This is a genomic window from Clostridium sp. 'deep sea' (genome assembly GCF_014931565.1).
Classification (GTDB): Bacteria; Bacillota; UBA994; order PWPR01; family PWPR01.
Genome location: NZ_CP063353.1, coordinates 2,306,857 through 2,364,527, shown reverse-complemented (window position 1 = coordinate 2,364,527; position 57,671 = coordinate 2,306,857). Strand labels below are relative to the sequence as shown.

57 protein-coding genes (2 of these 57 only partly in view) are annotated in these 57,671 nt (G+C 32.7%); 48 read left to right on the top strand and 9 right to left on the bottom strand.

Going from position 1 to position 57,671, the window contains the following annotated elements; genetic code table 11:
* The 6 genes from IMX26_RS11065 to IMX26_RS11040 form a co-directional block, all read left to right on the top strand.
* On the top strand, window positions 1-1,643 hold the 3' portion of the coding sequence (locus IMX26_RS11065; RefSeq protein WP_195158447.1) for an efflux RND transporter permease subunit. The gene continues 1,408 nt to the left of window position 1, outside the view; the window shows 1,643 of its 3,051 coding nt (coding positions 1,409-3,051); the start codon falls outside the window, past its left edge; the stop codon is at window positions 1,641-1,643.
* A 28-nt stretch (window positions 1,644-1,671) separates the two neighbouring features.
* A complete protein-coding gene (locus tag IMX26_RS11060) occupies window positions 1,672-1,878 on the top strand; it encodes a hypothetical protein (protein ID WP_195158446.1) in 207 nt (68 codons plus the stop codon).
* 48 nt (window positions 1,879-1,926) lie between these two features.
* Window positions 1,927-2,193, top strand: a complete 267-nt coding sequence (locus IMX26_RS11055) for a hypothetical protein (protein ID WP_195158445.1) — start codon at window positions 1,927-1,929, stop codon at window positions 2,191-2,193.
* Between the two features lies 1 nt (window position 2,194).
* Window positions 2,195-2,332 (top strand): CD1871A family CXXC motif-containing protein, encoded by a 138-nt coding sequence (locus tag IMX26_RS11050; RefSeq protein ID WP_195158444.1) that lies wholly within the window; start codon window positions 2,195-2,197, stop codon window positions 2,330-2,332.
* On the top strand, window positions 2,325-3,182 hold the full coding sequence (locus tag IMX26_RS11045; RefSeq protein ID WP_243259102.1) for a 4Fe-4S binding protein: 858 nt from the start codon (window positions 2,325-2,327) through the stop codon (window positions 3,180-3,182). The genes IMX26_RS11050 and IMX26_RS11045 overlap by 8 nt, the downstream gene beginning before the upstream one ends.
* Window positions 3,183-3,346: 164 nt before the next feature.
* Window positions 3,347-3,724: a desulfoferrodoxin gene (locus IMX26_RS11040; RefSeq protein WP_195158442.1), complete on the top strand. Its 378-nt coding sequence runs from the start codon at window positions 3,347-3,349 to the stop codon at window positions 3,722-3,724.
* Between the two features lie 142 nt (window positions 3,725-3,866).
* Here the strand turns inward: IMX26_RS11040 and hcp (IMX26_RS11035) are convergent, their stop codons facing one another.
* From hcp (IMX26_RS11035) to IMX26_RS11025, 3 genes are all read right to left on the bottom strand, one after another.
* Entirely contained in the window at window positions 3,867-5,435 is a 1,569-nt protein-coding gene (gene hcp / locus IMX26_RS11035; protein ID WP_195158441.1) for a hydroxylamine reductase, read from the bottom strand.
* Window positions 5,436-5,538: 103 nt separating this feature from the next.
* Complete coding sequence (locus IMX26_RS11030; RefSeq protein WP_195158440.1) at window positions 5,539-5,862, bottom strand: cupin domain-containing protein; 324 nt, start codon at window positions 5,860-5,862, stop codon at window positions 5,539-5,541.
* Window positions 5,863-5,975: 113 nt separating this feature from the next.
* Window positions 5,976-6,689: a 4Fe-4S dicluster domain-containing protein gene (locus IMX26_RS11025; protein ID WP_195158439.1), complete on the bottom strand. Its 714-nt coding sequence runs from the start codon at window positions 6,687-6,689 to the stop codon at window positions 5,976-5,978.
* A gap of 132 nt (window positions 6,690-6,821) precedes the next feature.
* On the opposite strand from IMX26_RS11025, the gene IMX26_RS11020 reads away from it, so the two are divergent.
* The gene (locus IMX26_RS11020) at window positions 6,822-7,520 is read left to right on the top strand and encodes a Crp/Fnr family transcriptional regulator (protein ID WP_347707860.1); all 699 of its coding nucleotides are present in this window, start codon (window positions 6,822-6,824) and stop codon (window positions 7,518-7,520) included.
* A gap of 331 nt (window positions 7,521-7,851) precedes the next feature.
* Here IMX26_RS11020 and IMX26_RS11015 read toward each other — a convergent pair whose 3' ends face one another.
* Window positions 7,852-9,651 (bottom strand): FAD-dependent oxidoreductase, encoded by a 1,800-nt coding sequence (locus tag IMX26_RS11015; protein ID WP_195158438.1) that lies wholly within the window; start codon window positions 9,649-9,651, stop codon window positions 7,852-7,854.
* Window positions 9,652-9,810: 159 nt separating this feature from the next.
* On the opposite strand from IMX26_RS11015, the gene IMX26_RS11010 reads away from it, so the two are divergent.
* From IMX26_RS11010 to IMX26_RS10955, 12 genes are all read left to right on the top strand, one after another.
* Window positions 9,811-11,016: a polysaccharide deacetylase family protein gene (locus IMX26_RS11010; protein ID WP_195158437.1), complete on the top strand. Its 1,206-nt coding sequence runs from the start codon at window positions 9,811-9,813 to the stop codon at window positions 11,014-11,016.
* Between the two features lie 67 nt (window positions 11,017-11,083).
* On the top strand, window positions 11,084-11,812 hold the full coding sequence (locus IMX26_RS11005; protein WP_195158436.1) for a SprT family zinc-dependent metalloprotease: 729 nt from the start codon (window positions 11,084-11,086) through the stop codon (window positions 11,810-11,812).
* A gap of 284 nt (window positions 11,813-12,096) precedes the next feature.
* Complete coding sequence (locus IMX26_RS11000; protein ID WP_195158435.1) at window positions 12,097-12,825, top strand: superoxide dismutase; 729 nt, start codon at window positions 12,097-12,099, stop codon at window positions 12,823-12,825.
* 157 nt (window positions 12,826-12,982) lie between these two features.
* Window positions 12,983-14,614 (top strand): hydroxylamine reductase, encoded by a 1,632-nt coding sequence (gene hcp / locus IMX26_RS10995; RefSeq protein ID WP_195161387.1) that lies wholly within the window; start codon window positions 12,983-12,985, stop codon window positions 14,612-14,614.
* A gap of 623 nt (window positions 14,615-15,237) precedes the next feature.
* The gene (locus IMX26_RS10990; protein WP_195158434.1) at window positions 15,238-15,981 is read left to right on the top strand and encodes a DUF1287 domain-containing protein; all 744 of its coding nucleotides are present in this window, start codon (window positions 15,238-15,240) and stop codon (window positions 15,979-15,981) included.
* A 271-nt stretch (window positions 15,982-16,252) separates the two neighbouring features.
* A complete protein-coding gene (locus tag IMX26_RS10985) occupies window positions 16,253-17,023 on the top strand; it encodes an ABC-2 family transporter protein (protein WP_243259356.1) in 771 nt (256 codons plus the stop codon).
* The gene (locus IMX26_RS10980; RefSeq protein ID WP_195158432.1) at window positions 17,020-17,802 is read left to right on the top strand and encodes an ABC-2 family transporter protein; all 783 of its coding nucleotides are present in this window, start codon (window positions 17,020-17,022) and stop codon (window positions 17,800-17,802) included. Before IMX26_RS10985 ends, IMX26_RS10980 begins: the two co-directional genes overlap by 4 nt.
* A 114-nt stretch (window positions 17,803-17,916) precedes the next feature.
* Window positions 17,917-18,693: an ABC-2 family transporter protein gene (locus tag IMX26_RS10975; RefSeq protein ID WP_195158431.1), complete on the top strand. Its 777-nt coding sequence runs from the start codon at window positions 17,917-17,919 to the stop codon at window positions 18,691-18,693.
* A complete protein-coding gene (locus IMX26_RS10970) occupies window positions 18,690-19,472 on the top strand; it encodes an ABC-2 family transporter protein (protein ID WP_195158430.1) in 783 nt (260 codons plus the stop codon). The genes IMX26_RS10975 and IMX26_RS10970 overlap by 4 nt, the downstream gene beginning before the upstream one ends.
* Window positions 19,473-19,482: 10 nt before the next feature.
* On the top strand, window positions 19,483-20,457 hold the full coding sequence (locus IMX26_RS10965; protein ID WP_195158429.1) for an ATP-binding cassette domain-containing protein: 975 nt from the start codon (window positions 19,483-19,485) through the stop codon (window positions 20,455-20,457).
* Between the two features lie 210 nt (window positions 20,458-20,667).
* Window positions 20,668-21,414, top strand: a complete 747-nt coding sequence (locus IMX26_RS10960) for a DUF2087 domain-containing protein (protein WP_195158428.1) — start codon at window positions 20,668-20,670, stop codon at window positions 21,412-21,414.
* A gap of 223 nt (window positions 21,415-21,637) precedes the next feature.
* Window positions 21,638-22,477, top strand: a complete 840-nt coding sequence (locus IMX26_RS10955) for a S1-like domain-containing RNA-binding protein (protein WP_195158427.1) — start codon at window positions 21,638-21,640, stop codon at window positions 22,475-22,477.
* Window positions 22,478-22,962: 485 nt separating this feature from the next.
* Here IMX26_RS10955 and deoD read toward each other — a convergent pair whose 3' ends face one another.
* Window positions 22,963-23,661 carry a purine-nucleoside phosphorylase gene (gene deoD / locus IMX26_RS10950; protein WP_195158426.1) on the bottom strand — a complete coding sequence of 233 codons (699 nt, stop codon included), beginning with the start codon at window positions 23,659-23,661 and terminating at the stop codon, window positions 22,963-22,965.
* 532 nt (window positions 23,662-24,193) lie between these two features.
* Here deoD and IMX26_RS10945 point away from each other — a divergent pair.
* The 5 genes from IMX26_RS10945 to murB all read left to right on the top strand — a co-directional run bounded on the left by IMX26_RS10945 (window position 24,194) and on the right by murB (window position 29,542).
* Window positions 24,194-25,162 carry an MqnA/MqnD/SBP family protein gene (locus IMX26_RS10945; protein ID WP_195158425.1) on the top strand — a complete coding sequence of 323 codons (969 nt, stop codon included), beginning with the start codon at window positions 24,194-24,196 and terminating at the stop codon, window positions 25,160-25,162.
* Complete coding sequence (locus IMX26_RS10940) at window positions 25,149-25,907, top strand: ABC transporter permease subunit (protein ID WP_195158424.1); 759 nt, start codon at window positions 25,149-25,151, stop codon at window positions 25,905-25,907. The genes IMX26_RS10945 and IMX26_RS10940 overlap by 14 nt, the downstream gene beginning before the upstream one ends.
* Window positions 25,900-26,607, top strand: a complete 708-nt coding sequence (locus tag IMX26_RS10935; protein WP_195158423.1) for an ABC transporter ATP-binding protein — start codon at window positions 25,900-25,902, stop codon at window positions 26,605-26,607. The genes IMX26_RS10940 and IMX26_RS10935 overlap by 8 nt, the downstream gene beginning before the upstream one ends.
* 251 nt (window positions 26,608-26,858) lie before the next feature.
* A complete protein-coding gene (locus tag IMX26_RS18140) occupies window positions 26,859-28,454 on the top strand; it encodes a peptidoglycan DD-metalloendopeptidase family protein (protein WP_195158422.1) in 1,596 nt (531 codons plus the stop codon).
* A gap of 146 nt (window positions 28,455-28,600) precedes the next feature.
* Window positions 28,601-29,542, top strand: a complete 942-nt coding sequence (gene murB / locus IMX26_RS10925; RefSeq protein WP_195158421.1) for a UDP-N-acetylmuramate dehydrogenase — start codon at window positions 28,601-28,603, stop codon at window positions 29,540-29,542.
* A gap of 240 nt (window positions 29,543-29,782) precedes the next feature.
* On the opposite strand, the gene IMX26_RS10920 is transcribed toward murB, so the two are convergent.
* A complete protein-coding gene (locus IMX26_RS10920; RefSeq protein WP_195158420.1) occupies window positions 29,783-31,114 on the bottom strand; it encodes a HAMP domain-containing sensor histidine kinase in 1,332 nt (443 codons plus the stop codon).
* A gap of 218 nt (window positions 31,115-31,332) precedes the next feature.
* On the opposite strand from IMX26_RS10920, the gene IMX26_RS10915 reads away from it, so the two are divergent.
* From IMX26_RS10915 to IMX26_RS10905, 3 genes are all read left to right on the top strand, one after another.
* Window positions 31,333-32,448, top strand: coding sequence for a DUF362 domain-containing protein (locus tag IMX26_RS10915; protein ID WP_195158419.1), 1,116 nt, complete (start codon window positions 31,333-31,335; stop codon window positions 32,446-32,448).
* 53 nt (window positions 32,449-32,501) lie between these two features.
* The gene (locus IMX26_RS10910; protein ID WP_207729278.1) at window positions 32,502-33,932 is read left to right on the top strand and encodes a DNA recombination protein RmuC; all 1,431 of its coding nucleotides are present in this window, start codon (window positions 32,502-32,504) and stop codon (window positions 33,930-33,932) included.
* Window positions 33,933-34,089: 157 nt separating this feature from the next.
* Window positions 34,090-34,893, top strand: a complete 804-nt coding sequence (locus IMX26_RS10905; RefSeq protein WP_195158418.1) for a D-Ala-D-Ala carboxypeptidase family metallohydrolase — start codon at window positions 34,090-34,092, stop codon at window positions 34,891-34,893.
* Between the two features lie 106 nt (window positions 34,894-34,999).
* On the opposite strand, the gene IMX26_RS10900 is transcribed toward IMX26_RS10905, so the two are convergent.
* Window positions 35,000-37,042: a prolyl oligopeptidase family serine peptidase gene (locus tag IMX26_RS10900; RefSeq protein WP_195158417.1), complete on the bottom strand. Its 2,043-nt coding sequence runs from the start codon at window positions 37,040-37,042 to the stop codon at window positions 35,000-35,002.
* Between the two features lie 232 nt (window positions 37,043-37,274).
* Between IMX26_RS10900 and IMX26_RS10895 the strand changes: the two genes are divergently transcribed.
* The 14 genes from IMX26_RS10895 (at window position 37,275) to IMX26_RS10830 (ending at window position 50,681) form a co-directional block, all read left to right on the top strand.
* Window positions 37,275-38,447, top strand: coding sequence for an NADP-dependent malic enzyme (locus IMX26_RS10895; protein WP_195158416.1), 1,173 nt, complete (start codon window positions 37,275-37,277; stop codon window positions 38,445-38,447).
* Window positions 38,448-38,629: 182 nt separating this feature from the next.
* Entirely contained in the window at window positions 38,630-39,016 is a 387-nt protein-coding gene (locus tag IMX26_RS10890) for a response regulator (RefSeq protein ID WP_195158415.1), read from the top strand.
* 120 nt (window positions 39,017-39,136) lie between these two features.
* Window positions 39,137-39,991 carry a class II fructose-1,6-bisphosphate aldolase gene (locus tag IMX26_RS10885; RefSeq protein ID WP_195158414.1) on the top strand — a complete coding sequence of 285 codons (855 nt, stop codon included), beginning with the start codon at window positions 39,137-39,139 and terminating at the stop codon, window positions 39,989-39,991.
* Between the two features lie 37 nt (window positions 39,992-40,028).
* On the top strand, window positions 40,029-40,673 hold the full coding sequence (fsa, locus tag IMX26_RS10880; protein ID WP_195158413.1) for a fructose-6-phosphate aldolase: 645 nt from the start codon (window positions 40,029-40,031) through the stop codon (window positions 40,671-40,673).
* Window positions 40,674-40,690: 17 nt separating this feature from the next.
* A complete protein-coding gene (gene glpX / locus IMX26_RS10875) occupies window positions 40,691-41,659 on the top strand; it encodes a class II fructose-bisphosphatase (protein WP_195158412.1) in 969 nt (322 codons plus the stop codon).
* A gap of 234 nt (window positions 41,660-41,893) precedes the next feature.
* Window positions 41,894-43,159 (top strand): transcription termination factor Rho, encoded by a 1,266-nt coding sequence (rho, locus tag IMX26_RS10870; protein ID WP_195158411.1) that lies wholly within the window; start codon window positions 41,894-41,896, stop codon window positions 43,157-43,159.
* Window positions 43,160-43,339: 180 nt separating this feature from the next.
* Window positions 43,340-44,656, top strand: a complete 1,317-nt coding sequence (locus tag IMX26_RS10865; protein WP_195158410.1) for an amidohydrolase — start codon at window positions 43,340-43,342, stop codon at window positions 44,654-44,656.
* A gap of 377 nt (window positions 44,657-45,033) precedes the next feature.
* Window positions 45,034-45,939, top strand: coding sequence for a hypothetical protein (locus IMX26_RS10860; RefSeq protein ID WP_195158409.1), 906 nt, complete (start codon window positions 45,034-45,036; stop codon window positions 45,937-45,939).
* 99 nt (window positions 45,940-46,038) lie between these two features.
* The gene (locus IMX26_RS10855) at window positions 46,039-47,037 is read left to right on the top strand and encodes a copper amine oxidase N-terminal domain-containing protein (protein ID WP_195158408.1); all 999 of its coding nucleotides are present in this window, start codon (window positions 46,039-46,041) and stop codon (window positions 47,035-47,037) included.
* A gap of 318 nt (window positions 47,038-47,355) precedes the next feature.
* Window positions 47,356-48,549, top strand: a complete 1,194-nt coding sequence (gene metK, locus IMX26_RS10850) for a methionine adenosyltransferase (RefSeq protein WP_243259101.1) — start codon at window positions 47,356-47,358, stop codon at window positions 48,547-48,549.
* Between the two features lie 273 nt (window positions 48,550-48,822).
* On the top strand, window positions 48,823-49,143 hold the full coding sequence (locus IMX26_RS10845) for an STAS domain-containing protein (protein ID WP_195158406.1): 321 nt from the start codon (window positions 48,823-48,825) through the stop codon (window positions 49,141-49,143).
* A gap of 1 nt (window position 49,144) precedes the next feature.
* The gene (locus IMX26_RS10840; RefSeq protein WP_243259099.1) at window positions 49,145-49,603 is read left to right on the top strand and encodes an ATP-binding protein; all 459 of its coding nucleotides are present in this window, start codon (window positions 49,145-49,147) and stop codon (window positions 49,601-49,603) included.
* A gap of 2 nt (window positions 49,604-49,605) precedes the next feature.
* Entirely contained in the window at window positions 49,606-50,373 is a 768-nt protein-coding gene (locus IMX26_RS10835; RefSeq protein ID WP_195158405.1) for a SigB/SigF/SigG family RNA polymerase sigma factor, read from the top strand.
* Window positions 50,374-50,387: 14 nt separating this feature from the next.
* Window positions 50,388-50,681, top strand: a complete 294-nt coding sequence (locus tag IMX26_RS10830) for a DUF948 domain-containing protein (RefSeq protein WP_195158404.1) — start codon at window positions 50,388-50,390, stop codon at window positions 50,679-50,681.
* 102 nt (window positions 50,682-50,783) lie between these two features.
* On the opposite strand, the gene yyaC is transcribed toward IMX26_RS10830, so the two are convergent.
* On the bottom strand, window positions 50,784-51,356 hold the full coding sequence (gene yyaC, locus IMX26_RS10825) for a spore protease YyaC (protein ID WP_195158403.1): 573 nt from the start codon (window positions 51,354-51,356) through the stop codon (window positions 50,784-50,786).
* A 143-nt stretch (window positions 51,357-51,499) separates the two neighbouring features.
* Here yyaC and IMX26_RS10820 point away from each other — a divergent pair, with 143 nt between their 5' ends.
* The 7 genes from IMX26_RS10820 to IMX26_RS10790 all read left to right on the top strand — a co-directional run bounded on the left by IMX26_RS10820 (window position 51,500) and on the right by IMX26_RS10790 (window position 57,134).
* Window positions 51,500-52,147 (top strand): hypothetical protein, encoded by a 648-nt coding sequence (locus IMX26_RS10820; protein WP_195158402.1) that lies wholly within the window; start codon window positions 51,500-51,502, stop codon window positions 52,145-52,147.
* 75 nt (window positions 52,148-52,222) lie between these two features.
* On the top strand, window positions 52,223-53,368 hold the full coding sequence (locus IMX26_RS10815; RefSeq protein ID WP_195158401.1) for a hypothetical protein: 1,146 nt from the start codon (window positions 52,223-52,225) through the stop codon (window positions 53,366-53,368).
* Window positions 53,369-53,379: 11 nt separating this feature from the next.
* Window positions 53,380-53,634 (top strand): DUF3343 domain-containing protein, encoded by a 255-nt coding sequence (locus IMX26_RS10810; protein WP_195158400.1) that lies wholly within the window; start codon window positions 53,380-53,382, stop codon window positions 53,632-53,634.
* A gap of 21 nt (window positions 53,635-53,655) precedes the next feature.
* Complete coding sequence (locus tag IMX26_RS10805; protein WP_195158399.1) at window positions 53,656-54,822, top strand: mechanosensitive ion channel family protein; 1,167 nt, start codon at window positions 53,656-53,658, stop codon at window positions 54,820-54,822.
* Window positions 54,822-55,022 carry a DUF951 domain-containing protein gene (locus tag IMX26_RS10800; RefSeq protein ID WP_195158398.1) on the top strand — a complete coding sequence of 67 codons (201 nt, stop codon included), beginning with the start codon at window positions 54,822-54,824 and terminating at the stop codon, window positions 55,020-55,022. Before IMX26_RS10805 ends, IMX26_RS10800 begins: the two co-directional genes overlap by 1 nt.
* A 25-nt stretch (window positions 55,023-55,047) precedes the next feature.
* Window positions 55,048-55,593 (top strand): MBL fold metallo-hydrolase, encoded by a 546-nt coding sequence (locus IMX26_RS10795; protein ID WP_195158397.1) that lies wholly within the window; start codon window positions 55,048-55,050, stop codon window positions 55,591-55,593.
* Between the two features lie 332 nt (window positions 55,594-55,925).
* On the top strand, window positions 55,926-57,134 hold the full coding sequence (locus IMX26_RS10790) for a trypsin-like peptidase domain-containing protein (RefSeq protein ID WP_195158396.1): 1,209 nt from the start codon (window positions 55,926-55,928) through the stop codon (window positions 57,132-57,134).
* 88 nt (window positions 57,135-57,222) lie between these two features.
* Here the strand turns inward: IMX26_RS10790 and IMX26_RS10785 are convergent, their stop codons facing one another.
* Window positions 57,223-57,671: the 3' portion of an Mrp/NBP35 family ATP-binding protein gene (locus tag IMX26_RS10785; protein WP_243259098.1), read on the bottom strand. It continues 340 nt past the right edge of the window; the window shows 449 of its 789 coding nt (coding positions 341-789); its start codon lies beyond the right edge, outside the window — the gene reads right to left on this strand; its stop codon occupies window positions 57,223-57,225.

Here is a 57,671-nt window from a genome sequence, read left to right as displayed (position 1 = left end):
TAACTGCATCTTATATAATTGCTTTATTTGTAACACCCACAATGGCGTATATATTCTTTAAGCCAAGCGAGCAAAAACACGATAAATCTAAAATTGTGAGAGGCTTTTTTGATAAACTATTAGCACGCGCCATGAAAAATAAAAAAATGACTGTTGTTTTGGCTTTTGTAATGATTATTGGAGCAGGGATATTGGTAATGCAACTACACTTGCAGTTTTTCCCATTTGCAGATAAAGACCTTATGTTTATAGATATAGAGGCCGAAAGAAACATAAATATTGAAACTACTAAACAAGTAACAGATCAAATAGAAGAAATAATTAAGGATCAAAAAGAAATTCTACAATACACAACCTCTTTGGGTGGGGGTTTACCAAAGTTTTATACAACAGTATTTAACTATAAAAAATCAGCTAGTACTGCTCAAATACTCATGAAAGTTGACTTGAGTGAAGGAGAATTTGACGATTATAGTCAATTACTTGAGGAATTACAGCGTAAAATAGATGAAAAAGTAATGGGTGGCAAGGCCACTGTAAGAAGATTAGAATTGGCTGAATATATTGGTAACCCTGTTCAAGTAAGGCTCACAGGTGATAATTTAGCCCAATTAGAGTCTGCGGCCGAAATAGTAAAACAACAGCTATACAGTATACCTGGGGTCACCAATGTAAACGACAATTTTCCAGATAGAATGTATGAATATAACGTAAATGTAGATAACGATAAAGCTGCCTATATGGGCTTAACTAAGTACGATATTCAAAACGAAGTCAGCATTGCTTTAAGAGGTAGAATTGCTTCAACACTAAGGTATCGTGGTGAGGACTTTAATATAAAAATTAAAAGCAACAACAATTTTCCAGATAGAATGTATGAATATAACGTAAATGTAGATAACACTAATAAAAAAACACTGCTAAAAAATGTGGCAGAGCCTCAACCACTTGCAACTATTCCTGGGTTGTATAGGTACGACCGAGACTACGCAATTGTAGTTGCAAGTGACTTGCTAAATGGTTATGAAGCCAAAGATATAGTTAAAGTATTAAATGATAAACTTAATGAAGTAAATTTATTAGGTGTTCAGGTGAGCTATGATGGTGAACAAGCCAAAATTAAAGAGAACTTTGGTGATATGGGTAAACAGGGTGTATTTGCAGTTTTAATGGTTTATTTAATACTGCTATTTCAGTTTAGATCGTTTAGACAACCTTTTATTATTTTATTAACAATACCTTTATCGGCAATAGGCTCAATATGTGGATTATACCTAACTCGACATCCTTTAAGCTTTACTGCGCTTATGGGTATGATAAGCTTAATGGGAATAGTAGTAAATAATGCTATAGTGTTAATAGACTACATTAATAGAGCCCGCAGTGAAGGTGAGCCAATTCAGCAGGCTTGTTTAAAAGCAACCAATAAACGCTTTAGACCAATAATCCTAAGCACTACAACAACCTTTATTGGTATGATACCTTTACTATTCTCGGGTAGTGATTTATTTGGACCTATGTCTATTTCACTTATGTTTGGTTTACTAGTTTCTACAGTATTAACCTTAGTTGTTGTTCCTGTAGTATACAGTATGCTTGAAAAAAGACTGAAAAAAATCTTGAAAAAACAGAAGAGAGTGTAGTAGTATTAGAATAATAAGAGGTGATTTAGTGCGGAAAAAAAGCAAATTAGTGTTAATAACCATAATATTATTATCTATAACAGTGTTGGTAACAGCTTGTAATAAAAAAAACAATGAAGTTTTAGGAACAGATTTTTCGGAGTTTACAACAACAGATTTAGATGGCAATGAAGTTACTAATGAGGTATTTAAAGATAACGATGTAACACTAGTATTTTTATGGGGAACAGGTTGACCATCGTGTATTCAGGAGTTTCCTGAGCTCGTAAAGCTAGAAGCAGAATTGCCAGATAATACTGCTATTTTAGGTATTTTAACCGATGTACAAAATGCCAGCTCGGCTAAAAAAGTGGTTAATGAAACTGGTTTTAAATCAAAAAATATACTCAGTAATAAAGAAATATATAATAGCTATCAAAAGGTACAATATATACCTTACACCATGTTTGTAGATAATGAAGGCAAGGTTGTTGGAGAAGATTTTTCTGGTAAAAAAGACCTAGAAGCCCTTAAAGAGTTCTTAGACATAGCGTTAAAGGCAGTTGAGTAATATGAATAAAAGGCGAATAGCTAAAATAACTATTGTAGTATCTTTAGTGTTTATTGCAGTAGGTATAACCCGAGGTGAAGTGCAAGAGGTTTTTACAAAGGCCATTAATATATGTTTGGAGTGTATTGGCATTGGTTAATAAAAGAAAATTTGTTCAACTAATTACGGCCTTAATTACCAACCTAAACATCAAAGGCTTTTTTACGGGTACTATTTATCAGGGTATAATAAAAAAAATATGTGTGCCGGGGCTAAACTGTTATTCATGCCCCGGTGCTTTAGGTTCTTGCCCTATTGGTGCCCTGCAGGCGGTTATAGGTTCAATACGGTATCAAATATCATATTATGTACTTGGCCTAGTAGCGCTTTTCGGAGCAATAGCTGGTAGGTTTATTTGTGGCTGGCTGTGTCCGTTTGGTTTAATTCAGGAGCTTCTATATAAAATTAAAACCCCAAAACTAAAATGGACAAGTAAAAACAGCTTTTTGCGTTTTGGTAAATACCTAATATTAATTATATTTGTTATCTTACTACCCGCCTTAGTTGTTGACTTTGTAGGGCTTGGGGCGCCTGCTTTTTGCAAGTATCTCTGCCCAGCAGGAACACTTGAGGCAGGTATACCATTAGTGGCAACTAATACCCAATTGCAGGCAATAACAGGCTTTTTATTTACTTGGAAAATAGCTCTATTAATAATAACTATTGTAGCTTCCATTATAATTTTTAGGCCGTTCTGTTATACCGTGTGCCCGTTAGGTGCTATTTATGCCTTATTTAATAAAATATCTCTATACCAAATTAACTATAATAAAAGCTCTTGTACCTCTTGTGGGGCCTGTGTTAGAGCTTGTAAAATGAATATAGATATTACTAAAACAACAACAAGTGCAGAGTGTATACGCTGTGGAGATTGTGTTAATGTTTGCCCAACTGGGGCTTTGAGTTCGGGTTTTAAAACCAAACAAGATTTATGCAAAAATCAGCAATAAAACAACAACTTTTACTAAGCTCCCATGTTTACTTTGTCGAATTATATAACATAGTGTTTATTATAAAAATTAAAAACTAAGAAATACTAAAATATATTGTTATAATAATAAAATAATTGGCTTATGTTCTGATAAAAAGCCATTATTAAGGAGGTAAATATTAAATGACTAAATTGAGAGAACTATATTACTGCTCTATTTGCAAAAATGTAACAGAGGTTGTACATGAAGGCGCTCCTGCTTTAGTATGTTGTGGTAAACCAATGCAAAAACTTGAGGCTAAAAACAGTGATACAGGTTTAGAAAAACATGTACCTGTAGTAACAGAAAAAGATAATGGCATACATGTTTGTGTAGGTAGCATTAATCACCCCATGACTGAGGAGCATAGTATTAACTTTATAGAAGTTTTAACAGAAAATAAAGTATTAAGAGCAGAATTAAAACCTAATGATAAGCCAGAAGCATATTTTAATGTGTGCCCTAAAGAAGTTAAACAGGTAAGAGCATACTGCAATTTACATGGTTTGTGGAAGGCTTAATAGTAAAAAAGTTAATTTAAATACATAGGAGTAGCCTTATAGTAAATTAAGGCTACCCTTTTAATTTTCAAAATTCTTATAAAGTGACTTATAGCCACAAAAAAAGGAGCCATTTCTGGCTCCAATTCGGGGTAAAAGGGGGTTAGCCCAATATTGTTTGTAAATCTTGCTCTGGGGTAGTTATAGGGTGTAAGTCAAACATCGATACCAACACATCTAGTACATTAGAGGAGAAAAATGCAGGCAACGTGGGACCAATGTATATATTTTTAATACCAAGAGCAAGCAAAGATAACAAAATACATACCGCTTTTTGCTCGTACCAAGATAAAACAAGGGTTAATGGTAGTTCATTTACATCACACTCAAAGGCTTTAGATAAAGCAACTGCCACCTGAATTGCCGAGTAAGCATCGTTACACTGACCCATATCCATAATGCGAGGTAGTCCACCAATTTCACCAATGTCTAAATCGTTAAATCGAAATTTACCACAGGCTAGTGTTAAAACTATAGAATCATTTGGTGTTTGTTTAACAAAATCTGTGTAATAGTTTCTACCAGGTTTAGCACCGTCACAACCACCAACTAAGAAAAAGTGCTTTATTGCTCCATCTTTTACAGCACTAATAACCTTGTCGGCTACACCTAATACAGTACTGTGCCCAAAACCTGTTGTTAAAACAGAGCCACCATTTATACCTGTAAACTGGGTATCCTCACTAAAACCACCAAGCTCTAAAGCTTTGTTAATAACAAGCGTAAAGTCTTTATGCCCGTTATTTTCTTTATTAATGTGAATTAGTTCCGGATAACCCACTACATCTGTAGTAAACACTCTGTCTTGATAACTAATACGGGGTCTCATTAAGCAGTTTGTGGTAAATAAAATCGGTGCAGGCAAATTATCAAATTCCTTTTGCTGATTTTGCCAAGCAGTACCATAGTTGCCCTTTAAGTGGCTATACTTTTTTAGCTCTGGATAACCATGGGATGGTAACATTTCACCGTGAGTATAAATATTAATTCCTTTACCCTCTGTTTGCTCAAGTAACATTTTTAAATCGTGTAGATCGTGTCCGGTAATTACAATGAAAGGACCTTTTTCAACATTAGTAGTTACCTGAGTAGGAACTGGGTGGCCATAGGTTGAGGTATTAGCTGTATCTAATAAACCCATACATTTGAGATTAATATGACCAAACTCCATTAATAATCCAAGCCATTCTTCAACGGTGTGTTCTTCAGCTAAGGCTTTCATACCTTTAAAGAACCAAGCAGTTACTTCTGTGTCTTCATGTCCTAAAATATAGGCATGCCAAGCGTATGCAGCCATTCCTCTCATACCAAGTAACAGAGTTGAACGTAAAGAAACCACATCTTCGTTGCCTTGCCATAAAGCCTCTGGCGCTAAATCTTGGGCGTCTCCATAATTGCTTTTTTCTTCTCTAACTAGCCGAATTAGCTCTTTAATTCGCTCGTCATCAAAATTAACATTGGTGATAGTAGCAAATAAACTCTGCATCATTAACTCATTAGCAGTTTTGCTAGTCTCTTTTTCATATGTCGCCCTTGCTAAACCAACTAATGACCCTGTTAACTCGTCTTGTAAATTAGCTGTACTTGCTTGTTTACCACAAACGCCTACTTTGGTACAACCTTTACCGTTTACAGTTTGTTCACACTGAAAACAAAACATATTATTGTCCATTTAAAAACCTCCAGAATTATATTGAGTAAATTTTAGTACTGTTATTTTGTTACTAATAATTACTGTTAAAAAAAATCACTTTGTTGCTCTGTACATCACAGTTTTAATTAAAGCTCTTTGGACTTGGTGCCTTTACAATAAAAAACTCTAATACTTCACTATGAGCATTGCTTACATTCATTTTTGTTTTGTAAGGAATATTAACTATACTACCTGTAGGGTAGCTATGAGAGTCTTGATCGTTTAGTTGTAAGGTAATTGTTCCTTTAACAACAATTAAGTACACATGTGAATTTGAATAGTGTTCTGGTAAACATTCGCCGTTAGGTAAAACTGCATGGTTTATGTCAGCATTATTATCACTAATAACTCTCTCAATTAACTTTTTACCTTTTTCTAGCGTAAAGTTATAAAGCTTCTCTACCATTACAATACCTCCTATTATTTATTAATGGATTCATAATCCTTAAAGCCAAATTACTTTGGTGCAGAGTTTGGGCAATAATAAATTACCCAAACATATATCACCAAGAGCGAGTTCTAATTCTCTTTTATATTTCCTTCTGAGGTTATAGTAACAACTTGCCAAGGTAGCATTTTACCACTATTTATTAATGCTTTTTTCACAGCATGTTCCATACCGCCACAGCAAGGCACTTCCATTCTTAAAACAGTTATGTTTTTAATATTATTATTGCTTATAATTGCTGTTAACTTTTCGCTATAGTCCATAGCATCGAGCTTAGGGCAGCCAATAATAGTAATTTTATTTCTCATAAAATCTTGGTGAATATTTGCATATGCAAATGCAGTACAATCAGCAGCAACTAGCAAACTAGCATTATTAAAATAAGGGGCATTAACAGGCACTAATTTAATTTGCACAGGCCATTGTTGTAATTGAGAAGTTGGCTTAAGCTGTGCAGGTGCAGTAGGGGTAGCCTCTTTTTTAGCTAACATCATAGCTTTAGATCCAGGGCAGCCACCACCATTATGGGGTATTTTTGTAGCTGCTTTTTTCTTCATATTAGCTTTAACAGCCTCAACATCAAATTCAGCAGCTTCACGTTCAATTATTTTAATTGCTCCGGTAGGACATTCGGGCAAACAATCACCTAAACCATCACAATAAGAGTCGGATATAAGCTTGGCTTTGCCATTTATCATTTGCAAAGCACCCTCGTGACAGGCATCTACACATAAACCACAGCCATTACACTTAGCTTCATCAATTTGAATAATCTTTCTTTTCATATTTATACCTCCATTAAGGAATAGTCATATTTTTAGGTCAATTACGTTGAGTAATCTCAAGGTTGTGTTGTTACTGTTAGTATAATATAATAATAGTAGCTAATCGGTAGCTATAGCTACCAAGTGTAAGAGGTGGTTAAAATAATTGAGTTATACTCTAAAGTACTTGAAAAAGCAACTTTATTTAGCGATATAGAGCCTTATAATATTCATGGTATGGTTAGTTGTTTAAAACCACGTATAGAACACTTTAAAAAATATGATTTTATTACAATGGCAGGAGATACCTTTAAAGAGTTAGGGATTATTCTAAAAGGTGAAGCAATAGTTATAAAAGAAAATGCCGCTGGAAACAGAGTAATTATGATGACCCTTAAACCAAGTGATATGTTTGGTGAAATGGTAGTATTTTCGGAAAAAAGCAAGTGGCCTGCAACTGTGCAGGCACAAAAAGATTGTACAGTTTTCTTTTTATCTAAAACCAAAATAATAGGCGAGTGTGATAAAGTTTGCCCATGGCATAAACAAATGATTCAAAACATGCTTAAAATAACCTCTATGAGAGCACTAAAACTCAATAAGCAAGTAGAGTATTTAACCATAAAAAGCATGAGAGTTAAACTAAGTACTTATATATTAGAGCAATATAACAAATGCCTAAAAAATACCTTTGAATTACCACTAAAACGAAATGAACTAGCAGACTACCTAAATGTTTCACGACCCTCAATGTCTCGTGAAATGGGCAGAATGAGAGATGAGGGTTTAATAGACTTCTATAAATCTACCGTAAAGATTATAGATATTGAGGGTTTAAAGAGCTTTGTATAAAATAAAAACATCTGTCGACCCCTAATAGTGTAAAAACCCTAGGGGTACGACAGATTATTTTTTTATTGTGATTATAATGAATTTAATAATTATTTAAATTTATAAATTAAAACTTTTAAAAAATACCCTGACATCGACAGATTTGACACATAAAAGCATTGTATTTATAATGAAAAATGGCTGCGCTATTGAAATATAACCATAGTGGAATGTAAATGATTTTGTTTGATCTTCGGCAAAGTATAAACTCTTGGTTGAAATATAACCATAGTGGAATTATTTTTATTTAAGGTAATAAAAAACCAATGAACAAAAATTCATTGGCTTTTATTTATTTATTTAAATACTCATCAATGTGGTAAAGCAGTGTTGCCATTTTACCTATACTTATAAATTCATCTTCTGTAGTTTGCTGATATATCTCTAAGCTGTTAAGGTATGTTAAAAGTTTAGGATTATTAGCAAAGCTATTATTTATATCGGTTTTTTGTAGATCTTTAACTGTTTTACAAGGTAGATATTCGCCCTCTAGTGTTAGCTCTCTGCGTTTAACTATTTCTTGAACCAGCCAATTATATTCACCTGTATTAATTATTCTATCTACTAAGTAATCATTGTTATAGTTTCCACATACTAAAGCATATTGTCTTATAAAACTTATACCTGTATAGTATTTATGGTTTAGAAATTTATCCTTTATTTCAAACTCTGGCAAGTATGCGCCATTGTTAATCAACTGGTCTTGTAGTGATTTAACGAGAGTGCTATCTTTGCTTAGTGCACGTACATTTACATTATTGTTTTTGGCAATAATTGCAGCAACACCAGCGGCTTCACCAGTACACATTCCTACAGGAACCATTCGAGCGCTACCATGAGCTAGTGAATCAAAACCAGCACTTCTGCCAACAATTAGTAAATTGTCTATATTTAGTGGAACTAAAGACCTAAATGGTATAGCGTACTGGTTGGGGTTACCCAGTATTAAGGCATAAGTTTTGGGTGCTGTACCCTGCATATCTACAGGATAAGAGCCTAAGGCGATTCTATCTTCTTGGTCTCTATTCTCTAAAACATCAGTAATAGTTAATCGGTACTCTGTAACAAAATGGCGAGACTCTCTTATGTATAGCTCAGGGGCAATTGCATCAAGTTTAATATTCTCCATTCCCGGAACTTGTTCTCTGAAAAAGGGTATTATCTCTGCTATTTCTTGTTTAGCTATTTGTTTAGCACTCTCTATGCTTATAGGGTCCAAAGGATTAATTTGAAAAATTCTTAAGGCATTTATCATAATCCTGCCATCTGGCTCCCTAGCAAAGTTTGGTCCACGCAATTCTGCATTTTTATTTATTGGTTTATATAATTTATTAAAGTTCTTAAAACCCCAAGCTGTATTATTAGTTGATGAACTGTATTTATCTCCATCATTTTTTAGATGTTTTCTTAGTTTAGACCAGCCTTTATTGGTCATACCTTTAAGGCTAAATACTTGAGTTACAGCCATTCCGAATTTTGCTCCACCAATGTCTTCATAACCAAGGGTAAAAGGAGCACCAGCTAGCGCAGCTATATCTCCGTCTTGGGTTGCATCTATTAAAGTATTACAAAAGTATGTATATTCTTCGTTGTTATTATTTGCAGTTATGCCAATTATTTTGTTGTCTTTTAATTGAGGCTTTATATCGTTCATATTTAGCATTAGGGTAATGTTTTTTTCTTTAGATAACAGGTTGTTAAATACTTTATCTGCTGTTTTTATACTAAAAGCAATTCCCTCAATTTGTTTGTAAAATTCTTTGAATATACCTTGGGTAACTAATACTTTATTTTTGTTATAGTTCATGTCTAAAAAATTTAGCCAACCTAAGGTAAATAATCCCCCTACTTTATCTCTTTTATCTATTAAAAGAACTTTACCTCCTGCTCTAGCAGCTGCAATTGCGGCAGATATTCCCTCTGGGTCACTACCAACCACAATTACACTAAATTCGTTATCATTGTATTCTTCGTGAATAGCTGGTATTTTTTGTTGGCGTGATTCACTAAGAGGTGGTACTGTACTTTGTTTAGTACATCCTATTAAAATTAAAAGTAATAATACTACCATAATTATTTTTTTTATATGCATCATTTACCTCCATCTGTTAAAGTTCATAGATAATGCCATCATTTAGTATTGCACATTGTAGTTGATTATGCAAATAAAAAATAATATAATTTTAATATTGTAAAATATAGCTAATTTGATTACCAATGTACGATAAAAGAATAAGTTTTAAGGAGAACTATGAAAAAAAATGTATTTAATATAGGCTTTATAATAATTCTATTTTTTGTAGTATTTTGTGGATGTAATAATGAATATAGTAGTAAAATGCTTGATGATCCAGATAGCCATCAGCAATTGAAATCTGTTACAATTAAGCAAGGTGATATAGTAAATAAGGCAGAAGCAAATTTTATTAAAATTGATTATTTAGCTAAATATTTTAATTTAAGCTTACAGCATAATGATAAAGATTCATTTCATACAATTAAAGGTAAAAGTAGAGTATTGTACTTAGCTGAAAAAAGTGAAATAAAAGATAATTATACCTGTGTTTATAATGATAATTGGCAAGAAACCTACATATCGTCTTTTGTAAAAAATAATGAATTCTATATTCAACTTGAAGATGTATTAGCTTACTTTAATATTACAGATTATAGAGTTGATGTTGAAGAGGTTAGTTCTGTTAATTCTAAGAATTCAAATTTAAAAGTTCCAATACTTTTATATCACTATTTATTACCAGAAAAAGATATGAAGAAAGAATATTGGCATAATGATTCAATCATGACAGTAGAAAATTTTGAACGTACGATTGATTTTATTTATAAACAAGGCTATAAAACAATTTCCTTTAAAGATTATGTTGCTGCTTACAATGGCTTAAAAGAAATTCCCGAAAAAAGTGTTATTATAACCTTTGATGATGGTTATTACAGTGATTATAAATATGCCTATCCAATATTAAAAAAGTATGGTTATGTAGCTAGTAGTTTTGTTATAACAAGGTTTGTTTATGAAGATGATCCATATGGTTTAGCAAAAGAATTTCAATATGAGGCACTACCTTATTTAACATGGAACTCAATGAACAGTATGAGAGATGTATTTTCATTTCATTCCCATACCCATAATTTTCACAGAAAAGGCGATATAGGACCGTATTATAAAGAAAAATCTTTATCCTTAATTAAAGAAGATTTAATAAAGTCTGATGAGATTTTACGAAGTAGAAATTATAATAATGTAAAAATACTCGCCTATCCTTATGGGTATTATAATAATAAAGTAGTTAATTTATTAACAGAATTAAATTATGATATGGCGTTAACTGTGAAACCAGGAAGCTCCTGTTTAACGCATGGTATATATCAACTAAAGAGATATGTTATATTTAATAGAACAAGCAATGAAAAACTCAGTAGAATTTTGCACAATAGATAGTTATAATAATAGAGGGTTAGCTAGTAATAGCTAACTTTTTTTAAACCATAAAACAATGGGAGAAATAATGAAACATATTTTAAAATATAAAAATAGAGTAATTGAATATAATCTTAAATGGTCTAGTCGACGAAAATCAGTAGCATTAAAAATAAACAATCAAGGTGAATTGATTATAACAGCACCTTTAGGCATTAGTGAGCAAGAAGTAAATAGAATAGTTTTAAAAAAAGCTAAATGGATTTTTAATAAACTAAAACAAGTACAAGAAATGCAACAAACTATACCAAGGTATTTATATGTATCTGGAGAGTATTTTTATTTTTTAGGGCAGCAGTATGAACTTAAGGTTATAAAGGCAGATTTTTTAGCTCCACTTGTAAATATTAAAGATAATATTTTACTAGTAAAACTGCCTTGTAACCTAGAGCAAGATAAAATAGCTTTAGTAGTTAAAAATGAAATAGAAGCTTTCTTTTGTAACAAAGCTTTAAAAATAATTGAAGATAGGGTTAATTACTATAAGGATATTATAAACGTAAACCCTAATAAAATAACTTTACGTAATCAAAAAACCCGTTGGGGAAGTTGCTCTTCTTTAGGTAATATAAGCATTAACTGGCGAATAACGCTTGCTCCACTTAAAATAGTTGACTATATTGTAGTACATGAGTTATGCCATTTAAAAGTATTAAACCACTCTAAAGAATTTTGGCTGTTAGTTGCTAAGTATATACCTAATTATAAAGAGTGTGAAAAATGGTTAAAACAGCACGGGCATAAGTTAATTATTTAAAAATGTAAAATAGTTAGAGCAATACTACCTGCTTAGTAATACTATATAACAGTAAGATTGTTGAAAATGCATGTTCTTTGTAAAACTATATTTTTGCTTAAAAGGTAAAAGATTATGTGTAGGAACTCTTTTTATACGTATTTTAGCATATTAATGAATACTGCATTGTATTACATTATTCTGTTAAAGTTTTAGTGTCTTAACAGCAAACATTTTCATCAATCTCACGCTAGTTAATAGTTATGTGTTATACACATTAAAAGTTATAGTATTTCACTTAGGAGGTGGAGTTAATAAAAAAGAGTAATTATCGGTACTCAAAAACATCAAAAAAAAGTAAACGAATAGCTAAAAAAACATCTAGCTGGGGAAGTTTTAATGATTCTTATACTGTGCCAATAGGAGAACACAAATTACCACCTTTATCATATGAGTTTAATGCCCTAGAGCCATACATAGGTGCTGAAACAATGAAAGTACATTATGATATATTACATAGACGCTGTGTAAATATGTTAAACAAAGTTGAACTAGAGTTGCAAGAGGCACGTAGTTGTAATGATTATAAAAATATACAGTGTTTAGAGTCGCAATTAGCGTTGTTTGGTTCTTGTCATAATCTACATACTATATGGTGGAAATCTATTACCCCAAATAAAACTACTATTAGAGAGCCATTAGCAACAGAAATAAATTGTGCTTTTGGCAGTATGGAGAGCTTTAAAAAACAATTTGGGGCAGTAGCAAAATCAACTCCTGGGCCAGGTTGGGCTGTTTTAGTTTGGTTACCACGAGCATGGCGAGTAGAGTTACAACAAATTAGTTTACATCAAAACAATGTTTTACAAGACTGTATACCTCTTTTGGTTTTAGATGTTTGGGAGCATGCCTACTTTTTAGATTATAAAAGCAATTTAGATGAATATGTAGAGATGTGGTGGAATATAATAGATTGGGATACTGCTAATCATAGATTAAGTCAGGCAAAAAAAGTTAAATGGAAACCCTACTAATTTAGCAAAGTAATAATTATAAAACATATTACTTTAAAAGCGTTAACAACCTCTTTGTAAAGAAATGAATTGTAGACACTGCATATAGATAGTTCTCTAAGCACATGATAAGAAAGATATATTATGTGAATGGAGGGCTTTTTTATTGAAAAATAAGATGTTTTGTTATCAGTGTGAGCAAACAGCTGGTAACAAAGGTTGTGTAAAAATGGGGGTTTGTTCTAAAACTCCAGAGGTAGCAAAACTGCAAGATATTTTAGTGCACCAGTTAAAAGGTATTGGTTATTACGCAGTTAAGGCATTAGAGAGCAATAAACAACTACCTAACGGCATAAGTAAGTTTGTTGTTGATGGTATGTTTGCAACATTAACCAATGTAAACTTTGATGCTCAAAGATTTTTAGAGTATATTAACAAAGCTAATGATTATAAGAATAAGCTTGTTAATTTAGTTGGTGAGTGTAAAGATGCACCCTCTGGAGCTAACTACTATGCCCCTAAAACTAAAGAAGAAATCCTTAAAGATAGTGAGCATATTGGGGTAATGGTAGATGAAGATTTAGATATGGATATTAGGTCTTTAAGAGAGCTTTTAACCTATGGCTTTAAAGGCATGGCTGCCTATGCTCATCATAGTTATATTTTAGGAAGGTATGACGATGAGGTAAATCATTTCTTTTTTAAAGGTTTAGCTGCTACCCTAGATGAAAAATTGGGTATTCCGGAGTTATTTAAGCTTAATATGGAGTTAGGTCGAGTAAATTTAAAATGTATGGAGCTACTTGATGCCGCTAATACAGGTGCCTATGGAGATCCTACCCCAACAGAGGTTAATATTAAAACTATAAAAGGACCATTTATAGTTGTTTCGGGGCATGATTTAAAAGACCTTTATGAGTTGTTAAAACAAACCGAAGGTAAAGGTATTAATATTTATACTCATGGTGAAATGTTACCCGCTCATGGTTACCCAAAGTTAAAGGCGTTTAAACATTTAGTAGGGAACTATGGTGGTGCATGGCAAAATCAGCAAAAGGAGTTTGATAATCTACCAGGTGCTATTTTAATGACAACCAACTGCCTAATGAAACCTCGAGATAATTATCGAGATAGAATATTTACAACAAGTATAGTAGGTTTTGATGGTTTGCCTCATATTTGTGAAAAAGATAGCGCAAAGGACTTTACTGCAGTTATAGATAAAGCCCTTGAGCTAGGGGGATTTACAGAAGATGAGCCAGAGCAAAAAATTATGGTTGGCTTTGCCCATAAAGCAACCTTAAGTCATGCTGAAGAAATTATTAGTGCAGTAAAAGAGGGTAAAATAAAGCATTTCTTCTTAATTGGTGGCTGTGATGGGGCGAGACCTGGTAGAAATTATTACACTGAATTTGCTGAACAGACACCTAAAGATACAGTTATATTAACACTCGCATGTGGTAAGTACCGCTTTAATAAAAAAGACTTTGGCACAGTTGCAGGGTTACCAAGATTATTAGATGTAGGTCAATGTAATGATTCTTATTCAGCAATAAAAATAGCGCTTGCTTTAGCAGATGCCTTTGATTGCACAGTTAATGACTTGCCACTCTCTTTAATACTATCTTGGTATGAGCAAAAGGCTGTTGTTATTCTTTTATCATTACTATACTTAGATATTAAAAATATATATTTAGGGCCAACATTGCCAGCATTTTTGAGCCCTAATGTTTTACAGGTACTTGTAGATAAGTTTAAGATAACTGCAATCTCCACACCTGAGAAAGACTTGCAGGAAATTTTAGGGTAGGTAATACTGAAAATAACTTATAAAAGGGGGCTGTTGCACTAGCTTTACAAAAAGAAGACCTAATCAAAACTAATATAAACATATAAAAGAACTACAGATGAAGGTGCTGAGGCGTAAGGATTATCATAAACCTGCCACACCTTCATTTCACTTAGTGCACTTGGTGGTTTCTAAAACATTAAATATTTACCTTAAGCTTGATTTTAAAGCCTCACATATTGTTGTTACATAAATTTCACTCTCCAATTAGTTAAAATATTCTAAACACTAAGTGCACAAAGAGCACAAAGAGATATTAGAATTTAACATAATTGGTGGTTTAAGAATGAGACTTTACATAATAATTAACTAAAATAAAATTTAGTTGTAAGGATTATTTTAACTGTATTTCATTAAAGTCATTAATCATCTACAAAAATGTTTTGATAAAGCAATTAAAATTAGTAAATTACTTTGCTAGGTTTATCATGCGACAGCCCCCTTTTTAATTATTATTAATCTATAAGGTAATTATTTGCTTTAGTAGATTATTTAATTGTCATAAATTTGTTAGACATATATACATAAGTTTATATACATTAAAGCTATATATATTACATAATAAATAAGGGGGAGATGATTTTATGGCAAACAAAACTAAGTTAAAAGTATTAGTAATTGTAAGTTTAATAGGAGCTACTTTAAGTATTATATTGTACCAATACGGCATTTGGCCATTTCCTAAGGTGGTAGAAATAGCCACTATAGAAATTACGAGTGATAAAGATAAAGATGGTATCACAGATTTACAAGACATAGTTGAAGGAGCAAGACTACAAATAAAGAAAAAGCCAAGATATAAATCTATATATTATAAAGGTGGTTATCCCCCACAATCCGAAGGAGTCTGTACAGATCTAATTTGGCGGGCATTTAAAAACGCTGGTTATGATTTAAAAGCTCTAGTAGATGAAGATATAAAAAAAGCAGAAAATGAGTACTATAGAGTTTTAGAGTTTGGTGGACCAGACCCTAATATAGATTTTAGAAGGGTGCAAAATTTAGCTGTTTTTTTAAAAAGAAATGCCCAAAGTTTAACCACTATAGTTGATCCTACTGATATAAATAATTTAGTGCAGTGGCAAGCAGGAGATATAGTTTGTTTTAAAAACCATATTGGGATTGTATCTAATAAACGGTTACGTAATGGAGTACCGCTTATGATTCATCATAGCTATAGATACCCTAATGAAGGTAATTATTTAATAAATAGTAAACAGCAAATAACAGGACATTACAGATATCCAAAACAAGTTAAACAAACAAGCCAAGCGAAAAATGAAAAAATAAGTAGAAAATTATGGGGTTTACAGCTTTTTACAAAGTAAATTAAAGTAAAATATAAAATAGCGTTGCAAACCTAAAAGCCTTGAGTTATAATTTAAATCCGCGGAATTTTATTTACTAAACTGTTCAAATGTTGTTATGTCACAACAAAAATAGGGGTATTAACTTATAGATTGAGCCCTAATAAGTTTTTAATCCTATATATGTATCTTATCTTAAGTTTTCAATTACAGCTAAGAATTATCCTATTCTACTAATTGTTTAATCTTAAAATGTTATCTCTCTAAACTTTTTGGGGGGATTAGTTTGCGTATGCATTTTTTGATTGCTCAAAAAACATATCGTATAAATTTGCAGTACCGTTATACTCAGCTAATTAATGCCTTTGGAAGTGCCATAATAGGCTTTATTTTGGTGTGTGTATGGAGAGCTGGCTCTACGCCTTATGGTGGAGTAGGTAAGTATTCTACTGCAAATCTCATTTCTTGGATAGCATTTGCTCAAGTTCTCTTCAACATTGTTCACCCAGCTACTGGTTTAAACATTCAAAAGTCTGTGAGAACAGGCAATATTAGCCTAGAGTTTTTAAGACCCATTAACTACTTTACTTATGTTATGAGTAGAGAGTTAGGTAGGCAGCTGTATGCTTTGGTTTTTAAATCTATACCAATATTTTTAATATATTGGGCTTTATTTAGTTTTAAAATTCAAAGTTTTAGCCAAATATTATTGCTTATTTTTACTATAGTGTTAGGGGTTTACATCTCTATGTGTATTAATTATTTAGTTGGAATTAGTGCACTTTTCACAACTGATATAAGATGGGCTAATACCCTTAGCTTTTCACTTTTATGTGTGGCTAGTGGCTCAATGATTCCTGTAGACCTGTTGCCTGGAGTTGTGGGTAAAATACTATCTAGAAGCCCTTGGGCTTGTTTTATGAACCCTGCTTGTAGTGTATTTGTGGGTTTATATAACAATAATATTTTAGTTATACCTTTAGTTTGGTCCTTTATATTAACGTTAACCTGTTTAGGCCTTACCAACTTAGGTAAACAAAAGGTAGAGGTGCAAGGCGGATGAGTAAAACACTTAAGTTTTATTTTAAAGCAGTACAAGCCAGTATTAAGGCCCAAATGCAATACCGGTTTAGTTTTATAGTTAACACTTTAACTTATTGTATTGTTATTTTGTGCGATATTTTACCTGTCTTTATTATGATGTATCATTTTAAATCTCTAGGGGGTTGGAATATCTACCAGGTAGCTGCTTTATGGGGATGTGTTAATATTGCTGTTTCTTTTATTAAAACCTTTTGTGTTGAGATTCGGCTATTTCAAAACTATATAGTTGATGGAAGCTTTGATACTTTATTGCTAAGACCTTGGCCAACTTTATTATTGTTAATGAGTAAAAATATTAGGTACTTTAAGTTAAGTGGAGTAATACAAGGATTTATAGTTTTACTGCTGGCCTTAGTTAAGCTACAGGTAAACTATATTACTTTTTTGTATTTACCTATTATTATAGTCACAAGTACAATAACCCTGTTTGCACTTGAGGTAATCATTGCTTCATTATCATTTTGGTTTGGTAGAACAGGTGAGCTAAATTCTATGCTTTCTTATGCTCCAACTTATGCAGCAATGCACCCCAACAATATATATCCACGTACTTTAAGGGTATTTATGCTTGTTTGGCCAGTGTCTTTTTTAGGCTATTTACAGTTAAGTCATTTATTTGGTTTAGGTTATGGTAGGTGGGTATTATATGTAGCCCCTATTGTGGCTATGGTAGCTTTATTTGGGGCTCTTAAAGTTTGGGCAATAGGTGAAAAGTGTTATTACAGCACAGGTAGTTAAGTGAATAACTGCTGCTATTGTTTAAACCATTATTTAGTTCTCTTTTAACTCTTTTTTAACTACTATTCTCTTATTTAATTCTCTTGTATCTCTCTTTAAAAAGGAGGGGTTGATTTGCGATTATATTATTTAATTGCTCAAAAAAACTATCGCATTAACTTACAGTATAGGTTTACCCAATTAATCAATGCCTTTGGCAGTGCTTTATTTGGTTATATTATGGTTTTTGTATGGCAAGCCGCGGCTAAGCAAAAAGGCGGATTTGGTGAGTTTACCACCACAGATTTAATGTTATGGGTGGCCTTTGCTCAAATACTATTTAATTTTGTTTATCCTAAAGCTGGGCTTGGCATTCAGCTTTCAGTTCGCTCTGGTAACATCAGCTTAGAGTTTTTAAGGCCTATCAATTATTTTTGTTACGTGATGGCACGAGAAACTGGTCGGCAGGTATATAATTTAGTGTACAGGTGTATACCAATATTAATTTTGTATAGCTTAACGGTTGGTTATAAAATACCCAGCCTTAAGTCAATATTTCTCTTAATTATAGCCATGATGTTAGGGGAGTATATATCTCTTTGTTTATGTTATATAGTGGGTATTACAGCGCTCTGGACAACTGATGTGAGATGGTCTCATTTGCTTTATTTTTCAATACTTAATGTGGCATCTGGGGTAATGATACCTGTTAGCTTTATACCAGGTTTAATAGGTAAAGTGCTTTATTACTCGCCGTGGGCGTGCTTGTTAAATCCATCTTGCAGAATATTTTTAGGGGTTTATAACCTTACCATTTTTGTTTTGCCTATATTTTGGTCAATTGCATTAACTTTTACTTGTTTATTGCTAACTAAAATAGGAAAACGAAAATTGGAGGTGCAGGGTGGATGATTAAGTGTTTAAAGTTTTATAAAAAAGCAGTTTTAGCAAGTATTAGGTCTGCAATGCAGTATAAATTTAGCTTTTTAGTGAATAGTTTTTCTTATATTTTTATTATGCTAAGTGATATACTGCCTGTTTTTGTTATTTTGTACCACTTTAAATCAATTGGTGGTTGGAACATGTTTCATGTAGCAGCTCTTTGGGGCTGTATAAACATATCATTAGGCTTTACTAGAGCCTTTTGTGTTGAGATTCACAACTTTCAAGAATATATTATTAACGGTACATTCGATAACTTGCTTTTAAGACCATGGTCTACTTTATTACTATTATTAAGTCGTAAAATACAGCTTTTTAGATTAGCAGGGTCTTTGCAGGGTTTAATAGTACTAGTGTTTGCCCTACTTAAGTTAAAGGTTAACTATACTACCTTATTGTATTTACCTGTATTAATCATAACAGGAATAGTTACCTTAGTAGCAATAGAAATAATTATTGCCTCATTGGCATTTTGGATTACCCGTACAGGAGATATTTTAGTATTTTTGTTCTATGGACCAACTACAGCTTCAATGTATCCATTATCTATATTTCCTGTTGCCATAAAAGCATTTTTAACCGTTTGGCCAGTTGCCTATGTGGGCTTTAAACAGCTAGAGTATTTATTAGGATTCAGTAATAATGCCAGCATATTAATAATCTCACCTATAATTGCAGTTGTAGTAATGACTCTTGCTTTAAAACTTTGGCAACTTGGTGAAAAAAACTACTATAGTACAGGAAGCTAGGAGGGTAGCTATGATAAAAATTAATAATTTAAAAAAAGAATTTTACGTTGCAGAAAAAGTATCCGGAGCATTTAGTTCCATAAGAACCCTATTTAGTCAAAAAAAACGTAAGGTTGTTGCAGTTGATAATATAAATTTTGAGATAAATAAAGGCGATTTTGTGGGTTACATTGGGCCCAATGGGGCTGGTAAATCTACCACAATTAAAATGTTAACAGGCATATTACACCCTACAAGTGGATCAGTTAATGTACTAGGACTCAGCCCTCAGCATCAACGAAAACAAGTAGTTCATAACTTAGGTGTAGTTTTTGGCCAGCGCTCGCAACTGTGGTGGGACTTACCCCTAGAAGAATCCTTTGAGCTATTAGCCGCTATGTACAATGTACATAGTGCAGACGCTCAAAAAATGCTGAAAAAATTCGATAATGTTATGGGTATTGGTCAGTTTTTAACTACTCCTGTACGTAAGCTTTCTTTAGGCCAGCGTATGAGGGGTGAGATATGTGCGGCATTATTGCATAATCCTGCCATCTTAATGCTTGATGAACCCACCATAGGATTAGATGTTGTAGCCAAAAAAGCTATTAGAGGGTTTTTAAAAGAGATTAATAATCAGGGCACAACTATTTTATTAACAACTCACGATTTAAAAGATATTGAGAGTTTATGTAAACGAGTTATTGTCATTAATCATGGAAACATACTATTAGATGGTGGTATGAAAGAACTTTGGCAAGGCATAGGTCTTTATAGTAGCTTAATTGTAGATTACTCTAGTTCAGTTGATATAAATAATTTACAATCAGAGAATTTTTGTAGCCTTACACAAGATGGTGATAATAGAATTATTGCAGAGTTTGATAGAGAAAAAATTAAAGCAAACAAAATTATAAATTATTTAGGTTTGCTAGGTGATATAGAGGATATTCATCTTGCCGAGCCCGACATCGAAACCGCTGTTCAAAAGCTGTTTGAAAGATAAAACATTAAAGTGGCCGACTTTTGTTAGCCACTTTTTAGTATAAGCTAAAATAATTCATTTTAGAGGTAATTTAGTCATAAACAATATTTTGTTTGCAAATAAGCAAACAATTCAGCAAATAATATTTGCATTTATATAATAATAGTGATAATATTAGCTCAAACAATATTTATGTGTGTTTGATTATAAATAAACAGGAGGTTTGCTAGAATGAATAATTATTTTAATGAAGCTAGCCTAAACGACCTTAAACGAGGGTATATCGTGCCCGACAATAGTACCGACATGATTTGTTTGATTTGTGGTGAAAAATATGAAAAAGACATTATTTACACCATGAATGATAGAATGTTATTAGGGCAAAAAGCAATTATAGAACATGTAAAATCAGCTCATAACTCAACCTTTAATTTTTTAATTAATCTTGAAAAAAAACATACGGGAATATCTGAATCTCAGAAAGATATGTTAATAAAGTTTTATAACCTTGCTAATGATACAGACATCGCCAAAGAGCTAGGAGTTAGTAAGTCAACAGTAAGAAATTATAGATTTAGATTAAGAGAAAAAGCGAAACAAGCCAAAGTATTTTTAGCCCTAATGGAACTCTTGGAGTCTAGAGTAGAAGACGATGAAAAACTAATAGACTACCATAAGGAGGCTACCATGGTGGATGATAGATATGTTATAACCGAAGCCGAATACAAAAAAACAATTGAAAAATACTTTTCAAGCGATGGCAGCTTGCGCTCCATACCTCGAAAGCAAAAAAGAAAATTAATTGTGTTAAGAGAAATTGCTAGTAGTTTTGAGACAAATAAAACCTATGATGAAAAAGAGGTTAATGAAAAGCTTGAAAAATTTAATGAAGACTATGTTAGTCTAAGAAGGTATTTAATAGAGTACCAGTTTTTAAAGCGTGAAAACGATGGCAGTAAATATTGGGTGACACTATAGTAAATACTACTATTATGTTTATTATGTTAAAAATTCTTTAATAATGGTCTGCTACATTATTATAAGCCAGTTTATTTTTTAATTTAATAAATACAGTTTTAAAATATTTGATTAGTGGTATTATATATTTATAGAGTAAATACTCTATGAAAAGCTTGTAGTATCAATACTTTGCCTATATAATGGGTTAGCAGATGTTACACTGTAGTAAAGGGGTTTTAATATGAAGAGTGGTATAGTTCAAAAATTAAAAGTAGTGGATGAGCATCCTAAGCATTATTGGCTTGCTGAAGATAGTAACAGAGGCAGAGAAAGAGCCCGTTTGCATAAAGGTGGCTTAACTAAACAGTTTAAGATTGGTGATGAAATAGAGGCTTTTATTTATACAGATAAAAAAGGATTTTTAATAGCCTCAATGGATGTACCACAAGCTAATGTTAAAACGGTTAAAAAACTGCGGGTAAAAAACTCTATATCAGCGGGTGCTTTTTTAGACTGGGGTAAAGATGTTGATTTATTTTGGCCCAAAAACGAACAGCGTTATCAAGTAAAAGAGGGTAAATCATACCCTGTAGTTTTATATACAGATAGAGATGGAAAGCTACTAGCCTCCGGAAACATATACCCTTATTTAAACTCTGATTCTCCTTATAAAGTAGATGACGAGGTAAGTGGCACTGTGTATGATCATAGTGGTAACTGGGGAGTATTTGTAGCTGTAGATAATAAGTATTTTGGTTTAATTCCTAAAAGTGAAATATATCAAGATATTGAATATGGTGATGTAGTATATGCTAGGGTAATGAGAGTGAGAGAAGATGGCAAGCTTGATTTAGCCTTGCGTAAAAGAGCCCATGTTCAAATGACAGATGACTCTCAGTATATTTTAGATGAACTAGATTCACGTAATGGTTTTATTAACTTAAACGATAAATCATCTCCTGAGGAAATAAAAAGACAACTACGCATGAGCAAATCAGCCTTTAAAAGAGCTGTTGGCAGACTAATGAAAAAAGGATTAATAAAAACCAGTAGCAGAGGAATTAAATTAATAGACAAGTAGTGGGCTAGCTAAATTTTATTTCGCAATACTCAATAAAATTAGCTTCGCGGATTGGCTATCTCCTTATGGAGATACGGAGAGGGTTCACTTCGTTCACGGGGTAGGTATGTCTTTGGTATACGGATACACTTGTTTTACAAGCGTGTATAAAACTGTGTCATATTAATTCTACAAGGGTAATTCAAAAGCAAACTTACACCTAAATTAAAATAGTATATAATTTGATCTAAAAGGGCAAGAGAATGATTTACTTTCATTTTATTGTCCTTTGATATTTTGCTTTGAAAATATGTTACATATACAATGTATCCATAGTGAATACGTTATAGTTGCTTATTGTAAAATGATTTCTGTTTTTTATACCGCGAAGCCCAAACCGCGAGCAAAGCGAGTCCACCACTTATTTGATTTATCAAATAAGCAAACCGCACAACGAAGTAAGCCCAAATCAAAAAAATGGAGCCTTTAAGCTCCATTTTTAAATACTATGCCAAATCTAAGGCAATTGTAATCATTTCTTTAAATGTTTTTTGGCGTTCTTCAGAAGTAGTTAACTCATGGGTTACTAGACTGTCGCTTACTGTTAAAATAGCTAAAGCTTTAGCACCTAAGTAAGCAGCATTCATATAAAGAGCAGCGGCTTCCATTTCAACTGCTAATACACCCATACGAGCCCATTTTTCCCAAGCATTTGGGTCGGCGTCATAAAAAATATCAGAAGATAAAATATTGCCTACATGTACAGGAATACCTTGTTTATCTGCAGCTGCTTTAGCCTTTTCAACTAACTCATAGCTGGCAGTTGGAGCATATGTTCCTGGCAAACCGTATTGACTAGCATATCTTGAGTTTGTAGAGGCACTAATACCTAAAATAACATCTCTAATGCCTACATGTTTTTGAAAAGAGCCACATGAACCAACTCTAATAAGTTGCTCAACACCATATTCGGCAATAAGTTCATGTGAATAAATGCCAATAGAAGGCATACCCATGCCAGTACCTTGTACAGAAACTCTTTTACCATTCCAAGTACCTGTAAAACCTAACATATTACGTACTGTATTATAACAAACCACATCTTCTAAAAAAGTTTCTGCGATATATTTAGCTCGTAGTGGGTCACCAGGTAGCAAAACAGTTTTAGCAATATCTCCTTTTTTTGCATTAATGTGTACAGTCATTTTTATCAATCCTTTTTAATATAATTGTAGCTAATAAATATAAATTTATTGCAAATATCTACTTTTATATAACCTATTATAACAGCGTTTTAATAACATTCAAAGCCTCTTCTTAATCTTATTGTATTCTATATAATTTAATATCTTAGGTAGTTATAAAATAATATTAATGTCATATTGCCGAGAATGTAAAAAACAAGAGATAATAATATATTAATGTAGGTTAATACTATTTCTATAGCTGATTGTTTAGTAGAAGTAATGCAAACAAGAATAATTTTAATAAGTTACCACAGATTGTTGGTGACCTTTGTAGTTTACAAAAGATATTAAAAAATAGTATTTGGTTTAATTTATAAAGCTCTTAATATACTTTATGCACTACTTATACAACTTTAAGGTTAAATAGATATTGGCTTACGCAACAGCACCATTCTTTACAGAAATATTCTTTGCTACAAACACTTTTGTTATAGATGTGAAAGGTGTACAATAATGAAGATTGTAAAAAAAATAAAGAGAGAGTGATACTATGCGCAAATTTACTATTGCTATTTTAGTATTGGCAACTATCTTAATGGTTGCAGGTTGTCAAAAGCAGTCAACACCAGTAGAGATGAAGGTAGCTTATTTATCTGGCCCAACAGCCTTAACAATGTTGCAAATGGCTAAAGATAAACCAAGCATAGGTGAAGAAGTTACTGTTACATATGAGCAAATTGCTGCTCCAAATGTAATGATGGGTAAACTTACAGCAAATGAACTTGATATGGCAGTAATAGCTACAAACCAAGCTGCTATGTTATTCAATAAAGGTACAGAGTATCAAATTTTAGCTCCATCTGTGTGGGGGGCTTTATACATGGTAGGAATGGAAGAGCTAACTGATATTAACTCCTTAAAAGGTGAAGAGATAGCCTTAATAGGTAAAGGCTTAACTCCAGATATTATGTTAAGGCATATCTTAAAAGAGAATGATATTGATCCAGAGAAGGATGTTACTTTAACTTATTTATCTGGACCAAAAGAGCTATTACAAAGTGTTATTGCTAGTCGTTATAGCTTTGCAGTTTTACCTGAGCCTTTAGCAACTACAGCAAGTATAAAAAAAGAAGGGCTAAAAACAGTACTTGATTTTCAAGAACAATGGCAAGCATTAACCGAAAAAAGTAGCTATCCTCAAGCTAGTTTAGTTGTTAACAAAGCTTTTGCTGAAGAGAATCCTGAATTAGTTGCCACCTTTTTAGAGAAATATCAGGCTTCAATTGAATGGGCAAATGAAAACCCAGAGGATTTAGGTAAATATGCCGAAGAACTTGAGATTGGTTTACCAGCAGCTGTTGTGCAAAAAGCAGTTGGCTCAAGCAACTTAAAATTTACCAAGGCAAATGATGTAAAAGATGAAATAAAGGCTTATTTTGAGGCTTTATATAATATTATTCCAGAGTCAATTGGTGGTAAGCTCCCAGACGATAGTATCTATTACAATGTCCAAGAATAGCAAAAAACTAGAGCTTGCCGTTGGTATAATATTTTTATTAGCAATATGGCAAATAGTAGCTTCAGGTGTGGGAAATTTTAATATATTTCCTACACCTTTAGCTGTCTTAATAGCTTTTAAAAGAATAGTTACCAAAACCGACTTTATTGCTACAGTTTTTTTTACTCTGTTTAGAGTAGTAGTAAGCCTAAGTATTTCCTTTATTTTAGCGGTGATTTTAGGCTTTTTTAGTGTTAATAATAAATATATAAAAGCAGCGCTAAGCCCGTTAGTGTCAATAATGAAAGCAACACCTACTATAGCAATAACTGTTCAGTTAATTATTTGGCTTGGTCCTTATCAAGCACCATCTGCTGTGGGATTTATTATTGTTTTTCCTATTTTATATTCAGCTGTATTAGAGGGTATTAGTAATGTAGATCCCGAAATACTAGAAATGGCAGATATCTATAATATTCCCAACCGCTTAAGGGTTAAAAAAATATATATACCCTCTGTTGTTTCTTATTTATCAGCTGCCTTAGCTGGTGCAATAGGCTTAAGTATGAAGGTAATAATATCAGCTGAGTATATCAGTACTACGAAATATTCTTTGGGTAATGGTATTTATTATGGATTCGCTTATTTTAACATGGATGAAGTTTGGGCATGGGCAGCAATTGCCATAATAACCTCCGCAATTTTAGAGTATCCAATCATGTTAATTAAAAAAAGATTATGCCAATGGAGAGAAGTAGATGTTTAGCGCAATTAATTTACACCACCATTATAAGAACAAAGAGACGTTAAATTGCATAAACTTTAGTATAACTAGTGGACAAATTGTTTCAATAGTTGGGCCTTCTGGATGTGGAAAAACAACGCTCTTAAGAATATTAGCTGGTGTTATTAAAGCCAGTAAAGGCGAGTTAGTTGGCTTTACTCAAGACAGCAGTTATGTGTTTCAAAAGCCCCGTTTACTTCCTTGGTGCACTGTTCGAGATAATGTAAAATTTGTGTTGCAAGATAAACTACCAGCTCCTGAAATTGAAGATAGAGTGCAGAAAACCCTAGAAATGGTTGAGCTTAAAGGAATTTCGGAACACTATCCTTTAAAGCTAAGTGGTGGTATGCAGCAAAGGGTTGCTATAGCAAGGGCCTTAGCATTACCCTCTAGGTTAATGTTTTTAGATGAACCTTTTCAGTCTCTTGATTTTAATTTAAAGCAAAGATTAATGAAAGAATTAATTCCCTTGCTTTCAAAACAACAGTACACTGTGTTTTTAGTAACCCACGATATTAGGGTTGCGGCCACTATGGGTGATACTGTTTTAGTATTAAGTGATGCACCAGCAACCATTATAAAGCAGCTTAAAAACCCGATAGATAGAGTTACTAGAGCGGCTAATAGTAGAGTGCTTTTAGCATTCGAAAATGAGATTTACAGTTGTTTGTCTAAAATATAGTTTTAATAAAGAAAAATATTATGAAATATTAAATGCCTGTCATATTTATTAAAATAGCAATTTTTATGCTATAATAGTCAATGACAACTTTGGTGCAATGAGTGTAAAAAAGCGAACTACAAAAAAGTGTATAGTGCAGAATATAGGGTTACTTTGTTTAAACATTTACCCTATAGTATATAATTAATTATAAAGATAGTAAGAATATGTAATATATAAAGCGGGATTAAGGTTTTTTAAGGGGATTTAAGATGAAGACAAAAAAAACTCTTAACAAGAGTAGGTACAATTTTAAGTTTGGAAAGACATATTCAAAAACGAAAAGACCTAACAAAAAAGAGTTTAACTTTTTATCTAGCATTAAATGTAATAAAGCTCGGTTAATTTTAAGCAGTATAACAATAATGTTAATGGTTGCTATTTTAGCCACAGGCGTTCATTACTTTAATAATAGATTTTTAGTTGTTTATGCTGATGGTGAGGCCATTGGTTATGTAACGGATCAACAAAAGTATAAAGAATATGTAAACGTATTAGAAACAGCTGGGCCTACTTCTTGTGACGCAATGCTGTTAAAAGAAGATGCCCTACCAAAAGCAATGACAGCAGAACCTAGTTCAATGTCGATGTTAGCAATGAATGTTGCTCCACAAACGAAAAGTGCAGTTAAGTCTACTAACGAAGGCGATATATCTTCTAAAGAAAAAGGAAAAACTCAATATGAGATTACTACAGCCTTAAAGTTGCAAACGGTTTGGAAAAAGCCTGAAACTGTTCCGGAACTTACAATTGGAGCACTTTTAAAATCTGTAGAGATACAAGTTAATGCAGCAGTAATATTAATAGATGGTAAACAAGTTGCAAGCTTACCTACAGAAAAAGAAGCTAATGAAATTGTTGATATAATAGTAAAAGGCTATACTACTGCACGAGGTGGTACTCAAATAGTTGATTATTCAATAAAAGAAGATGTTAAAATTGAGTACATGCCAGTAGTTGCAAATACTGTAATGAAAAAAATTGATGCCCTAAATCTTTTAAGTACAGGATACACTCAGCGTAAATACCATATTGTAAAACGTGGAGACTCGCTATGGTCTATAGGCAATGACAATGGTATGACAGTTAAAGAGGTGCGGTCCTGTAATCCAGATTTAAAAAGCGCAGTTTTAATGTTAGGACAAAAAATTGCTGTTGAACCAATAGTGCCTTTTATAAATGTTCAAACCAAAGAACAGTTAACAACATTTGAGTATGTGCCATATAAAACAGTTTACCAAAATGACAGTTCACTTTACACATGGCAAACTAAAACGCTCACAGAAGGTGTTAGAGGTAAAAACGAAGTTGTTTATGATATAGTTCGTGAGAATGGTAGTGAAGTAGCAAGAGAACAAGTATCATCAAAGGTTGTGTCAGAGCCCGTTACTGAGGTTGTTGCAAAGGGTACAAAGATACCTAAAGCACAAGGTACTGGTTCATTTATATGGCCAGTTGATGGTGGCGGAACAATAACCTGTAAATTTGGTTGGACAGGTAGAAGGTATCACTACGGATTAGATATTGGTACTGCCAGAAACACTAATATATTTGCAGCAGACTCAGGAGTTGTAACTACATCAACATATCATTATTTATATGGTTACTATATAATTATTGACCATGGTAATGGTTATAGTACTCTTTATGCTCATAATAATAAGTTATTAGTAAAAGTAGGCACAAAGGTATCTCAGGGTGATGTAATTGCTAAGTCTGGTAATACCGGTAATAGCACTGGTCCGCATTTACACTTAGAAATTCGTAAAAACGGAAAACGTTATAATCCGCTTAATTACTACAAATAAACTTATCAAGAGCTGTACACTATATATAGTGTATAGCTCTTTTTTTTATAATTAAAATAATTATGTTTCATATAATTAAAAGAGTGATACAATAATGTATATAATACAAATTAAAAAACTAATACGTAATTTTAGGAGGAGTAATAATGGATTTAATGTTGTGGCAGCAGCAGTTAAAAGATAACTTACACTTACAACAGGTTGAGTTTAATGTTGATATGTGTAATTATACATATTTTAAAATTGGTGGCCCAGCAGATGCCTTTATAACTTTAAATAATGAATATGAACTTCAAAAAATAAAAAAGTTTGCCCAAAAAAACAAACTTACTTTAACTATAATTGGCAATGGCACAAACTTACTTGTTAGTGATAAAGGAATACGTGGAATAGTAGTAAAAATAGGAGATAATTTGCAAAAGATTTCAGCAGAGGGCTGTTTTATCATAGCTGAATCTGGGGCATTATTATCTCAGGTTGCTCAAGTTGCTTTGGCTAATAGCTTAACAGGTTTTGAGTTTGCTTCAGGAATACCTGGTAGTATTGGTGGAGCAGTTTTTATGAATGCTGGTGCTTACGATGGTGAAATGAGTCAGATAGTTTCACGGTGTTGGGTAGTAACAAATGAGGGTAATTATGAAGAGTGGGATAGTAAAAGACTAAATCTTAGGTATCGTAACTCAGCTGTTGCTACTGAAAAAGCCATTATAACAAAGGTTGAAATAAAACTTAAACAGGGTGAAAAAAGTAAGATTAAAGCTGAAATGAATAAACTCAATAGGTGGCGAAGAGAACGTCAACCGTTAGCAATGCCAAGTGCTGGCAGTACCTTTAAACGTCCCCCTGATGTGGCTGGTAGCTATTTAATTGATCAAGCAGGGTTAAAAGGTTATAGCATTGGTGGAGCTCAGGTTTCCACTAAACATGCTGGTTTTGTTATAAATGTTGGAGGAGCTACGGCTCAAAATGTATTAGATGTAATGGCTCATATTCAAAAAACTGTGTATGAAAAGTTTAATATTTTATTAGAGCCAGAGGTTAGACTTTTAGGAGAAGAGATGAAATCGGATTTAATTACTAAAAATTAATAAATAGATGTATCCGATTACCGTAGAAGTAAAGCAATAATAATTACAGCTAACTCCCTAATTTTAAACATTTTCTACTAACATTAAAGAAAAGTGTTATTGTTTAGGTTTTTTAAGATGATTTTATCCTAATTTAGTTTATTTTGTTAACAGTAGATTTTTTAAACAAATGAATAGAATAGTTTTTGTTAAAGCAAAACTATTCTATTTCTACCTAAGTTTATTTATGTTAGTTTAATTCTACAATAGTGCAAGCGGTAAAGAGAAAAAGAATGTGCTACCTACCCCAACCTCACTCTCAACCCATATCTCTCCTTTATGTAATTCAACAATATGTTGAACAATATTTAACCCTAAGCCACTACCCTTTAGTTTAGAGTTACGTGATTGAGATCCGGTATAAAATCTTTGAAAAATATGAGGCAAATTTTCTTTTTCTATTCCAATACCCGTATCTGTTACTGCTATAACAACTTTATTGTCATCAAAACCACATGCTAATGTAATGCTTCCTGTTTCAGTAAACTTCATGGCATTATAAATTAAATTACTAAAAACCTTATTTATTTGATTTACATCAACATTTACTACAGCATCTTTGAGCTTAAGAGGCAGGTGTTTTACAAAAAAGTTTAGCCCTTTATGTTGTATATCATATATATAACGTACCTCTTGTTCTTCTATTAAGTCGGTTAGTTGCATAGGATTAAAATCTAACTCTAATTGTCCATTTTCTAGTTTTGTTAAGTGTAGTAAATCATCTATTAAACCACTTAAATCCATCGACTTTTGCTGTATTAAATTTAAGTACTTTTTTGTTTGCTCGGTATTTAATAAACCATCATTAATTGCCTCAGCATAACCACAAATCATAGTGATTGGGGTATTAAGATCATGAGAAATATTTGCTGTTAAATCTCTACGAAATTGGGCGGCTTGCTTTAAGTTTTCATTAGCTTGTTGTAGTTTACAAACAGAGCTTTTATATTGGTCAATGAAATAAGCTGTAACTAGGGTAGTTGAAAACAAAATATAAAACATATTAAGCATTACACCTAACTGGCCCTCAGGAGCCATAGATATTTTGGAAATATGTTCAGGATAGGTTACTTCAATATAAAATAAAACTAAAATTATTGCAAATTGCGAAAAAGCTATGTAAAATCGAGTTTTTCCTAAATTAAGAATGGCATTAAAAATAATTAACATAAAAAGAATAAGTGATGCGGAACCATTTATTCCACCTGTATAAATCCACATAATAGGTAAATATATTAAACTCAAAAAAATAAGGTTTAAATTGGCTGCTAAAACAGTTTTATTAGTATATATTGTTAAGTAAATTGAAATAAAAATCATTAATAACATTGCTAAAATACATAATGTAATAACTGGTTTAAAATCTGCTTCAAAACTAATAAGAACAAGAATCATACAGTTAACAACAGAAAATACAGTACATAGCAAAGCTAACTTGTTAGTCATTGAAGTATTAGTACTTTTAAAAAGTTTATTAACAAAGTTTGTATATTTGCTCTCTAATTTTTGTTTAAAATTATATTTTATAGACAAAATTCTTCCCCTATATTCATTATTTTTTCAATTTAAATTATAAAGTAAGCAAAACCTATTTGCAATTGCTGCACTTATTGAGTAAACGAATATTGTTAAAATATGTAATGATATAAGGTAAAATGTGTTATTAAATGATTATTAATGATTACAAAAATAATATGATATAATATTAATCAACATTAACGTAAAGAGTAGATTATAAAAGGAGAAAAAGAATGAGTTCTAAGGTTTATTTTATGAATTTAAAAAGCGAAAATAAGAAATCTAGTTTGCCAAATAAGTTAAAAATTCTTTATGACAAAGTAGAGGCTAAAAGCATACTATCCCCAAACGATAAAACAGCTATTAAAATGCACTTTGGTGAAAAAGGTAATTTAGCGTATATTCATCCTGTTTTAGTTAGGGCTATAGTAGATAAAACAAAAGAGAGTAAAGTTGAACCATTTTTAACTGATACTAATACGCTTTATACAGGCAGTAGAACAAATAGTGTGGTCCATTTACAAACAGCTATTGAAAATGGTTTTTCTTATGCAACTATTGGTGCTCCTATTATTATAGCTGATGGTTTGTATAGTAAAAATTCTATAGATGTAAACATAGAATTAAAGCACTTTAAAACAGCTAAAATTGCCGGGGATATTTACAATGCAAATTCTATGGTAGTTTTATCTCATTTTAAAGGTCATGGTATGGCCGGATTTGGGGGATCTATAAAGAATTTAGCTATGGGTTGTGCGAGTGCGGCAGGTAAACAACAACAACACTCGGTAAGTAAACCCAAATTAAACGATAATTGTGTAGGTTGCGGAATTTGTGTTAGTCATTGTCCTGTAAATGCTATAACTATAAAGAGTAAAAAAGCTATATTTAATCATGATACTTGTATTGGCTGTGGAGAGTGTACAACAGTTTGTTCATTTAGAGCGATAAAGATTAACTGGGAAACAGATAGCGATAGCTTTTTAGAGAGAATGGCAGAGTATGCTTATGGTGCAGTTAAAGATAAGCAAAACAAGGTTATTTACTTTAACTTTATAACTAATGTTTCACCCCTATGTGATTGTGTAGCTTGGAATGATGTTCCTTTGGTTAGAGACATAGGTATTTTGGCTTCAACAGACCCAGTAGCTATAGATCAGGCTAGTTTAGATTTAGTAAATAACGAGCCTGTTAATCCCCATAGTCAAATAGGTAAAGACTTAAAATTAGGAGAAGATAAATTTAAACACATTCATAAACATGTTGATGGCAGTCATATTTTAAAATATGGAGAGGAAATAGGCTTAGGAAAAAGAGATTATGAATTAATACAAATTCAACAACAGTAAGTTTTGCTATGGTATAATTAATATGTAAAACTAAAAATTGGTGGTGATTTGTTGTGATTCCTGTCGAATACCATAACTACATTATTTTAGCCTCTTTGGCATTAATTTTAATTTTGCAATTTATTTTTTTAAGCAGTCTTAAAAAAGCTAAGAGTTCAAACACTGAAACAATAAAGCAAAATCAAATACATAGTGAAAAACTAGTTTCTCTTGAAAAAGAAATTGCAAATAAAATAGAAATGATAGAAAAAGCAGTTGTTGCTCATAACGATAAACAAACGGTAGCCATCAATGGAAATATGGATTTAAATATAGGCACTATAAGAGAGCAAATATATAAAGATTCGGGGCTACAAAACGAAATAATCTCTAACAAAATAGGGGCATTTCAAACGATACTTACAGAGCGTTTTGCAGCGCTTGAAAAAGAACTCATTGAGAGATTTAGTAAACTAGAAATGAAGCTTAGTAATGAACTAGGTGTTAATAGAACAAACCAAATTAACAGCTTGAACGAATTTAAAGATAATTTGGGCAATGAGCTTAATATTAATTTTAATAGATTAAATAGTACTGTTGAAAGCAAACTAAATGCCATAAATAATAAAGTTGAAGAGCGTTTAATGGAAGGCTTTAAACAAACCAATAAAACCTTTAGTAGCATTTTAGAGCGTTTAAGTAAAATAGATGAAGCTCAAAGAAAAATAGAAAGTTTATCTAGCAACATTGTTTCATTACAGGATATTTTAACAGATAAAAAAAGTAGGGGAACATTTGGAGAAGTACAGCTTAACCAAATACTTAAATCAGTATTTGGAGACAAAAGTGATAGTGTATTTGAACTACAAAAAAAACTGCCTAATAGCTATATAGTAGATGCAGTAATTAAAACTCCAGAGCCGTTGGGCATGGTAGCTATAGACTCTAAATTTCCATTAGAAAATTATCGAAAAATGATAAACAAAGATTTAACAGAAGATGAGCAAAAGAGAGCAAGGCGTGAGTTTAAGTATAATGTAAAAAAACATATTGATGATATATCACGAAAATATATTATTTCTGAGGTAACATCTAATCAGGCAATTATGTTTATTCCGGCAGAAGCTATTTTTGCAGAAATTAATGCCTATCACGAAGACCTAGTAGACTATTCTCGTAAACATAGAATATGGTTAGCATCACCTACAACTTTAATGTCGGTTTTAACAACTGTACAAGTTATGTTACAAAACATAGAAAGAGAACGTTTAGCCTCAGTTATTCACGATGAGTTAAATAAACTTGGCGACGAGTTCTTACGTTATAGACGCAGATGGGAAAAGCTTAAAGATAGAATTGAAAGAGTAAGTAATGATGTGAAAAATGTGCATATTACCACCGAAAAAATATCAAATAAATTCGACAAAATATCTAAAGCAGAATTAATGGTAGAGGCCGAATCGGATGTTGAAATACTTCTTGAAGTACCTGTTGATCAAAACTAAAAAAATTATTAAGGCGAGTATTTTACTCGCCTTAAATATGTTTTAGGAATAGCTACCTAAACCTACCATTATACATATTTTTTAATATTATGGTAACAGTGAGAAGCATTTTTTTATGCTAAGATTAAAGCTGTAAAAACAACTGAGGAGTGAGAGAATGCATCGCAGAGTTAAACATCGGATTCTTAGTATTTTATTAATGTTTTTTATAGCTACCACCCTGTTATTTGCTGGAGGCGTTAAGGTGGCCAATGCCCAGAGTAGTAACTATGCCTTAAGTAGCTACGAAAAAAACTTACTGCAGAATTTAGCTTTTAAAGGCTGGAAAGGCTTTAATGTACGTGAAGCTGACCTAATTGCAGAGGTTCAAATTAGGGTTGCGGGTTGGGTAAATAACGCAGATGAATTAATGGATATAGATGGATATATGGGTCCACAAACACGTAGAGCTATTAGAAACTTTAATATAGCATATGGCATAGGTGATACTGACCGTGTAATTTATAGTACTGCCCAAATGCTAAATTGGCTTGAAAATAACGACGGTTCAACAGCCCATTTTAACTTTAGTGAGTTTGCCTGTAAAGGCAATCCCTATACTTGGAGTGTGTGGTATGGAACAAGCCCTAAACAACTCTCTTATGGGTGGTCTAAGCTTAGTCCTAATGCTGTAAAAGAAAATGTACGTCGTTTAATGTGGAGATTAGAGGCTTTAAGAACAAAGTTAGGCAATAGCCCCATTAAAGTTACCTCTGGATTTAGATATTATACCTATAATAAACAGATAGGCGGAGCTAAAAACAGCCAGCATATCTATGGTAAAGCAGCAGATATTTCAGTAAGGAATGTTAGCCCTGCCAAAGTATATAAAGCAGCCAGTGAAAGTTCTTTTGGTGGATTAGGTTTATACAATAGTTTTGTACATGTAGATACTCGCAATTATGTAGCCAGATGGAAATAGTATTTAATTTAATAGTTTAGGTTAAAAATAAGGCTGTGCAAGGTTATATGCACAGCCTCTTAGTTTGCTAACTAAGGTACTATTTATGTTTTTTTAACAGTTTATATTAACTGTTTAGCATTTTATCAATAAAAGCATATACATCACTTTGTTCATTTATTAATAAGTGGGTTGGTTTACCTAAACCATGACCAGCTCCAAACTCTACCCTAAGTAAAATAGGATTATTACCTAAATTAACGGTTTGCATTGTGGCAGCAAATTTTAATGAGTGGGCAGGCACTACACGGTCATCAGTTTTTGCAGTCATAATCATAAGTGGAGGATAAACCGTACCAAATCTAACATTATGCAGTGGTGAATAAGGGTACATAAACCTAAAGTGTTCAGCATTGTTTTCAGCATCTCCGTATTCAGGAATCCAAAAACGTCCAACAGTAAATTTATGGTATCTTAACATATCAATAACTGGTACTTGTGAGATTACAGCTCCATACAAATCAGGTCGCTGTAACATACAAGCCGCCGTTAATAGACCTCCATTACTTCTGCCTTTAATAGCTAACTTTTTAGGGCTAGTATATTTTTCTGCTATAAGATATTCAGCAGCGCTAATAAAGTCATTAAAAACATTTTGCTTTTTCTCTAACATGCCTGCTTCATGCCATTGCTCACCATACTCACTACCACCTCGTAGGTTAGCAACAGCAAAAATACCACCACGCTCCATCCAAACTAAATCAGGAACCTTAAACTCAGGTATTCTAGGTACATTAAAGCCACCATAGGAGTATAAAAATGTAGGATTATTACTGTCTTTTATTAAACCCTTTTTGTGACTAATGAACATGGGGATTTTTGTGCCATCTTTTGACTCATAAAAAACCTGATAAGTTTCATAACTCTCAAAATTAAAGTTCATTTTAGGTTTCCATTGCACCTTAACTACCGGATTTTCAACATCTACTTTAAATACTGTGTTTGGGTATAAGTAGGAGGAAAAACTAAAATAAAATATATTACTGTCGCTTTTACCACTTAAGGCAGTTATGGCACCTAATGTAGGTAAATCTAAACGTTTAATTAATTGACCAAGCTTATTGTAGATAATTATTTGATAATAAGCATCATGTAAGGTTGCAGTAACAAAATGATCTTTAATCATAATAACATTATCAATAACATCTAAACCTTCAGCAACAATATCTCTCCAGTATTCCTGCTCAGGATTATTATAATCTATAGCAATAACTTTGAATCGGGGGGCATTTATATTAGTTAGAAAATATAGAATATTTTCATCGTTGCCTAAAAATGAAGAAATAGTTTTCTCAACAGCGATTAAAGGTTTTATTTCAGTGTTTTCAGCTAACTTTCGGCAATAAATCATATTACCAGAGGCCGAACCTTTGGCAACGTACATAAATAAATACTGGCCGTCCTCTGAAATTTGAGGTCTAAAGCTTTTATTTTTATCTTTCACATCTTCTATGACCAGGTTATCTGCTTGCTGCTCGGTATTTAACTTATGCAAATAAACCTTATTAAACCGACTGCTATCCTCTGGAGCAACTGTAGCAGGGTTAGGGTAACGTGAATACATAAAGCCAGAGCTATCTGGTAGCCATGGTAAGGGTGTGAATTTACTCCACTCTATAGTATCAGGTAATAACTCTTTTGTATCTAAACTCATTACTTTTATAGTCTGCCAATCACTGCCACTATTAGAAACACAATATGCCATATATTTTCCATTAGGACTAATTGAATATAAACTTAAAGCTTTTGTTCCATCATTACTAAAGCTATTAGGGTCTAAAACTAGTTCAGCATTAGTTGGATGAATATCTAAACCTTTAGATCTATAAAGTAAAGGTTGATTTTTCATGCCATCGTTATAAGAAAAATAATAATAACCTGCCTTTTTATAAGGAGCACTAAATTTTTCGTAGTTCCAAAGCTCAGTAATTCTCTCCTTTATAGCTACTCTATTCGAGTTGTTATCTAAAAATTCACGAGTTTCTTGTAATTGATTGTCTATAAAATTAATAGTTTCTTGATTTTGGGGATCTTCTAACCAACGAAACGGGTCAGCAATATTTGTACCATGATAATTCTCTATAACATTATCCATACGTAACTTTTTCATAATTCTCCTCCTTTGTTATATAGTATAATTATAAATTCATGGTTAATGATTAAAATCCTGCATAAAGAACTAAATGTAAGGCAACATTAAGCTAAATCAATTAAAAAGATTTTGCTTAGTAAAATATTATTAAATCTGAACTATAATTTTTTAATAGTGTAGTTTAAAGCCTTGTAAGAAAAGTAAAATTAAGATACGATGGGTACGGTTAATATAAAGGGGGAAAATTATTGTGGATTTAAAGCAACGCGCACTTAAATTACATGAAGATAATAAAGGTAAAATAGAGATTTCGCTTAAAGCAGCTATTGAAAATAAAGACGATTTAAGCTTAGCATATACTCCAGGAGTTGCTGAGCCCTGCAGAGTTATTGCCAAAGATAACGAGGCGGTTTATAAATACACAAATAGAGGAAATTTAGTTGCTGTTGTAACAGATGGCACAGCTGTTTTAGGATTAGGTGATTTAGGTCCACTTGGCGCTTATCCTGTAATGGAAGGTAAGGCTGCATTATTTAAAGCGTTTGCGAATGTAGATGCTGTTCCCATTTGTTTAGACACAACTGATGTAGATGAAATTGTTAACACTGTAGTTAACATGGCACCAACCTTTGGTGGTATTAATTTAGAAGATATAGCATCTCCAAGGTGTTTTGAAATAGAGAAAAAATTAACTGAAATATTAGATATTCCTATCTTTCATGATGACCAGCATGGTACGGCAGTAGTTGTATTGGCTGCTTTAATTAATGCCTTAAAAGTAGTAAATAAAAAAATTGAAGAAGTTAAAGTAGTTATTAATGGTATAGGTGCTGCTGGAGCTGCTGTTGCTAACCTTATTTTATCTGCGGGTGTTAAACATATGACTCTAGTAGATTATAAAGGTATTGTCTATCCTGGTGATGAAAGCAATAATGCCTCTCAAGAGAATTTAGCTCAAAAGGTTAATAAAGATTGTCAAAAAGGAAGTCTGGCAGATGCTTTAGTTAATGCTGATGTATTTATAGGTGTATCTAGAGGTAACTTAGTAACTGCTAAAATGGTAGAAAAAATGAATAATAAGGCCATAATTTTTGCTATGGCAAACCCAGTTCCAGAAATATACCCCGACGAAGCAATAAAAGGTGGTGCCTTGGTAGTAGGTACTGGTCGTTCTGATTTTGCTAATCAAATTAATAATGTATTAGTTTTTCCGGGTTTATTTAGAGGTGCATTAGACTCGAAAGCCCTTAAAATAACAGAGGGAATGAAGCTTGCTGCTGCTAAGGCAATTGCAGAAATAATAACTGAAAAAGAGTTATCTGCTGAATATATAATTCCTGATGCCTTTGATAAACGGGTAGCAAACAAGGTAGCTAAGGCTGTTTTAGAAGAAGCAATTTCAACAGGAAATGTACGAAACTAAAGAATACTTAAAAATTTGTAATACTTTATAAAAAAAAATAAAATATTATGATGAAAATTGTCATAATATAATAATATTTTATTTATTATTTAGTTTTTAGATAAAGGAGTTTTAAATAATGAATAGAATATATTATATATCAAATAGTGGTAATGCAGTATAAAGACGGGGGTTGGCACATATTGTACTCATATCGTGTGCTGATTATTGATGATAATGCTGGCATAAGGATGTTATTAAGAGAAATATTAGGGGCATATGGGTTTACTATTTCTGAAGCTGCTAATGGAATAGTAGGCTGTAAAGTTGCGGCCGAATTTAAGCCAGATTTAATTTTAATTGATTATAAAATGCCACAACTAAATGGTCCGTCTACGTTAAAACGAATGAGCAACAATGGAATTAAAGTTCCAGCTATTATGATAACAGCTTTTAATGAAGGTTTTTGTTCAGAAGAACTAAAGTGTCCAAACCTATACAAATGTATAACTAAGCCATTCAATATCACAAACTTATTAGAGACAATAAATGAGTGTTTGGGAAATAAAAATACTTTAGCCAGGGCATAATTTTTGTAGGGTACGCAGTTTCTTTAAATAGAAACTGTGTTTTTTTTCTTAATGAATTGGGTTTTAAGGAAAGTTGCGTTATAATCATAGGTGATAAAAGTTATTGGGAGGATTTATGTTATGTCTTTTGTTACATTAAACGAAATATTAAAAGATGCCCAAAAAAATAGATATGCAGTTGGAGCATTTAATACAAACAACATGGAAATTGTGCAGGCTATAATTGAAGCTGCAGTTGAAGAGAAAGCCCCAGTTATTCTACAAGCAAGTCAAGGTGCTTTAAAGTATGCTGGTATAGACTACATAATGGGCTTAGTTCGTGCGGCTGAAAAAACTGCAGATATACCTATTGTTATGCATTTAGATCACGGTACTGATTTTAATCAAGTAATGCTTTGTTTACGCAAAGGTTTTACTTCGGTAATGATTGATGGTTCAAAAAGACAATTTGAAGACAATATAGCTATCACTAAAAAGGTAGTTGAGGTTGCTCATCCAATGGGCGTAACTGTTGAAGCAGAGTTAGGTAAAATTGGCGGAACTGAAGATGATGTTACAGTAAGTGAAAGAGAAGCAACTTTTACTGTACCTAATGAGGCCAAGATTTTTTGTGAAAAAACTAATGTTGATGCCTTAGCTGTGGCTATTGGTACCGCACATGGTGCCTACAAAGGTGAACCAAAATTAGATTTTGAAAGATTAAAGCAAATAAGAGCTTTAGTTGATACCCCATTAGTATTACATGGTGCATCTGGAGTGCCAGAAGAGGCTGTAAAACGCGCCATTGAGCTAGGAGTATGCAAAGTAAATATTGACACAAATATTCGTCAAGCATTTACTAAAGGTGTTCAAGAGTACATTGCAGAACATCCAGAGGTATATGATCCTCGTAAAATTTTAGCTCCTGCAAAAATAGCTATGAAGGAAATTATTAGAGAAAAAATTAGATTGTTTGGAAGTAATAATAGATGTTAATAATAGATAAAGCTAACATTAGAAAGGGGTTGTTTTAATGCGTATATTTATTGATACTGCAAATATAAATGAAATAAAAACGGCTTATCAGTATGGTTATGTTGCAGGTGTTACAACCAATCCATCTTTGTTAGCCAAAGAGGGTGGAGAACCTTTTAAAATTTTACAGCAAATTTGTAAAGTTATTGAGGGCCCAATAAGTGCTGAGGTAATTGCTGAAGATACCGAAGGAATGGTACTTGAAGCAAGAGAATTAGCTAAAATTTCTCCTAATATAGTTATTAAAGTACCAATGACTAGTGAGGGTTTAAAAACTGTTGCCATATTAAACAAAGAAAATATTAAAACAAATGTTACTTTAGTTTTTTCAGCAAATCAAGCACTGTTAGCAGCAAGAGCAGGGGCTTCTTATGTTAGTCCATTTGTTGGCAGGGTTGATGATATTGGTTATAACGGTGTGACAGTAGTAAATGAAATTGCACAGATGTTTTCAATACATGAAATAAAGTGTGAAATCATAGCTGCTAGCATTCGTCACCCTATGCATGTAACAGATGTGGCATTAGCTGGAGCTGATATTGCAACAATTCCTTTTAAGGTATTAGATAAGATGATAAAACATCCCCTTACTGATATTGGAATTAAAAAGTTTTTAGCTGACTGGCAAAAATTAAATAAGTAGAATAGGGGAGAATCTAATTGAATCGACAATTAGCCTTAGAATTAGCACGTGTAACAGAGCTTGCAGCTATATCTGCTGGCCGTTTAATGGGTAAAGGTGATAAAATTGCGGCAGATGATGCCGCAGTTAAAGCAATGAGAGCTATGTTTGATACAGTTGATATAGACGGTACAGTTGTGATTGGCGAAGGTGAAATGGATGAAGCCCCAATGTTATATATTGGTGAACGAGTAGGAAGTGGTAAAGGCGGAGCAGTAGATATTGCTGTAGATCCCTTAGAAGGCACTAATTTAGTAGCTAAAGGACAACCTAACGCCATTGCAGTTTTGGCTGTAGCGCCAAAAGGCTGTTTACTACATGCTCCAGACATGTATATGGATAAAATATGTGTGGGACCAGCTGGTAAAGGTAAAATTAGCTTAGATGCCTCAGTAAAAGAAAATCTAACGGCATTAGCAGAAGGAAAAAACTGCAAAATTAGTGATTTAACAGTTGTTATACTAGATAGACCACGCCATCAAGATATAATAAGAGATGTAAGAGAGGCAGGTGCCCGTTGCAAATTAATTACTGATGGAGATGTTGCTCCAGCAGTTGCAGCTGCGTTAGATAACACAGGTGTAGACATGTTAATTGGTAAGGGAGGAGCTCCTGAGGGAGTTTTAGCAGCAGCCGCTCTAAAGTGTTTGGGTGGAGATATGCAAGCAAGATTAGTTCCTGATGATGATAAACAACTAGAAAGATGTAAATCTATGGGACTTAAAGATCCTCAAATGGTTTTAACATTAGATGATTTGGTAAAAGGTGATGATGTAGTATTTGCAGCAACAGGAATTACAGACGGTGAGTCGTTAACTGGTGTTCGTTATTTTGGTGGAGGAGCTCATACCCATACTTTAGTTATGAGATCTAAAACAGGAACAATTCGGTTTATTAATGCAACTCACTTTTTAGATAAAAAGCCATTAATAAAAGATTTCTTTTAAATAAAAGGAATAATAACTCTAGTTTTTGGCTATTATTTCTATAGACAATGCATATATAATAATATTGTGTAAGGTTTATTAACTTAAATATCTATAAATTATTAATAATATAAGGATGTAAGATTTAGTTTTTGCAATAAAGTAAAGCTATATTTTAAATATAGCTTTACTTCCTGCTAATATTCTATCCAAGATTTCTTGCCAAACTTATTTAAATCCCCAGGAGGTTATATTTTGCATATACGTGAGTTAGAACAAAAAAATATTCAGGAGCTTATTGATATAGCTCGTGATTTAACAATTGAAGGATATTCTCGACTAAGAAAAAAAGAATTGGTTTTTGAGATTTTAAAAGCAACTGTTGAGAAAGATGGGTCTATATTTGCATCGGGGGTTTTAGAAATTTTGCAAGATGGTTTTGGCTTTTTAAGACCAATAAATTACTTGCCTAGTTCTGAAGACATTTATGTTTCTCCTTCTCAAATTAGAAGATTTAGTATGCATACAGGTGACTATGTAGCTGGTAAAGTTCGTCCACCAAAAGAAAATGAAAAATTCTATGCTTTATTATATGTTGAAGCAATAAATGGTGATGATCCCAATAGAGCTGCCAGAAGAATAGACTTTAGAAACCTGACCCCAATTCATCCAGATATTCGTATGAAGCTTGGTAGAGCCGATAATGATATCTCAACTCGCTTAATAGATTTAATAAGTCCTATTGGTAAAGGACAAAGAGGATTAATCGTATCTCCTCCTAAGGCTGGTAAAACATCAATACTAAAAAGTATAGCAAAAAGTATAGAAATAAATAATCCAGAGGCGCACTTAATAATATTGCTGATTGATGAACGTCCAGAAGAAGTTACTGAAATGGAGCGTTCAGTAAGCTCTCGCTGTGAGGTATTAGCTTCTACTTTTGATGAAAGACCCGAAAATCATCTAAAACTTGCCGAAATGATTATAGAGCGTGCTAAAAGACTTGTTGAGCACGGCAGAGATGTAGTTATACTTTTAGATAGTATTACAAGACTCGCACGTGCAAGTAACTTAGTAGTTGCCCCAAGTGGTAGAACCCTTTCTGGTGGTTTAGATCCTGCTTCTTTATACAGACCCAAACGTTTTTTAGGTGCCGCACGTAATATAGAGGATGGCGGTAGTTTAACAATAATTGCAACAGCACTTGTTAATACAGGAAGTAAAATGGATGATGTTATTTACGAGGAATTTAAAGGCACTGGTAATATGGAGTTACATTTAGTACGTAAGTTAGCCGAACGTAGAATTTACCCTGCCGTAGATATATTACGCTCTGGTACTAGAAGAGAAGAATTACTGGTTAACGATAATGAACTAAAAACAATGTGGAAGTTAAGAAGATCGTTAAATCCAGATAACGCAATAGATAATATTCAAGAGATACTAAAAAACCTAAGATTTACTCAAAATAACGATGACTTTATTGAAATAATAAATAAAGTATTTGCAAAAAAGAAATAAACAGAAGAGACTGTTGAGATCAAATCAGCGGTCTTTTTTATTAAACAAAATGGGGTCAGGCTTTAAAATTTAATAACTTTTAATTTATGATTTCAAACAGCCTAATAAAATTTATTTAGAATACAGGAATATTAGATCATTTAGCGAAGTTACTAACACAATATATTGGGAGGGATAGTTATGAATAAAGAAACGTTAAAGCAACAGGTTTGTAAAGTTATAGAGAACCATAAGGATGAAATTATTGCTATCGGAAATGATATTTTCTCTCACCCTGAGCTAGGTTACAAAGAGTTTAGAACTGCTGATATTGTTAAACGTGTTTTTGGAGATTTAGGTATACAATACCGTGATAAGATTGGTGTAACTGGCGTGAGAGCTGATGTAAAAGGCCGAAAAAGCAAATTAAAAGTAGCTGTTATGGGAGAACTTGATGCAGTTGTTTGCCCTGACCATCCTCATGCTGACCCACAAACAGGTGCAGCCCATTCTTGTGGACATAATGCTCAAATTGCAGGAATGTTAGGAGCAGCAATTGGTTTAGTTAAAAGTGGAGTTATGTCTGAATTAGATGGTGATGTTTCTTTTATGGCAGTTCCTGCAGAAGAGTATGTAGAAATAGGATATCGCCAAAAGTTAAGAGAAGAAGGCAAAATTCAATTTTTAGGTGGTAAACAAGAGTGGATTGCCTTAGGCGAGCTTGAAGATGTAGATATGTTAATGATGTATCATAGTGCCTCCACTGAAGATGGTATTAAAGCGTTAGTTGGAGGTACTAGTAATGGCTTTGTTGGTAAATTGGTTACCTATAAAGGGGTAGAGGCCCATGCTGGTGGAGCTCCTCATAAAGGTGTTAATGCTCTTAATGCTGCTATGGTAGGTATGATGGCTATTCATGCTAATAGAGAAACATTTCAGGATAGTGACCATATAAGAGTACATCCCATTATTACTAAGGGTGGGGACTTAGTTAATATAGTTCCTGCAGAAGTAGTTATGGAGACCTATGTGCGTGGCAAGAGCATGGATGCTATTGTAGATGCTAGTGCTAAAGTTAACAGAGCCTTAAAGGCTGGTGCTATGGCAGTAGGAGCAGAGGTTGAAATTACTGAAATACCTGGTTATTTGCCACGCAACAATAATGCTTTAATGGGTGGTTTAATGAAAGAAAACCTAAGTACTGTTTTAGGTGATGAAGCTGTTACAGAATTAAATAGACATGGTGCAGGATCTTCTGATATTGGTGATATAATGCATGTTATACCAGCAATACATCCTTACATTGGTGGTGTGGATGGCATAGCACATTCAAAACACTATGAAATTGTTGATGAAGAATTAGCTTACGTTGCTGGAGCAAAAGCTATGGCAATGACAGTGATAGATTTATTAATAGATAACGCTGAAAAAGCAGAACAAGTAGTAGAAAACTACAAACCAATTTATAATAAAGATAGCTATTTAGAAATGTGGAACAATTTTTTTAATGCCAAGTAGTGTCTTGTAACTACATTCGTCGTCAAAAAACGCTAACATAAAAAAGTTAGCGTTTTTTTATTTTCGTCAGCAACTTACTTTAAACAAAAATTACAGCTCTTATTCTCCTTAAAAATACATTAAAAGCATTGTTAAATCAACAAATTTGTAAAATTAAACCATAAAATTGAAGCGACAACATTCTTTAGTTTTGTTTAGTGCAATATGGTTAAATGATTTTGCACCAGTTATTATATAGTCTAGAATTTCACATAAATATAGAGCTATTGGCAAATAATAGATTGGTGTTTACTAATAAATGAAAAGGGGGTTATCATAAAAAGCACATAAGTGCAAGATGTAAGCAATTATTCTATAAGTTTTTAAGGAGAGTATAAATGAAAAAATTAGCAGTATTAGGCCTAGTATTGATGATGTTTTGCTCTGTAGCATATGCGGGTGCTATTGATGGATCAAGTTCATATGCAGGTGAAAATGGAAGTCACAGTGTTAGTTTCTCTGGGGCTTCAGCCCAAGTCGATTATTCAGGATTAAATGCATCTGTTCACACAGAGATGTTTAAGGGAAATAGTAAAAAAGCTAAAAACATATTTGAAAGCCAAGGAGATATTATTCAAGGATCCTTTAAAGGAAGCTTTATTAATGGAATAAGCAAGGGATTAGAGTTTGTGAATAATAGTATGGTTTGTGATACTGAGTATAACGATGGTAAGCAGGCTTTTATTAGAAATGACCTTATAACTAAAAAGGGTAGCATAATTAACTTTATGAATGTTGATGGTGGTGATGGTGCCATTAGTACAGGTAATGAAATTAAAAGTAATGAACAAAGTTCTTACTATTCGTGTATTTCTAATAAATTAGATAATAGTGGTAAAGAGGTTACCGAAGATTTGGGTCAAGGAACTCTATATGCAGAAGGAAATAATTTTAAAGCTACTGCATGCAATTACTCATTTGGTAAAGTTATTGTTAGCAAAAATAACTCATATAGTAAAGTTACTGTTGAAGGTAGTGGAATGGCAGAGTACTCATATGGTAATGCCTTTTTAAACTCAAGAAAAAATAAACAGACTATGGCTTTTATTAGAACAGATGCGGGTAGCAATAATTTTACAGGATATGCTGAACTCACAGCAGAAGGTAAAGGAAAATCTGTTTGGATAAATGGTGAGTACAAATCAAATAGTGATGGAAGTGAATTAATTTACGGCCAAAAAGAATATGTAGTAGATGGTGTAGATATTGGCTTTAAATCTTACTTAATTGATACAAGAAAGTAATAGGTAAAATTAAGCGATTTGCTAAAGCAAATTGCTACCTCATAAAATTACAATAAATAAAAAGCAAGAGTAGTTTTACTGCTCTTGCTTTAAAAAGAGGTGTTTATAATAAAAAAAATAGCACATAAGCTTTTAATTAGTATATCACTAATTTTAGTTCTTTGCCCTTGTTTTGCCTATGCTGATGAATCAGAGGATGTTAGCAGTGAAAGTATCTTAAACTCTACAATTACCAATATTGCTGACCAAGTTAATACCAATATTAACGTTGACAGCAATGAATCTAATGTAGGAGTTGATACTGGAGATGAGTCTAATATAAACGTAGATACAGGGGTACATTCACAGGTATATATTAATGGTGAGGGACTCAACAACTTACGACCTCAATACCATGTTAGCAAAACAACGTATAATGATAATTGGATTAAAAGTGAAATTGAACGAATTAATTATAATATGGAAGTTCTGGCAAACGGTTTAGATAATATTTATGCTAAACAAATGAATGATGTAAATGAATTATATAAAGCATTAGTATTGTTACGAGAAGAATTATATAAGGAAATGAATCTATTATATTATGGACAAACCAAAGTAAAAACTATAATTGGCAGTAATAGTTTTACTGTAAATGAGGATTTACATAAATTTAATGCCCAAACAACCTTTAGGAAAGGTCCATTTACTACCTTAATGTCCATAAGATTATTAGAAAAGCTTGGTGTAAAATTCTATTTCGAGCGTGTTAATGATGTTGGCGTTGTAACTATGGTTTATGGAGATACAACTGTAGTACTACGAGAAAACTCTAATATCATGGTTGTTGCTAATTCAAAAGAGGTTAAAAAAATAACTCTATCAGTACCTATGTTAATATTTAACTCTCGTACGTTTATACCAACACGTGATGTTAGTGAACATTTGGGATTTGAAGTGTTATGGGATGAAGTAACCGATAGTATTATGATTAGTTTACCCATAAAAAATAAACCAGTTGTACTTATAGATGAAGCTATTTATCTTGAAAAAAATGAAAAGGATACTACTGCTGATGAGTCAAATAATAATGATATTATTGAAGATGGTAGTAATTAATTATAGCTAGTTATAAATAATATAGTTAATATGATTAGTATAAATATAACCCATTAAAATTAATTCTATAATAACTATTTCGATGGCTGACCTCGTGTCAGCCTTTTTTAAATTAAATTACATATCTTAGGCGCATCACTATACTTACTTTATTTAAAATAAATTAGAGAATAAAAGTTAGTAAAAGTTATGAACTAAAAATGAACTAATTAGGAATTATTTACAGTAATTATTGACTTTTATTATTAAGTGAACTAGTATAAGTACTAGGGAAATTGCAAACATATAATAATCTAGTTCATGAAGGAGATGATTGGTTTGCGAAATAGAGGTAGATATTTATTCACCTCAGAATCTGTTACTGCAGGTCATCCTGATAAAGTTGCAGATCAGATTTCAGATGCTATTTTAGATGCTATTTTAGCTCAAGATAAAATGGCTCGGGTAGCGTGTGAAACATTTGTTACAACAGGTTTGGTAGTTGTTGGAGGGGAAATAACTACTAAATGTTATGTAGATATATCAAGTATTGTACGCCAAACCATAAAGGATATTGGTTATACTAGAGCTAAGTTTGGTTTTGATGGTGATACATGTGCAGTAGTTACTGCAATTGATGAACAATCACCAGATATTGCTGTAGGTGTAGATCAAGCACTTGAGGCACGAGAAGATGAAATGAATAAGTATACAACGGGTGCAGGAGATCAGGGTTTAATTTTTGGTTTTGCATGTAATGAAACACAAACCTTTATGCCTCTACCTATTTATTTAGCTCATAACTTAGCACGTAAATTGCACGATGCTCGTGTTCAAAAAACCATTCCATACTTAAGGCCAGATGGTAAAACCCAAGTAACTGTTGAGTATGAGGGATATAAACCAGTTCGTATCGATACAGTAGTTGTATCAACTCAACATATGCCTGATGTAGAAAACGAAACAATTAGAAAAGATATAATTGAAAAAATAATCAAAGAGGTTGTACCACATAACTTGCTTGATGAAAATACAAAGTATTTTATAAATCCTACTGGTCGCTTTGTAATTGGTGGACCAATGGGAGATAGTGGTTTAACTGGTCGTAAAATAATAGTAGATACTTACGGAGGAGCGGCACGTCATGGTGGTGGAGCATTCTCTGGTAAGGATCCCACTAAGGTAGATAGATCTGCCGCCTATGCAGCCCGTTATGTTGCTAAAAATATTGTAGCAGCAGGTTTAGCAGAGCGTTGCGAATTGCAAATAGCTTATGCTATTGGAGTAGCTAACCCAGTATCAATAATGGTAGATACATTTGGTACTGGTAAGGTTAGTGAAAAAAAATTGCAAGAGGCAATTAATAAAATTTTTGATTTGCGCCCTGAGGCTATTATAGATAAACTCAACTTAAGAAGCCCACTTTATAAGAATGTAGCTGCTTATGGTCACTTTGGCAGAGACGATTTAGATTTGCCGTGGGAGAAATTAGATAAAGTTGAAGAGCTTAAAAAATTATTAAAAAATCAATAAAATAGCGGCTTACATTACTATTGGTAATGTAAGCTGTTTTTTATTTAATTATAAATATGTAGTGCGGCAATAGCTTAATTTGATTAAGTTAACTAAAAAACGATCATTTTTAGTGTTTAATATAAAAAAAAGTGCAAAAAATTAAAATCATTAGGGCTAAAAGTTAGAAATAAAGGTGTAATTATAGTAAAATGATAGTAGCTCTATTATCTTGCTATTTTGCAGGATTTATTTTTATTATGTTTAATTAAATCAGTATAAGAGGTGACATTTATGAATGAGTTGAGTTTTGTTAAAGAATTAAATGAAAAGACAGTTAAAATAGCTATTAACGGTGAAATAGATATTTTTAATATAACTGATATAAGAGAAAAATTGGCTGAGTTAACAAATGGCTATAGTGTTGTTGAAATTGATTTAAAAGGATTAAATTTTATAGATAGTACTGGATTAAGTATGTTAATTGGTTTAGTCCGTGATTTAAAAGGGAAAAATGGTAATGTAGTATTAATTAGTCCAAAGGCTCAAGTAATGAAACTTCTTGAGACAACAGGACTTAACACCGTTTTTGAAGTAAGAAGGGAGGATGACTGAGGTGCATGAATCAGCGTTTATAGATTCTAGTGTTGATATGGCATTAAATGAAATAGTTAATTTAACAGTTCCTTCTTTACCTGCGTACGTAAGTGTTGTACGTTTAACAGTTTCTGCTATGGCAAGTAGGTGTGGTTTTGATATAGAATCAATTGAAGATATTAAGGTAGCAATTACTGAGGCTGTAACTAATGCTGTGGTTCATACAAGAGGCAATAGCTCAAGTAAAATTAATATTGAAAGTAGTTTTAATTATTTATCAAAACAATTAACTATTAAAATAGAAGACCAGGGTCCTGGTTTTGATTCAAGTCATATTAAAATACCAGATATAAGTAAACTACAATCTGGAGGATTAGGATTATTTATTATTCGCAGTTTAATGGACGAAGTAAATTTAGATACAACAGTAGGTCAAGGAACATGCATTGTAATGATGAAAAAGCTAGGTGGTAAATAATTGTGGAGGAAACACAGAAGCTTACCACTGTAGAGATAAATGAGCTTATTTTGCTTTATCAGCAAAGTAATGACTCAGCAGCATTAGAAAAATTAGTTAATGAATTTTTACCTTTAGTAAAGTACTTAGCTAAGAGATTTGTACGAGAGGCGGTATCTTTTGATGACCTTGTACAGGTTGGTAGCATAGGCTTACTTAAATCTTTAAAAAGATACGATATGAATAAAGCTGCTAAGTTTATAACCTTTGTTACTCCTACAATAATTGGTGAGATAAAACATTATTTTAGAGACCGCCAGTGGGCAGTTCATGTTCCACGTAGAATTAAAGAATTGGGTAATAAGATTTATAAAGCAATGCCAATTTTAACTCAAAAACTACAGCGAACTCCTAACCCCAAAGATATGGCCATATATTTGGATGTGAGTGAAGAAGATGTATTAGAGTCACTTGAATGGGGACAAGCGTACCAAGCAGCATCTTTAGATAGTGTTGTTAAGACAGCTGAAGATGATAGTGATTTAACCCTAAAAAGCGCTTTAGGTAAAGAGGATTTAAGCCTACGTAAAGTTGAAGAACATAGCGAAATACAAGAACTATTTGCTGTGCTAAATGATGAAGAAAGAAAAATTATAAACCTAAGATTTGAACAGGATTTAACCCAAAGAGAAATAGGCGAAATAATGAATATGACTCAAATGCAAGTTTCTCGTAGTATTAAAAGAATAATAACTAAACTTCATAAAAAACGCAGTGAAATGTATTGCTAAAAGGAGGAGAAGACTTGTCTTTATACCTAGATTTTGACAGTGTATGTTTATTAATAATAACAATTGTAATAGTAGTAGTAGGTGTGTTTATTATAAAAGTTTTAAGAAAAATGGCAGAGACAGTTGTTAATGTGAATAAAATAATTGAAAAATCAGAATACGAATTAGAAGGTACTATCAAAAATGTAGAAAAAGTAACGCGTGAGGCAGGTCATATTAGTGAGCATGTTACATCGCTAACCTCAAAAGCAGATGCAGCAGGTAAAGTAGCTGCTAATGTAGTAAGTAAATTAATAAAAAAATTATAATAAAAAGGGTCACTTGTACATGAGTGACCTTTGTTGTGCAGTTGTATTTTGCATAGTTTATGTGGGTTTAGATTATTAAAAAATCAACCCCACTTTAAGCCTTTATTTTAACGCGTATTCTAACATTTTAGCTATGGTATTAGCTATTTTAACTACTAAAGATAACCTAGTGTTTTGCAATACAGTGTATTCCATGTATCCACCAATATTTACTGTGGCTGTTAGATAAAAATCACCTACAGGTGCTAGCTGTTTGTTTACTCCAGAACCAGGTCTTATTGAGCCATACCCCACATTAATTACCCCTACATTTTTAGCATTGCCCAGGCTTGCATCTAAAGCAATAGTGAAGTTGTTAGGAAACGTGTCATTAATAGTTTGTTTTACACTGGGTAAATTAATAGCGTGAACAGGTTGATCTAGGGTTCCAAATACATGAACTTTTTTAGGTAAAGAGACTTTTTGAAGTTCACTGCCGATTAAAGGGCCTAAAGCATCACCTGTAGAGCGGTCAGTGCCTATACATAAAACTATAATATCCTTATTTACTATGGTTGCTTGTTTTATAATTTGTTTAATAACCTTAGCTAAGTACAAACAGCCATACTTGTCATCGTATTTTGCACATAATCTTTCGGTTATTGGAATAACTTGAGGATTAAAATCTATAGACATATAACTACTCCTTTAACGCATAAGTTTTTTATTGCCTAGTAATAGTAATTATTACCGTGGTACCCTCAAATATTCGTTTTTCAGAATAATTTTTAATATTAAATAATAAATTGTAGAGAAGTCTGACGAAAGAAGGGACAAACATGGCAAATTATATTGACATTGTAATAATTGCAGCTATAATTTTTATGGTGTACAAGGGTTATAAACGAGGAAATATTAATAATTGGTTACGCTTAGGCTATAATGTTTTAGGGGTAGGCTTAGCATCAATTTTTGCAACAACACTAAATAAAGGATTAATTCTGCTAAAAATAAAACAATCTGTATCTCAAGCTCTAGTGAACTCCAATTTAATTGTAGATATAAGTGTTACAGGTGGAGCTAAGTTTCCAAACACTAACCTACCAGAAGAGCTAAATGCTATTTTTAAAGAACACTTTCAATTACTTGGCAATCAACAAGAAAATATATGGGCAGTGTCAGAAAAAATAATTGTTAATATTTTAGGTGGCTTAGCCTGTTATTTGCTCATTTGGGCAGCCGTAAGATTGGTTTTTTTTATTGCTAACACATTTGTAATAAAAGTAAATACTAGTGGGTTTTACGATAACAGCATAACAGGAGTTATTCCCGCTATTGGCAATGCATTAATATGTGCAATGTTGTTAAGTGGCATATTATGGCCGTTTATTATCCTGTTCGATAAAATTGGTTTGGCCTATATTTGGCAGGGTAGCAGAATACTACAATTCTTAGCTAAAATATTTTACTCGGGATTTGGCATATAATGTAATAAGATATTTTTCTTTCTTAGTAGTATAAGTTATAATATATTGAAGATATAATTGAAGGAGTTTGCAGCAATGATAAAAAACAAAAAGGTAATAGCTATATTGGCTGTTTCATTAGTATTAATTGCCTTCTTTTTATATACAATGGTAAGCCAAGGAATGTTCTTTAATAAGGGCACAAAGCTAGCTCTTTCGGGTTCTAAGTCATACATTAGTCCTGGAAAATTGTTATATAGTAGTGGTAGTGATAACGGGGCATGGGTTGTATATTTAAAAACAGGTCAAACAGTAGTTTCGTTTTTGGACAAGCAAGGAAATAAGAGTTGGCAGAATGTTTATACTGAACCTAATCTAAACGTAAATAGCTCAAAATATTATACTATAATAGGTGAGTCTGATGACAAAGAAGTTAAGATTATAAATACAGCTGGTCAAGAGTTATTAGATTGGCAAGCCAAAGGAAATCCTTTACTTTGTACTATAGATAATGAGGGTACAAATATAGTAATTTCAGATATTATGGGCAAACAGAATACCCAGTGGTTAACGAATTTAACAGTCTCAAAAATTACTGAAAGAGGATCAGACTACAGAAATAAAGAGCAATTTAGCAAGGATTTTAGAGATACAGAATTTATAGATGTAAAACAATGGAGAGATGGCATTGTTGCTTTGATTTATAATACTAGCTCCTCAGAAAAAGGCCAGTATATAATTGTTATAAATAACAATGGCGAAGAACTTCTTAAAAATAAGGTAGATAACTCTATGGGTGATATTAATGTATCTCCTAGTGGTGATATAATAGTATGGAGTGAAAATGATATTGTAAAAAAATTTAACACCTCAACAAATGAGCTAACTAGTATTAAACACAAGGGTGTAGTATCTTGTGGTTTTTTATCAGATACCAAACTATATATCATCAGTAACCAAACAGGGCTGATTCCCTATGGCAGGAGAGTATATGTGTGTGAAACAAACCTTGCAGGTAAAACTACGCTTAAGGTTAAACTTCCTGGTTATTTAGTTGGTAGTGAAGTTCCACAGGTAAATACGCTATTTGTGTCAACTAATAAAGGTATTTATGCTATTAAAGACTCAAAGGGTACTTGGTATGCCTCAAGCGAAAAAGAGGTGCTGAGTTCAGCTGTTCTTAATGATATTGTGTATATAATAACCAAAGATAACTCTTTATCTTGGTATCAAAAGCCTTAAGGAGATTAAAGATGATTTTACTAGTTTTTGAATCAACTCATGATGCCTTGGCAGCAGAGCAAGTACTTGAAGATAATGAGTATAAGCTAAGAATATTACCTACTCCACGGGTATTTAGTAGTAGCTGTGGTTTATCTATAAGAGTTAATAGTGAAAATGGAGGTCAGCTCATAAAACTCTTAAAAAACAATAATATAAATAACTGTAAATATGCTGTGTGTCAACAGCAAAATAATAATATTGTTTATAGTGAATTACAAAGTTAACACAATTTAGGGAGAGTAAGAATGAGTTTTATAAAAGATTATTATCAGCAATTAAAAGCCCAAGACCCTGTATTAGGGGTAATCCTTCAAATAATATTAGTTATTGCAATTATGCTTGTAATTTCAAGGATTGGACTATTTATAATTCATAGAATATTTAAAAGATGGCGTAAGTTAGTAGAAGCAAAAGAGCACTCTGAGTCACATGTAACCCAAATAAATAATATGCACTCATCTGTAAAAAAGGTTTGGAGATATGCAGTATTGGTGTTAGGTATTCCAATCGCTATTACTGTGTTTAATCTCTCACTAGATTCTTATGGTGATTTTCAAAAAAGCATTTTATCTATTCCACTTTTAGGTATTGTAATTCAACTAGTATTAGTCATTTTATTAGCATATTTGGCCCTAAAGGCCGGAAGTTTAGCGATTAAAGTTGGCTTTGAAAAACAAAGACAAGAGCAATTAACAAAGCAAAACAAGAGTATTTTTAAGCGAGTTGAAATTAAGCAATCTAAATTAAGAACCTTAGAAACATTAACCCTTAGTATATTTAAATATGCTGTATATTTCGCAGCCGCTTTAAGCATTCTAGCCGTTTTTAATATCCCAACCTCCACAGTTATAACAGGAGCTGGAGTATTGGGCGTAGCGATTGGATTTGGCGCTCAGAACCTTGTTAGAGACGTTATTTCTGGGGCTTTTATTATGTTTGAGGATCAGTTTGATGTTGGTGACTATGTAGAGGCTTGTGGTATAAAGGGCGTAGTAAGAGGAATAGGCTTACGAAGCACTGTTTTAAAAGGATTTGATGGTGCACAGCATTATGTTCCTAATGGAGAGTTAAAAATAGTAAGTAACTTATCAAGAAATTATCGAAGAGCAATGGTTGATATAGGTGTTGCTTACAGTGAAAACTTAGATGATGTACAAGCGGTGCTTGAGAAGCTCTGTTTAGAACTAAGAAGTGAAAACTCTTATATAGTTGAGGGGCCTACGGTTTTAGGAGTGCAGAATCTTGGAGAATCTGAGGTAGTCTTTAGAATAATTGCCCTTACAGAACCTAATGAGCAATGGCAGGCAGAGCGGCTATTAAGATACAGCATAAAAAATAGGTTAGATCGTGAGCAAATTTCTATTCCTTTCCCACATCGAGTTATTATTAATAAGGATGCGGAGGATAAATAATGATAAAACATGAATACCAAGTTGGTGATGTTGTTCGCATGAAAAAAGGTCATCCATGTGGTGCAAATACTTGGCAGGTAATTAGAGTTGGTGCTGATTTTAGAATTAAATGTCTGCAATGCGGAAGATCAGTTATGTTGCCTCGCAGGAGATTTGAGAGTAGAGTAAAAGAAATATTAGAAAGCCAAATATCTGAATAACAGATACTTAGGACGGAGGAGCAACATGAAGTTTGCGGTTTTAGCAAGCGGCAGCTCTGGAAACAGTGTTTACCTAGAGTTAGCAGGCAAACACTTTTTAGTAGACGCTGGCATAAGTAATAGAGCTATATGTAAACAATTAGAGTCGATTGGTGTAGATAATACCCAGCTTGACTCAGTTTTTATTACCCATGAACATATTGACCATATAAGAGGAATTGATGTATTGGCAAGGTCTCACCCAAAAGTAAAAGTGTTTGCTAATAAAGCAACGTGGAAGTCCGGCAATAAATTTTTACACAGAGTTATAAATGATCAGCGTCAGTTTACCCAAACACAAAATCAGTTTTCAATCGATAATATTAATATTACTCCATTTGCAATATCTCATGACGCGGCAGATCCTGTAGGTTATAAATTTGAAGTAGATGGTAAAAGTATAGTAGTAGCAACAGATTTAGGCTTTGTAAGTGAAGATGTTTATAATCATTTATTAGGCATTGACGCATTAGTAATTGAATCAAATCATGACCCCGAAATGTTACAAAAGGGTCCCTACCCCTATTTTTAAAACAAAGAATAGCGGGTAAAAAAGGACATTTAGCAAATAATATAACTGCTGCATTACTAAAAAGAGTAATTAGTAGGCAAACTCAGGCTGTAGTATTAGCCCATCTTAGCGATAAAAACAATACTCCAGAGATTGCTTTAAGAGTAAATGAAAAAACTTTATGTGAAGCTGGCTTAAGACCAAATAAGGATTTTGCCTTAAAAGTAGCCAAACGAAATGTGGCTACCCCAATGATTAATATTTGCTAAACCACAAAAAGATGATCAAAATCACATATTTTTTTGACATTTGTTTGGTAAAGTACTATAAAACAAAGAGAAGGAGGTAGACTTATGTATAATAGTTTTGATAACAATAGGTATTATTCAGATTCACATACTGAATCAAAGAGTAAATATACCATAGTTGTCGTTGCATTAATAAGTGCTTTAATAGGTGCAGTAGTGATGGCAGTAATCGCACCCCAGTTTATTTATGGCAAAATTATTCCATGGCCAAATCACTTATCAAATAGTGGAGGTTATCAGTTACCGAGCGAGCCTCCCACTAGTGTAAGTCAAATTAAAGTAGATATAGAAGGCTTAGGTAATCAGTTTTCGCAGGTAGCAAAATCGGTTGGCCCTGCTGTAGTTGGTATAACTAACAAGGGATATGTTAAAGACTGGTTTGGTAACACCAGTTTAACAGAAAAATCAAGTGGGACAGGCTTTATTGTGGATCCAAAAAAGGGTTATGTTGTAACTAATGAGCATGTTATTTCTGGTGCTAAAGAGGTAGTAGTAACACTATCTAGTGGTACAAAAGTACAGGCCGAAGTAGTAGGCTCAGATGAATACTCAGACTTAGCAGTATTAAAAATAAACTTAAATGATTTATCAAAAGATGAACAAGATTTACCCTATGTAACTTTTGGTGATTCTTCAACACTGCAGGTCGGTAATTTTGTATTAGCAATAGGTAATCCGTTAGGAGCAGAGTTTGCCCGAACAACTACCCACGGAATTGTAAGTGCTGTAGATAGAGTATTAACTGTAGATGGAAAACAATACTCACTATTACAAATAGATGCCGCTATTAACGAAGGTAATAGTGGTGGTCCATTATTAGATCTTAACGGTAAGGTTGTTGGCATTAATACAATAAAAATTAAAAGCTCAGGTGTTGAGGGACTTGGTTTTGCAATACCATCTAAACAAGCTCAGCCTATTATAGAGCAGTTAATAAGTTATGGAAAAGTAATTAGACCATTATTGGGTATACATGGAGCTGGATTTAGTCCAGGCTCAAATCAATTTTTACAAGGTAAAGTTGAAAGTGGAGTATATGTAAGCGAAGTTATGAAGGGTAAACCTGCTGAAAAAGCTGGCATAAAAGCTGGTGACATAATTGTTGCTATTAATGATAAACAAATTACCGGATTCACAGATTTGCAAAGCGAACTTTTTAAACATAAAAAAGGCGATCAAATAGAAGTAGAAGTATATAGAATGAGTGAAAATAAGAATATTAAGCTAAGAGTTGTTTTAGACTCCAACGAGTAAAACAAGAAATTAAAGTATATAAACAATTAAGAAATATAAAAAAAGGCTGTTCACTTGTAGTGAGTAGCCTTTTTTTGGTTATAGTAAGTTATTTAATTTTACTAATTGTTTTATTTACCGACTCTTTAAATTTATTAAAGAATTCACTGTTGGCTTGTGGATAATCTTCAACATTACCTTGATCGCATAACTCTACCAGCTTTTGATCAATAGGAACCTGATGAATAAGTTCTATATTAAGCTCTTTGGTAACCTGCTCTGTTTTACTTTCACCAAATAAATGGGTTTTTTCGCCGCAGTGAGGACAAACAAAGTAGCTCATATTTTCAATTAATCCTAAAACAGCTATATTCATCATTTCAGCCATGTTTACAGATTTTTTTACGATTAGTTTTACAAGGTCTTGTGGAGATGAAACCACTACTACACCATCTACAGGAATAGATTGCATTAAAGTAATAGATACATCACCTGTTCCTGGTGGTAAATCAATCACTAAATAGTCTAAATCTCCCCAATTAACATCAGTAAAAAATT

What these genes read in the sequence shown, in the direction of transcription:
- IMX26_RS11050 (WP_195158444.1), top strand. Translation starts at nt 2,195, where the DNA reads ATGAATAAAAGGCGAATAGCTAAAATAACTATTGTAGTATCTTTAGTG.
- IMX26_RS11040 (WP_195158442.1), top strand. Translation starts at nt 3,347, where the DNA reads ATGACTAAATTGAGAGAACTATATTACTGCTCTATTTGCAAAAATGTA.
- hcp (WP_195158441.1), bottom strand. Translation starts at nt 5,435, where the DNA reads ATGGACAATAATATGTTTTGTTTTCAGTGTGAACAAACTGTAAACGGT.
- IMX26_RS11030 (WP_195158440.1), bottom strand. Translation starts at nt 5,862, where the DNA reads ATGGTAGAGAAGCTTTATAACTTTACGCTAGAAAAAGGTAAAAAGTTA.
- IMX26_RS11025 (WP_195158439.1), bottom strand. Translation starts at nt 6,689, where the DNA reads ATGAAAAGAAAGATTATTCAAATTGATGAAGCTAAGTGTAATGGCTGT.
- IMX26_RS11015 (WP_195158438.1), bottom strand. Translation starts at nt 9,651, where the DNA reads ATGCATATAAAAAAAATAATTATGGTAGTATTATTACTTTTAATTTTA.
- IMX26_RS11010 (WP_195158437.1), top strand. Translation starts at nt 9,811, where the DNA reads ATGAAAAAAAATGTATTTAATATAGGCTTTATAATAATTCTATTTTTT.
- IMX26_RS11005 (WP_195158436.1), top strand. Translation starts at nt 11,084, where the DNA reads ATGAAACATATTTTAAAATATAAAAATAGAGTAATTGAATATAATCTT.
- hcp (WP_195161387.1), top strand. Translation starts at nt 12,983, where the DNA reads ATGTTTTGTTATCAGTGTGAGCAAACAGCTGGTAACAAAGGTTGTGTA.
- IMX26_RS10990 (WP_195158434.1), top strand. Translation starts at nt 15,238, where the DNA reads ATGGCAAACAAAACTAAGTTAAAAGTATTAGTAATTGTAAGTTTAATA.
- IMX26_RS10985 (WP_243259356.1), top strand. Translation starts at nt 16,253, where the DNA reads ATGCATTTTTTGATTGCTCAAAAAACATATCGTATAAATTTGCAGTAC.
- IMX26_RS10980 (WP_195158432.1), top strand. Translation starts at nt 17,020, where the DNA reads ATGAGTAAAACACTTAAGTTTTATTTTAAAGCAGTACAAGCCAGTATT.
- IMX26_RS10970 (WP_195158430.1), top strand. Translation starts at nt 18,690, where the DNA reads ATGATTAAGTGTTTAAAGTTTTATAAAAAAGCAGTTTTAGCAAGTATT.
- IMX26_RS10965 (WP_195158429.1), top strand. Translation starts at nt 19,483, where the DNA reads ATGATAAAAATTAATAATTTAAAAAAAGAATTTTACGTTGCAGAAAAA.
- IMX26_RS10960 (WP_195158428.1), top strand. Translation starts at nt 20,668, where the DNA reads ATGAATAATTATTTTAATGAAGCTAGCCTAAACGACCTTAAACGAGGG.
- IMX26_RS10955 (WP_195158427.1), top strand. Translation starts at nt 21,638, where the DNA reads ATGAAGAGTGGTATAGTTCAAAAATTAAAAGTAGTGGATGAGCATCCT.
- deoD (WP_195158426.1), bottom strand. Translation starts at nt 23,661, where the DNA reads ATGACTGTACACATTAATGCAAAAAAAGGAGATATTGCTAAAACTGTT.
- IMX26_RS10945 (WP_195158425.1), top strand. Translation starts at nt 24,194, where the DNA reads ATGCGCAAATTTACTATTGCTATTTTAGTATTGGCAACTATCTTAATG.
- IMX26_RS10940 (WP_195158424.1), top strand. Translation starts at nt 25,149, where the DNA reads ATGTCCAAGAATAGCAAAAAACTAGAGCTTGCCGTTGGTATAATATTT.
- IMX26_RS10935 (WP_195158423.1), top strand. Translation starts at nt 25,900, where the DNA reads ATGTTTAGCGCAATTAATTTACACCACCATTATAAGAACAAAGAGACG.
- IMX26_RS18140 (WP_195158422.1), top strand. Translation starts at nt 26,859, where the DNA reads ATGAAGACAAAAAAAACTCTTAACAAGAGTAGGTACAATTTTAAGTTT.
- murB (WP_195158421.1), top strand. Translation starts at nt 28,601, where the DNA reads ATGGATTTAATGTTGTGGCAGCAGCAGTTAAAAGATAACTTACACTTA.
- IMX26_RS10915 (WP_195158419.1), top strand. Translation starts at nt 31,333, where the DNA reads ATGAGTTCTAAGGTTTATTTTATGAATTTAAAAAGCGAAAATAAGAAA.
- IMX26_RS10905 (WP_195158418.1), top strand. Translation starts at nt 34,090, where the DNA reads ATGCATCGCAGAGTTAAACATCGGATTCTTAGTATTTTATTAATGTTT.
- IMX26_RS10900 (WP_195158417.1), bottom strand. Translation starts at nt 37,042, where the DNA reads ATGAAAAAGTTACGTATGGATAATGTTATAGAGAATTATCATGGTACA.
- IMX26_RS10885 (WP_195158414.1), top strand. Translation starts at nt 39,137, where the DNA reads ATGTCTTTTGTTACATTAAACGAAATATTAAAAGATGCCCAAAAAAAT.
- fsa (WP_195158413.1), top strand. Translation starts at nt 40,029, where the DNA reads ATGCGTATATTTATTGATACTGCAAATATAAATGAAATAAAAACGGCT.
- IMX26_RS10865 (WP_195158410.1), top strand. Translation starts at nt 43,340, where the DNA reads ATGAATAAAGAAACGTTAAAGCAACAGGTTTGTAAAGTTATAGAGAAC.
- IMX26_RS10860 (WP_195158409.1), top strand. Translation starts at nt 45,034, where the DNA reads ATGAAAAAATTAGCAGTATTAGGCCTAGTATTGATGATGTTTTGCTCT.
- IMX26_RS10845 (WP_195158406.1), top strand. Translation starts at nt 48,823, where the DNA reads ATGAATGAGTTGAGTTTTGTTAAAGAATTAAATGAAAAGACAGTTAAA.
- yyaC (WP_195158403.1), bottom strand. Translation starts at nt 51,356, where the DNA reads ATGTCTATAGATTTTAATCCTCAAGTTATTCCAATAACCGAAAGATTA.
- IMX26_RS10820 (WP_195158402.1), top strand. Translation starts at nt 51,500, where the DNA reads ATGGCAAATTATATTGACATTGTAATAATTGCAGCTATAATTTTTATG.
- IMX26_RS10815 (WP_195158401.1), top strand. Translation starts at nt 52,223, where the DNA reads ATGATAAAAAACAAAAAGGTAATAGCTATATTGGCTGTTTCATTAGTA.
- IMX26_RS10810 (WP_195158400.1), top strand. Translation starts at nt 53,380, where the DNA reads ATGATTTTACTAGTTTTTGAATCAACTCATGATGCCTTGGCAGCAGAG.
- IMX26_RS10805 (WP_195158399.1), top strand. Translation starts at nt 53,656, where the DNA reads ATGAGTTTTATAAAAGATTATTATCAGCAATTAAAAGCCCAAGACCCT.
- IMX26_RS10800 (WP_195158398.1), top strand. Translation starts at nt 54,822, where the DNA reads ATGATAAAACATGAATACCAAGTTGGTGATGTTGTTCGCATGAAAAAA.
- IMX26_RS10795 (WP_195158397.1), top strand. Translation starts at nt 55,048, where the DNA reads ATGAAGTTTGCGGTTTTAGCAAGCGGCAGCTCTGGAAACAGTGTTTAC.
- IMX26_RS10790 (WP_195158396.1), top strand. Translation starts at nt 55,926, where the DNA reads ATGTATAATAGTTTTGATAACAATAGGTATTATTCAGATTCACATACT.